The sequence below is a fragment of the Nocardia sp. CC227C genome (assembly GCF_030767025.1).
In the GTDB taxonomy this organism is placed as follows: domain Bacteria; phylum Actinomycetota; class Actinomycetes; order Mycobacteriales; family Mycobacteriaceae; genus Nocardia.
Map to the genome: position 1 here is coordinate 1 of NZ_JASITE010000012.1, position 57055 is coordinate 57055.

The window sequence follows — 57055 nt, forward strand, 5'->3', positions numbered from 1 at the left end:
AAGCGCGACTCACGAGTGGCACACCCCGCTCGGAAGCGCGACTCACCGGGGCGCGGCTCGCGAGCAGCGACGATCGCATACCGGTGACGGGGCGCTTGACGGTGGTGCGGACTCGCGCCGGTGCCGCGGGGCGAGCCGTTGCGGTCGGTCCGGCAGCCCGGCCGGACCGACCGCGCATCACTCGGCGGCCAACGCCGCCGTCACCTCGGTGACCACGTCGTCCAGCGAAACCTGGCGCTGTTCACCGGTGCGCAGGTTCTTGAGGCCGATCTCGCCGTCGGCCACCTCGCGGTCGCCGAGGACCAGCGCCAGCCGGGCGCCGGACTTGTCGGCCGCCTTGATGGCGCTCTTCATGCTGCGGCCGCCGTAGGCCAGGTCGGTGCGGATTCCGGCCGCGCGCAGCCGTGCGGCCAGCACCACCAGGCGCTGTGTGGCGATATCGCCGAGCGGGACGCCGTAGACGTCGCAACCGGCGGCGTCACCGGCCGACTTGCCTTCGGCCTGCAAGGCCAGCACCGTGCGGTCCACGCCCAGGCCGAAGCCGATGCCGGAGAGCGGCTGCCCGCCGAGCTGCGCCATCAGCCCGTCGTAGCGACCGCCGCCGCCGATGCCGGACTGCGCGCCCAGCCCGTCGTGCACGAATTCGAAGGTCGTCTTGGTGTAGTAGTCCAGCCCGCGCACCATGCGCGGATTCACCACATACGGCACCCCGAGCGCGTCGAGCAGGCCGAGCACCTGGTCGAAGTGCGCCTTCGCCGATTCGGACAGGTGGTCGATCATGAGCGGCGCGTCGGCCACCAGCTCCCGCACCTGCGGCCGCTTGTCGTCGAGCACGCGCAGCGGGTTGATCTCGGCCCGGCGGCGGGTCTCCTCGTCCAGCGGCAGCTCGAGCAGGAACTCCTGCAACAGCTCCCGGTACTGCGGACGACAGGTCTCGTCGCCGAGCGAGGTGAGCTCCAGCCGGAACCCGGTCAGCCCGAGCGAGCGGAATCCGGCATCGGCGATGGCGATGACCTCGGCGTCGAGGGCTGGATCGTCCACCCCGATGGCCTCCACGCCGACCTGCTGCAACTGGCGGTACCGACCGGCCTGCGGGCGCTCGTAGCGGAAGAACGGCCCGGAGTAGCACAGCTTCACCGGCAGTTGCCCGCGGTCGAGATTGTGCTCGATGACCGCGCGCATCACCCCGGCCGTCCCCTCCGGGCGCAGCGTGTAGCTCTGTCCCTTGCGGTCGGCGAAGGTCCACATTTCCTTGCTGACCACATCGGTGGACTCGCCCACCCCCCGCGCGAACAGGGCGGTCTCCTCGAACACCGGCAGCTCGATATGCCCGTACCCGGCCAGTCGCGCGGCACGGATCAGCCCGTCGCGCACGGCGACGAACTCCGCCGAGGTCGGCGGCAGGTAATCGGGGACACCCTTCGGGGCCTTGAAACTGCTGGTATCGGTCACAGTCGTCCAGTCTCCCAAACCGGCGTTTCGCAAGTCCAACCGGTTTACCCGGCCCGGCCTCGCGCGCTCGACCGGCAGTTGTACAGGATGGCCTCAGCAAGGGATGGCACACTCTTATGCCGATACAACCGACCACGGAGGGACCACCTAGTGCCGAGCAATGAACAGCGACGCGCTGCGGCGAAACGCAAGCTGGAGCGTCAACTGGCCAATCGGGCCGCGCGGGCCCGCAAGCGCAAGCAGCTCACCATCGCGGCATCGGCCTTGGGTGTCGTGGTGGCGGTGGCGGCGGGTGTCGGCATCTACTACCTGACCCGTGGCGACGACGATACGGCCACCACCGCCACCACGTCGGAGACCCCGGAGACCCCGGAGGCGTCGCTGGCCTCCGCGCCCCCGTCGGCCAAGCCCAAGCCGGAGCTGGTGAACTGCACGTATCGGGATTCGGGCGAGGCTTCCCGCCCGGTGGACAAGCCGCGCGCCGAGGGCATCCGGACCACCGGTGACGACGCGACGCTGAGCGTGAGCATGCAGACCAGCCAGGGCCCCGTCGGCCTGACCCTCAACAATGCCGAATCCCCCTGCACCACCAATAGTTTCGCGAGCCTGGCCAGCCAGAAGTACTTCGACGGCACCAGCTGCCACCGGCTGAGCACCTCGGGGCTGAAGATCCTGCAGTGCGGCGATCCGACCGGCACCGGCACGGGCGGTCCGGGCTACGCGTTCGACAACGAGTACCCGACGGACCAGTACGCCCCCGACGACCCGGCCGCCCAGTCGACGCCGGTGAAGTACGAGCGCGGCGTCATCGCCATGGCCAACAGCGGCCCCAGCCCGGACGGCACCGGCACCAACGGCAGCCAGTTCTTCCTGGTCTACGGCGATTCGCAACTGCCGCCGCAGTACACCATCTTCGGCACCATCGACGAGGCCGGCCTGGAAACCCTGGACAAGGTCGCCGCCGCCGGCGACGACGGCTCGATGGAGCCCAGCCCGGGTGGCGGCAAGCCGAATCTACCGGTCACCCTGGAGTCGGTGCAGATCGACTGATCCGGCAGATCGGTACCGCTCGCGGGTTTAATCGAACGACGCGGTGGGTACAGCGGAATCGACTGACCACCAGCGGCATTCGGCTCCGGCGCACCCGGCGCGCCGGAGCCGATTCTTTTCCGGCGGTCGGCCCGAAACCCATGATCGAACCTTCGGTGTAAGGGTTTCCTAACCAAAGAAAATCCGAAGTTTTCCGGTTCATGTCGGAAATGTGCGATATATGCTGGATCGCGACGCGCGCGTACGGCGGTATCCGAGTTCTCGCTGGTAACCTCATAGAACGGAGTACGAAGCGGCGTAGTAATCCCATCGGGCGACCCCCACCGGGCAAGTGCCGCGCCTCGAGTGCTCTCGGTGTCCACGTTTGCAGGCGGGACACCGCTACCCGAATCACCGTTCGTGTGGCGATGTCCGTGACGAAGCACCACAATCATCCATAGTGATCACTGCAGCATCGGGGAGCAGGCAATGGCCGAGGAACTCGACGACATCGGCCGCGAAACCGCGGCGATGATGAGGCAAATGTTGCAGCTCGCGACACTTGTCGCGCTGCGCACCCGGGAACGTGGCCAGAAAGAAGCGGAAGCCCGCGTCAAGATGACCGAGGCCCGTCAGAAGGAAGCCCGTGAGCGTCAGCTCCGGGAGGCCGCTGACTCCAAGGCCAAGGATCCGCGCAATGTGGAACTCGCTCGCATGATCGAGAAGCCACCGCTGGACAAGGGCGTTTCGCTGGAGAAGGACCGTTTCGCCGCGCAGGCCGAGGCCACCCGGATGGCCGCCACGCAGGCAGCGATGTCCAAACCATTGGTTCGATACGACTCCGTGGAGCGGCGTGCCGCCTTGGCGCAGCACCTGACGCGCATGGGCGTCGCACCCGAGCTCGCCGCCGTGCGGATGCTGCTCGAGGTTGGACAGGCGCAGTCGGCGGCCGACGCGGTACGGGCTCGCCAAGAGGAGGCCGCGGCGGTACAGCGGCGGGCTCGCGAACAGGAAGCTCGGGGACTACAGCGCGTGCGTTCCTGACGCGCCGCTGATCCTTCTTCGGTAACTGGTCGGGGAGTGCGACGGAGCGCTCAGGCGGATCGGATCCGTTCTCGACAGACGATCCGCCAGTCGGCGACGGCGCTCGGTCGCACCGGCTCAGATCCGGAAGTCTCCCATGGTCGGATCGCTGAACAGGCCCTGCTGCGGCGACTTCAGCGGCAACGGCGTCAGCATGTCCTTGTGCCCGTTGCGCACACTGCAGTACTTGAACGGCCCCTTCGGGTCGAACAGCTTCGCCATATGCGGATCCGCGTGATCCAGAAACCACACCGACAGACCGGTTTTGCCGTCCAGGCGGTAGTGCTCCCACGCCCGCCACATGGCGTCGAGCCGGGCCACCGCCTCGGCATGCTTCCACCACTCCGGACACCAGACCGTATCGCTGATATCGGTCACCTGCCGCCGGTACACCAGGGATAGGTAGTTCTCGACGAACTCCACCACGCTGGAGTAGACCATCGGCTGTTGCTGCTGTTCGTTCACAGCGGCTTGACCTCCTCAATCTGTCCGGCGTCATGTCCCGGAGGCGCTTTGATCAGCGAGGGAGCGCCGATGAGGTCGGCGATCTCGGTCTTCTTGGTGGGAGACGGATCGTGGTGAGCGATCGACTTCTTCACCTCGGCAGCGTACTCGCCCTCCCACCACGGCACGGTCCGAACGAGCACCGGCGGGGTGCCGGAGGAGAAGACGATGGCGCGCCCGCGCGGCAGGGTGGCCAGGGCATGCACATTGAAGGTCTTGGAGGAACTCAGCGAACGCGAATAGCTCTTGCCGCCCTTGGACTCCGAGACCGACGCCGAGATGGTCTCGTACTCACCGATCTGCTCGGAGCGTTCCTGCAAGAACTTGTTGTCGTCCACGCCGCTGCCCAGCACCTTGATATTGGCCGCGGCCCACAGCGCCTCCATACCGTCGACGCCCCAGCAGCGCGCGCCCTGCGCCCAGGACTGCAACACCGTCATCACCACGATGCCGCGAGAACCGAAGTGCGAGTACTGCTTCGGGAGATCCTTCCAGCGCACCACGTTGGCGGCCTCGTCCAGCACCGCCAGCATGGGGATGGGCAGGCGACCGCCCGGCGAGCGCGAGGCCTTGTGCGTCGCCACGTCGATCACGGCCTCGGTGAGGGCGCTGACCAGCGGAGCCGCCGATCCGCGGCCCTCCAGGGAGAGGCTGTAGAGCGTGCCGTTGCCCTCGATGAATTCGAGTTCGTCGAACTGGATCCGGTTGACGGTGTGGCCGTCGCGGGTGCGGGTCTCCCCCGACGTGATCCACGGATGCACATTCGACAGCTTCAGGCAGCGCACCATCTTCTTGGCGGAACCGAAGATGCCGCTGCGGGTGCGCTCGTCGACGTTGTACTGCTGGGCCAGACCCGAGGCCATGAAGTGCTGTCCGGAGCGGCGCAGCAACTCCACCGGTTCGGTGTCGCGCCAGTTGTTGACCCAGTCCCACACCTGGATGATGGGGCGACCGTCCACGGCGGCGGCCAGAAAGAGACTCGCCAGCAGATCCTCGGCCTCCTGATCGAAGTAGGAGTCGGAACTGACCTGCGGGCCGGAGCTGTCGTCGCCGTCGGCGAAGTGACCGGCCAGCCGCACCGCGCGCACCTCGCACCCAGGACTGTGCGCGTCCACCCACGCCAGCGGATCCCAGTACCAGGTCGGCTCCTCGTCGGCGACGCCCTGCGGGTCGAAGACGAAGGTGCGACTGCCCTTGCCCTCGCGCACATCCCGGGTGGCGTCCACCACGTCCCGCTTGTTGGAGGTGGTGAGCACCGGACCGATGGCGCTGAGAATGGCCGGGATGACCCGCGAGGTGGTCTTGCCCTGGCGCGGACCCCAGATGTCGACGTGCAGGTCCTCGTAGGAGCCGTACACCATCTGGCCGTCCGCGACGGCCACGCCGATCGGCACGCCCGGGGCGTCGTCGCGGCCGAGCCGCATGCCCAACTGCTTGGCCTTGTCCCGGACACCGGCCTCGGTGAGCGGGCCGATGGCACTGCCGCTGCCCATGTGGTCGGCCTTGTCGTCGACCGCCAGTCGGCCGACGCTCTTGCGAGCCTTCAGCTTCCGCCTGATCACGAAGTGCGCCACCACCACCAGCACCAGCAGCACCACGATGACCGTGGAGGCGGTCGGCCAGGTCAGCTCGCCGCGACCGAGCCCGAATCCGATGGCGATCGGATTGATCGGGAGCTCCTGCTTGGGCGTCGAGAGCTGATTGCCCAGTTGCAGGGCTACCCACAGGGTTCCGAACAGCGCGAAGCCCGCGTAGATCAGATACAGGGTTCCGTCCGGACCGGGTACGGCCGGGTCCTGCACTTTCTTCTTCGCCATCTCTGCCTCCTGGGATGACCTGTCAGTCGTTGCCGCTCAACGGAATTCGTCGAGCCGCCAGCCGTCCGCGGTGCGGACGACGGTGGCGACGACCGTCGTCGGCGGCAGCGGTTCGCGCCGCCCGTCCGGGTACACCACGGTCTGTTCGATTCCGATCTTGTACTGCTGCCGGTTCGGGTCGGTGCCCGGTGCCGCCACGCCGGAGGCGAAGGTGAATGCCTCGACGGCGGCACCGGCGCTGCTCCACTCGGCCCACCGCACGCTCGCCTTCGGCGTGTCGACCGCGGTCGCTGTGCTGTCCAGGGTACGGATCAGGCTGGGACCGAGCCATTCCCGCGCCCGTGCCAGCGCCGCGCCCTCGGCCTCGGTGGCCGGATGCCAGGTGAAGATCTCGTGCAGCGCCGTCACCGCGACACCCTCCGGGGTCGACGGATCGGGAGCCGGCGCCTCCTCCAGCAGCCTGGTGGTGGACGTGGGCGGACTCCAGCCCGCCCCGGATCCGGGATCGTCGCTGTCGGAACCGCAGGACACGACCAGCACCGCGACGCTCGCCACCAGCATCACCACCAGGTTCGCGCGTTTCACCGGACTACCGTTCCAGGCTAGTCGCCCTCGCCGGTCGCGGGGCGATACCTGCGGTTTTCCCGAGTCGGCGTGTCCGGTGTCGGATGCCGTCATATGCCGCGCTTGGCATCGTTGAGCGTTTCGACCAGGGTCCGGTTCATCTCGGCGGCGGCGGCCAACTGCTGTTGCAGCAGCGCCACTTTGCGGCGCAGCGCGGTGGCGTCCATGCGCTCCAGGCCCGGCCCCTCGGCGGCCCGGACCCAGTTGCGCACCGAATTGGTGTGCACACCGATCTGATCGGCCACCACCCGGCACGCCTCGGATTCGCTGCGTAGCTTGCCGGTCAGCGCGATCACCTGTTCGACGGCGGCCTGCCGGACCTCCGGGGAGACTCTGCGGTACGACCGATGCGGCATCATGCGGCGCCCTCCTCGTCCGAGCCGCGGTGCGAGGTGGATTCGGTGAACTCGCTGAAACGCTGGTTGGTGTCGTGGATTCCGCTCTCCCGCTCCGAGGGCGTGAACTCCATGTGGAACGGGATGCCCGGACGGCGGTCCTCACCGATCTTCAGCAGGAATTTGCCGGTACCGGGCGCGGACGGGCGCTGCTGGCCCGGTTTGAGCGCCTCACCCGTCAGCGCCTGCGGCGCGGACCAACTGGTCACCATCTCCTCCTCGGCAGCAGTGAAGGGCACCGTCGAATCCAACCGCGCGATCTCCTCCGCGGGCAGCGCGCCGAATATCTTGGCGCGCGCACGCTCCAGAAAGCCGAGCGCCTTGGCGATGGCCGCCTCCGAACCCAGCGACTGCAGATCCTTGATCGTGTGGCTGATCATGATGAGCGCGGTGGCGATACTGCGCTGCAGACGGGTGAGCTCGTCCACGCGGTCGACCATGAAATCGCCCAGGCCGAGCACCTGCCACAGCTCGTCCATGACCACCTGGAAGTAGCGCTGCGGGCCCATATCCGCGTCGGCCAGCACATGGGCCGCCTCCACGGACGCGAAACCGTCGGCCCAGCAGGCCAGCATGACGGCGGCCTTGAGTTTCTTGTCCCCGTTGGGGATATGGGAGACGTCGATGCAGACGGCGGTGGCCGCGGTGTCGATCGGGGTGGTGGTGTGGCCGTTGAAGACCGCGCCGAAGGGGCCCTGGGTGAGCGCGCGCAGCGAGCGTCGCAGACCCTTGATGGCGTTCTGGTACTCGTTGTCGTCGTCCGCGCCCGCGTCGAGTTTCAGCTCGTCGCCGCCCGCCACGATGACCTCGAGCAGGTTCTCCAGGATGGGCGGCTTGTCCGGGGTGAAGCCGCTGCCCTCCCGGTAGAGGATGCGCAGGCCGGTGGAGATGAGGGTTTCCTCGTAGTCGCGCACCCGCGCGCCGCGCACCAGTTCGACCAGACCGGCGATGAGGGTGACCTGGCGGGCGCGCATCTCCTGCACGACCTGTGTTTGCAGCGCGGGCAGCTCGGACAGGCGCGGGACGATGGAGCCGAGCACGCCCGCGGCGAGCGGATTGAGTTTGCCGTGCCCGTAGCCGAGGTCGATCACCTGGCCGCCGACCAGCTCCACCAGTTTGCGGTAGTCCGGCTTGACGTCGGCCAGGATGAGCGGGGTGATGCCCTGTGCGACACCGCCCAATACGATGCGGCGCACCAGCGAAGACTTGCCGAAACCGTTGAGGCCCAACACGAACAGGCTGGGCGCGGTGATGAAGCTGCCGCGCATGAACCAGTTCATGGGATCGAAGCAGACCGGCGCGCCGGTGTGCAGGTGCGAACCCAGCGGGGTGCCGATCAACGGCGCGCCCGCGCCGACCGACCACGGCCACAAGCCCGCGACCTGGGCGGTGGTGGCGCGGTATTCCACCGGACGGCCGATCACGTTCATGCGGCCGCCACCCTCACCGAGGTAGCCGCGATCGGTGAGTTGGGCTGTGGTGCGGTCGAATTCGTCGTGGCTGCCGTACTCCATGCGCTCCACGCGGGCGGCGAAGTTGCGCCGGCGCAGATCGTCGGTGTGCAGCCGGAACGCGGCCCAGGCCGCGCCGAGGCCGTTCTTCTCCCGGGCGACGGCCTCCAGCCGGGCGCGGGTGGAATCGTCGAGCAGTTTCGGGCCGGACTGCTTCTGCTTGCCCCCCTTGCCCTTGCGCGCCTTGGCCCGCTGTTCCGCCCGTTCGGCCGCCCGCGCGGCCTTGTCCGGTTTGTCCGCGCCCCGGCCGGTGCGGCGGCCCCGTCCGGTCCGTTCGACCGGTTCGGTTTCGTGCCGCGGGCGTCGCGGTCGTCCCGGTGTCGCGGCGCGCCCGCCCAGGTGCACGCGGTCGCCGTCGGCGGGCCGCCCGCGGCCGTTCTCCCGGCCGCGCTGTCGATCCCCCTCGACGGGACGCCGTCCACCGGCGTCCTTGGCCCGCCCCGGCTCCGCCTTGCGCATCCGCTCCCCTTCCGGCAGATCCGTTCCCCGCGCGCGGTCACGCACCGGATGTTCCGCTCGCGACCGCTGCCGGGCCTCCCCGTCCCGCCGCTGGCGAGCACCGTCGTCGGTCCCACGCCGCTCCCGGGGGCCATCCTCGCCACGCCGCCGTTCCCGAGCCGCGAGCTCCGCCTCCCGACGCTCCCGCCCCGGGGTACCGGCACGCCGCCCTTCCCGCCGCGCCGCTTCCTCCTCCCGGCGCTCTCGCCCGGACTGTTCACTCACACGCCGATCACGCACAGCGGCCTCCGCCTCTCGATGCCCACGACGCTCCCCCACACGCCCTCCCCGCTCCGCGCCCTCCTCACGACGCTCCTCGGCCCCGGCAGCGTAGGTCCCGGAACCGGACGCCTCCGCCACACCGTCACGCGCCCCGGAGCCGGACCCGCCGACCACCGACGCCCGCACATCGGAGCCGGTCCCGCCGACCACCGGACCATGCGCCCCGGAGCCGGACCCGCCGACCACCGACGCCCGCACATCGGATTCGGTCCCGCCGACCACGGGGCCACGCGCCCTGGAGGCGGAAACGTCATCCACCGGACCACGCGCCCCGGAACGGGATACGTCAGCCACCGAACCACGCGCCCCGGAGGCGGAAACGTCATCCACCATGTCGTGCGACTCGCGACGTGAGACGTCGGCCACCGGACCACTCGTATCGGAGCTGGGAACGTCGGCGACCGCCTCGCGCGCGTCGGAACCGGAACCGTCGGCCACCGCCGCGTGCACGTCGAGTTGGGATCCGTCGGTCACCTGCTCCGAGCCCGAACCCATACCGGATCCCCCGTGCCCGCGCCGAGTCGCACCGGAATCGCGGCACTCCCGCACGGAGAACTCCGCCCCGCCCGATGCGTCCTCGGACGAGGGTGCCGCTCCCCCATCGGCTTCCGACCCCGGGCGCATCTCCGGTTCGCCGCCCGCACCGGGTTCGTCGTCATCCCACAGGGTCGGCGGGCTCAGCTTCCCCCGCCGGGACGCGGCGAGGGTTCGCTCCGCGGTTCGCGCGGGCGGTGTCGATGCCGCACGCGCACTCTTCGCAGTCCGGTGCGGAGGTGCCGCATCGGAAGTGTCCGCCTCCTCGGCCGCCGCCTTGCGAGCGCCGTGCTCCCGATCCGGTCGAACGTCCTCGGCACGCTGACGGTCGGCCCCCCGGGACGCCGGGGCAACGGCAGTCGCAGCGGCGGTGGTACCGGCACCGTCGGCAGCACCGCCACCGTCGGCGTCGGAAGCGCCAGCGGTGGCCGCAGCAGCCGCACGGGCAGCGGCACGATCCGCGACGCCGCTCGATTTCGGTTCGACCGCAGTGGATTCCAGCCCACCCCGCGGCGCCTGCGCCGTGTCGTCGGCGACGCCGTGCCCTCGACGGGAGGCCGGAGCCGGTGTATCCCCGCTCAGCCCCAGCCCCGCACCGCCCTCGGCGGCGGCCGCCGCGTCACGGCTCGGTCCGGACTGCCCACCGACCGCGCCGCGCTCGCGCTCGCGCTCGGCCATGCGCCGATCCGCCGACTCGTGCCCCGCCGACTCGTCCGCTGCCGGAGGCTCCGCCGCTTCCAGTGCCACGGGTACGTGTCCACCGGTCGTCGCATGCCGCTCGTTCGCGTCCATCGGGTCGGTCGCCGCGGGCACGTTGCCGGTGGTTCGCTCTCGTTTACCCGGGCGCGTTCGCGCGGGACCGACATCGGCCGTAGGCCGGGTGCGCTCCCCTGCGACTGGGCGTGCCGCGTCACCGTGCGCTGTCGCATCGACGCCGGAGAGCTCGGGGCGGTCCGCGTGGAGCGGAGTGAACTCCTCGGCCTCCGTGGCGGACTCATCGATACTCAGGGGCGGATACATTGCCGGGTCTCGCGGCTCGGACTTGCGGGCGGAGCGCTTCGGCAGCAGGGCACGCCGAACGCGCGCCAGGCGTGATTCGGGACGTGGCGCGGATATGTCGGACGAATCACTCTGTGGCCGTGCCGAACTCGCCGCGGTCGGAGCGTGGGTCTCGTCGGCCCCCGGCTGCCCGGCGGCAGCCACCTGCTCGCGGTCCGGTCGCCCAGCGGTCCCGCCGCTGCCCGCCGAACGCGCCGAAGCACCGTCACGCCGTGGACGGGCCGCGGCGGCATCCTGTGGTTCGCGTGCGAACCCGCCGTTATCCGGCGCTGGACGTCGGGCACCGGCGCTATCGCGCACTACCTGTGCGTCTGCCGCGGCATCACGTGTCCCCCGTCCGGATGTCGCGCCACCACGGCCCGAACGCGCGGACGTCGCATCGGTACGGCCCGAACGCGCGGATGTCGCATCGGTACGGCCCGAACGCGCGGACGTCGCATCGGTACTCGCCGCTGCGGGCCTCGCGCCATCACCCGTACCCCGCGCGGGCAGCGCGTCGCCGCGCGCACCGCGCGTGGGTGCCGAGCCCGGTCGCGAGGGGCGCTTCGGAGCGGAGGCGTCGCGGGCCGTCTTTCCGCGGGTAGCGGAAACAGCGTCGCGCGGGACGGGTGTCGAGTCGGCACGCTTCGACGCGGGCTGTGCGCCACCACGCGGTTCCCGTGCGGACGCCGCCTCGTGACGCGGACCACCTACAGACGGAGCCTCATCACGCCCACCACGTACAGACGGAGCCTCATCACGCCCACCACGTACAGGCGAAGCCTCGTCACGCCCACCACGTACAGACGAAGCCTCGTCACGCCCACCACGCGCAGACGGAGCCTCGTCACGCCCACCACGTACAGGCGAAACCTCATCACGCCCACCACGCGCAGATGGCGCGCCGTCTCGTGACGGGCGCTGCGGTGCGGAGGCGTCGCGGGCGGCCCTTCCTCGGGTGGCGGGAATCGCGTCTCGGGGTGGGGTGGTCGCGTCGCGCTCGGTGAACCTCGCGTCGCGCGTGGTAGCCGCTGCGGGTTCGGCTCGGCGGTTGGTGTCGGAGTGTCCGCGCGCGGGGCGGCCGGAATCCGGGGCGCGGCGTTCTCGGGGCCTCGATGCGGCGGCGTCCGACGCGGCATCCGACACAGTGGCATCCGACGCGGTGGCGTCCGATGCGGTCGGGGCACCGGCCGGTTCGCGGCGGGCCGGGTCGCGGGGGACGGTGATCGCGCCCGCTGCCGCCTCGCGGGCGCGTTCGCGTTCCAGGGCCTCGGGGTCGGCGGGCGGTTCGCGGCGGAGCAGGCGGCGGTCGGGCAGGGTGCCGCGGCGGGGGCGTTCGTGGTCGCGGCGGCGGGGTTGGCCCTGGCGGAGGTCGGCGGGTTCCGACGGCGCGCGGTCCCGGGGCGTCTCCGCGGGTTCCACGGGGAGGCTGGGGATATCGCGGCGACTGCCGCGCCGGGTGGGCGCGGCATCGCGTTCGCGGACGGGTGGTTCGACGTCACGGGCCATGGCGGATTACCCCACAAGCGCTTTCGGAATGGTGGCGTGCTCCGGCAGGATGACGCCGCAGCCGAGCGAGGCCGCGAACGCGGCCGCCTGGTAGCGGTAGCAGCGCCGGATCTTCAGGCGGGCCTGCGTGGACAGGTCGCGGGTGATGGCCTCGATCCGAGGCAGGTCGCCGCGCAGCGGTTCGGTGATGGTGACCAGCGCGCCGAATCGGGTGACGCCGTGTCCGCGCGCCTGTTCCTCGCGCGCCTGCTGCGTCGCGCCGACCCGCAGGGTGGCCGCGGCCGAGACCACACCGCGCTCGCTCTGCTGTGCGACCAGCGCGTTCTTGTAGTCGTCGTCGACGATCTGGGCGGCGTCACCGGCGGAGTGCGGCCGATACACGATGGCGATGCGTTTGCGCGGCACCTCGGGATTCGGTGCGAGCAGCCGTTGCAGCACCCGCTCGTCCACCGCGCCCTCGGGCGCGGTGTCCATCTCCCAGGTGACCGACCGGCCGCCGTCGTGGATGAAATGGTCCCAGCGCTCCTCGTGCGACACCGGACCGGCATCGGCCCAATCCAGCCCGTGCCCACCGGGTTCGCCCGCCGCCACTTCCAGATCCGCCTGCGCGGCCGGATCGTAGCTGCGCCGGATGAAGGAGATCACCTCGTCGGCCGACATGGGCTGTGCCCGCACCCCGGCCTCGGCCAGGGCCGCGCAGATCCCCGGCAGGCGGCGGCCGATCTCGACGGCCTCCTCCGCGGGATTCTTGCGCCGCTCCGCCGTGGTGGCCTTGAACGTGATGGCCACGCGCGGCAGCAGCTGCACCCGCTCCTGCGGCAGTTCGGTGGCCAGCTCGTACATGATCTGCTGCGCCAGATCCGGCGCTTCGGGCCGGGTGATGGTGGAAACCTCGGTGAGCAACCGGTTTCCGGTCTCGGGCACGGTGTCGATGACCGGCACCACCGCCACGATGTCGGAGGTCTGCCCCAGCGAGGCCAGGAAGGTGCCCCACGCCGACACCCACCGGTCGATGACCGGCTGGTCGACCGCCTCGTGCCCCTGCGGCCAGGCGCGCAGTACCACCGTGTACTGACCGAATTGCGGTAGGTGGATCATGCCGAAGCTGTAGCCGCCCGCGTCGATGCCCTCGTAGAGCCGCGACGGGGCCATCAGGCCCGGCAGCCGGGTGACGCCGCCCGGAATCCGGGAGAACCGACCGCCGCGGTACACATGCTCGCCCTTGCTGCGGCCACGCAACCAATGGAACATCATCAATCCGTTCTCGTATCCGGAGCGGCCCCCCGTCCGCCACACCAGTGGAACCATCACGACCAGACCGAATCCCGCCACCACGAACGCCGGTTTCGGCCCGGCGACGAGCGCGGTCAGCAGCGCGGTGATGACGACGGCGAAGCCGACCACGGTCTCGCCCCAGCGCAGGCCGAACAGGCCCGCGCTGCGCGGTTTCTGCCACAGTCCGTAGGCGCGGCGCTCGTAGCTCTCGGTGGTCGTCATCGCGGAATGGTGCTCCTGCCGAGGTCGGGTGAACGGTTGGTCCAGCGGTCACCGGCCATATCGCCCATGGCGGTTTCGGCGCGGTCGGCTCCGGCGGTGGCGGATCTCATGGAGGCGACCCGCCCCGCCACGCGGGACGCACCGGACGGTACGCCTGCCTGCCCGCCGCCTTGGGGATTGCCCGCCGCGGCCCCGCCGCCACCGCGCGGCGGCGGTGTCGGCCGCGGCCCACCCCCGCCGCCTCCGGGTCGCGGTCCGCCGCCACCGGTTCCGCCCGGCGGTTTGCCGCCGCGGTTCACGTAGCCGGCGGTACCGGGTGCGGCCGTGGACTTCACGGCCACCGCGCGGCTGCCGACCGCACCCAGGGCGGCCACGCCGACCAGGGTGCCGGTGGTGGCGGTCAGACCCGAACCGCCGCTGCCGACGATGGATACGGCCGGGGTCACCAGGCGCATGAGCACCGGCAGCACGAACGCGGCGCTGCACAGCAACACGATGGCGACCAGCATGCGCTGCGCCTGGTCGGCGTCGGGCAGACCGGCGGTGGTGGTGAGTTCGTCCACGTGCCCGGCGGTGGTGAAGGCGATCATGTAGACGATCGCCGCCACCGGTTTGTAGAGCATGAAGGCGATGATCCACGCGATCAGGCGTGGATACGCCTGTTTGCCGGTATTGGTTCCGGAGGACGCCGCGGCCAGCGGCAGCACGCCCGCCGCCACCACGAGCAACCCCTGTCGCACGATGGCGAGCACGATCTGCGCGAGCGCGCCCAGCAGGCCGACGATGGCGATGATCAGCACCAAGCCCGGCGAGAACGCTTGCAGCTTGGCGGTTTTCACCATGAGTTCGGCGAGGTTCTGGGCATTGCCGTCGGTGGCGTCGTTGATCACCCACTCGGAGAACCGATCCGACGCCTGGGTGCCCGCGACGATCACCGCGCCCAGCATCCAGGAACTGAAGATCACGCGCGCGAACATGCGGAAGGATTCGGCGGCCTCGCTCATGGCCGCCCCGCGTTTGGCCTCCGCGAGTCTGGCGCCGGAGATGATCACCGACACCATGAGTAGGAGTATCTGCGCCTGATACGTGTAGTCGTTGATCCTGGTGAACAGCGCCCCCGAGTCCGAGACCCGTTCGTTGGGCACCTTCATCCAGAAGGTCAGCGCCAGGATCAACGCCTCGCCCAAGCCGTTCATGAGCGAGTCCACCACCTTGCCGAAGGTGGAGTCCCACGCCTTGTCCCGCACCGCCGCGGCGGCGTCACCCGGGTGCGTGGCCACATTGCCGGCCTTGCAGGCTGCCGACGCGGCGTCACCGAGGGAGATGCCGGGGATGCCGAGGCCGTCGAGGGAGTCGTGTAATTCGTTGCAGGCCTGGTCGAAACCGTACTGAGCGTGCGATACCGTCGGAGTCGCGATCATGACGGTGAACACGACCGCGAGGATCGTGACGATGCGCCTCAGCATGTGATCCACCTCTCCTGATCTGCTGCCAGGTCATTCACCATTTCGTCCACCCCGCAAGCGAATCCACGTACTCGGTCTGGGAGCCGCGCGCCGTCGCCGGTTTGAGCCGCCAGTCCCCCGCGTCCCACACCATGATCAGCCGCACCGCCGCCCACAGTTGCCTGCCGTCGACCACGGGACCGCGCGCCGCCAGCCGCACGATCGCCATATCGTCGGCGTAGTTCTCGACCTGGAAGGCATCCGGTGCCACCAGGTATCGGGTCACCTTCTCCGGCTGCTGTTTCGGCAGCCGTTGGTCGGCCAGCGCCTGGTCGTAGGCGGCGACCTGCTGGGCCGACACCCGCACCTGGCGCACGTACAGGGTGCGGTCGGCGGGGCGGGCGTTGAGCCGGTAGGTGATCTGCGCCGCCGCCAGTACCGCCCCCTGGGGAGTGTGCGAATACCCTACGGCCAGACCGTCTTCGAGTCGGGTGGGCCCGTCGGAGGTGGAGAAGGGCACCGATGCGCCGAATACCCGCTGCCAGCCGCCCGGTCCGGTGGTGCCGCGCGGTGCGGCGGTCAGCCAGTCCGGATCGGAGGGTGCCCGCTGGTCGGAGACGTCCTGCGGCAGCGGTTGTCCCGCCGGATTGTTCGGCACGTCCACCCGGCGGCCGAAGATGTCGACCTCCGGCTGGGCGAATCCGGTGGCCCCGTCGCCGCTCGCCACCGCCGGTGGCGCGTCGCCCGTCGCCGCGGGTTCGCCGGGGTCGTCGTCACGGCCCACCCACATGACCACGCCCGCGATCAGGATCAGGGCGAGCAGGGCCGCGGACGCGATGGCACCGAACGAGACGCCGCCGCGCTCGGGCGGCTCCTTCTCGCTCATATCGATGCCTCCAAAGTCGCTATGTCGGTACTCGATTCATCGGCGGTGGATCTGTCCTCGGTGTAGCCGGTGACGGGCGGCAGCGACACTCCCTGGTGCACCTGTCGGCGCAGGTGGGCGGGGGTGCGGGTGGGAGCCATCGGAATCCGTTGCGCCCTAGGTCGGCAACAACGCGAGGGCGATGCCGCTGGCCGAACTCGCCATGATGGCGCCGATCAGACTCATCACCACCCCGTGCGTCGCCTCGTTGGCCGCCATATCGTCGCGGAACGCGTACCACAGCTTGCCCGCGGACAGGATCATCCACGCCATGCAGAACAGCAGTACGCACCACAGCAGCCAGTCGATCAGCTGCATGATCGGCCGGATCACATCCGCCGGCATCTGCTTGTAGGCCAGCACGGTGACCACCGCGGAGGCGGACATCAGCCGATCGCCGCATTCATGATCGTGCCGGCACTCGTGGCGATGATGCCGCCGATCATGGCGCCAGCCACCATCTTCGGGGATTCCAAACCGCCTCCTGTCCACTTCTCCCACGCGAACTTGCCGCCCGCGTAGGTGATTCCGAGGATTCCGGACAACAGTACGAACCAGGTGAAATACCGAACCAGTCTCAAGAGTTTGTCCGACGCGGGCGGTGCCTCCGGGGTCGGATTCCCGACCTGCGCGAGGACGGCGCCGTACGCGTCGTGCACGGCGAGGAGCATGCTCATGATCTGTCCTTCTCGACTAGCACATCATCAATCACAATGTCGCTCACCATGGTCCGGGCGGACCTGGCTGCGACGGGCCCTGCGGCGGATACGGTCCCGACGGTCGCGTCGGATCCGCACCCGGTCCAGGATTCGGCGGGTTCGAGCGTGAAGCTCTCCGGACGATCAGCACGATCGCGCCCACTACACCGACCACGACGGCCACGATCGCCAGCAGAAACAGCAACCAGAAGGCGTACCTGGTCAGCTGCAGCGTTCGATCCGAGTGCGGCGGTTCCTCCGGTGTCGGATTCCCGACCTGGGCGAGCACGTCGTAACTGTCGAGTACCGAGGCGAGAAGCATCACAAGCCCTATCCGGAAAACAAGGGGCACCGTCGGTTACAGCATCCCATGACCCACGGCGAGGGAAAAGTTCTGTCGCGCAGTTCATTCCACTCCTCGGGATCTACTCGTCCACTTCCGGATCCGGTTCGGCGAGCGCCTCCCGAACCGCCGCCACGATGCCCGCACCGAGCTCGCGGATATCGAGCGGAACCTCTTGCAGCGGGTCGGATTTCCGCTTCCGCTGCTGCGGCAGGGGGTCGCCGGGCGACCAGACCGGCAACTGATCGGCTTCGACCAGCGTCCACTCCTCGTGCCACGGCACCTGCCACACCTGACCGGCCAGCGAACCCACCAGATCGCGGTAGCGCCGGATGTCCGCGGGGATTCGGCCCGGGCGCGCCGCCACGGTCACCAGGCCGAGCACCTCGCTGGGACCGGCGAGGTCCGCGAGATGCTGGCGCAGCAGATCGTGGGCGCGGCCGAGGCCGGAAATCGTTTCGCGGGCGACCAACACGACGAACGGTGATTCGCGGTCGAAACCTCCGGGCCAGCGGCGATGCGAATCCGCCGCGGGCGCGAGCACATGCGCGAGCGTGGACACTCCGGCCCCGCCGTGCACACCAAGCAGCCAGACCAGCGGAGCACGTCCGGCGCCGGGGACCGGTCGGTCCCAGATGGGTGCGCGAAGTGATTCGGGCGGCGGCACGACACCTGCCGCCATGGCGGGTTCGGATCGGCGTTCCTTCATGACTGCGGTCATGATGCCACCCCAGCAAGCAGGCGGCGATACGCTCGGCGTGTCTCCGGCGCGAGATCACTGTGCCGCACCAGTTCACCCCGCGCGAGGTGCGGATCGTAGGGAATCTCACGGATATCCCGCACCCAGCCGGTGAGGTGTTCCCGCAAATGGTCAGCGACCCGCGAGTCACCGCCCGGCAGCTGGTGGGAGACGGCCACCACGGTGTCGCCGACGATGCCGTCGCCCTGACCCTCGCCCTGCCCGCTGAAATTGTCGTCGAGCCATTCCAGGGTCAGGCGCAGGCGGTTGGCCGCGTCGGCGCGCGCCGGAATGGCGAGCACGAGCGCGATGTCGGCGTCCTCGAGCAACGGGCGCAGATGGCGGCTGGCGATCGGATTGCCGCCGTCGTACACCGCGGTGTAGCCGGAGTCGTGGATGCCGCGGGCCACGGTCAGATAGGTGGCGCGGCGGCGCAGCGGGGCGGCGTCGCGCCAGAGCAGTCCGATGCCGGAGGTGGCACGCGACAGGCATTCCTTCAGCGGCGCGGGCTCGCCGTCCCCGCGACCGTACAGCCACGCCTGCAGACTGATGGGACTCAGATGCTCGTCCGCGCCCCGCAGGGCCAGATCGCTGCCGGCCGAGGTGGCGTCCACGGCCGCCGCCTGCGCTCCGGCCGAGGCCAGCTCTCCGGCCAAGCCGAGCGCGGTGGTGGTGGTTCCGGCACCGCCGCAGCCGCCGACCACCAGGATCGGGCGCGGGACCGGTTCGCCGTCGTCGGAGTGTTCGCGCCGCTTGCGCAGGCGTACCACCGGAGCGCGCGCGGGCCGACCCGACGGCTCACCCTCCTCGGGGGTCTCGTCGAGCCAGCGGCTCCAGTCCTGATCCATGTCCGTGCTCCCTCTTATCCCGCCGGGATCACCGGCGTGGTGGTGCGACCGCCGACAACCATGGTGCCCACGGATTGCGCTGTGGCGCCACGGGAATGGAGCACATAGAGCGCAACGCCGCCCGCGAGAGTCAGCAACAGAACGGCAATCAGAACGGCGGCCAGGGCGACGAGGCGGCGACGCCGGAACTTCGCGGACGCGGCAGCGGCTTTCGCACCGCGCGCGGCACCGGGTTCCGACGCCGCCCGAGATAGCGCCGCGTCGTCGGACTTCTCACCGCCATCCTCGCCGCCGTCCTCGCCGTCGCCGCGTCCGGCGTGACCGCGCACGCCGTCGGGATCGGCCGGGAACGGCAGCAGATCGGCCGGGCGTGCGCGCGGCCGGAAGGCCGGGGCGCGATCGGTCACCCAGTCCGACCAGCGCCCGGTGTAGTGACTGCGCCGGAACAGCGACTCGTCGACGGGGGGAAGGACTTCCACGTCGTCGTCGCGGATGTAGTGCGGGAATCCGGCCGTTCCGCCGTCGTCGCCGAAGACCGGCGCGACGTGCGCGTCCTCGGCGCCGGCCCCGTCCTCCGGGGGTAGCGCCGGATACCAGCGCGACATCTTTTTGTACGACTTCAACATTTCCGCGGAGCGAGGCGCGTCGTGCGGCATCGTCGTACCCTCTCGGCGGTCGGTGAAGCTTCGGTGTGGTCGTGACGGGGCGCGCCGCACGCGGGCACGGTCCCGACTGGAAATTCTCTCGTATCAGGCGGATTCCCACCTCCCGACGCGCCGGAAATCACCCTCGGGAATTCGACGAATCTCGTGAACCGACCGGTACCATGCTTCACCCTCCGCTTGATACTCGCCGGTAACTACCGCCGTGAAAGGGGTTGCGGGGTACCCCCCTTCCGCGCCAGAAGCCGAGAATCTACATTAACAAGACCTAGTTACAGGAGGTTTTGTGAAGACAGCAGATACCGTCGCGGTGGTTACCGGCGGCGCTTCCGGACTCGGCCTGGCCACCGTGCGCGAGCTGCACGGCGCCGGCGCTTCGGTCGTCATTCTCGATCTTCCGTCGTCCGACGGCAAGGCCGTGGCCGAGGAACTCGGCGAGCGCGCGGCGTTCTCGCCCGGCGACGTGACCAGCGAAGCGGACGTCACCGCCGCGCTGGACGCTGCCGCCGGGCTCGGCACCCTGCGAATCGCGGTGAACTGCGCCGGAATCGGCAATGCCATCCGCACGGTGAGCAAGCAGGGCGCGTTCCCGCTCGACGCCTTCACCAAGGTGGTCAATGTCAACCTGATCGGATCCTTCAATGTGATCCGCCTGGCGGCCGAACGCATCGCCGCCACCGAGGAGACCGACGGTGAACGCGGCGTCATCGTCAACACCGCCTCCGTGGCCGCCTACGACGGCCAGATCGGTCAAGCCGCCTATTCGGCCTCCAAGGGCGGCATCGTCGGCATGACCCTGCCGATCGCGCGCGACCTGTCGGGCTACAAGATCCGGGTGAACACCATCGCACCCGGTCTGTTCCGCACCCCGCTGTTCGCGACGCTCTCCGATGAGGCCATCGCCTCGCTGGAGGCGCAGGTGCCGCATCCGTCGCGGCTGGGCGACCCCACCGAATTCGCCGCCCTGGTGCGCCATATCGTGGAGAACCCCATGCTCAACGGCGAGACCATCCGCCTCGACGGCGCGATCCGGATGGCCCCCCGCTGATCCGGCACCCGTCGTCCCCCGGACCAGGAGGTCCGGGGGACGACGGGCTCCCACGGGGCGTCGCGACTACGACAGGAAGCTCCCCCGGATCCACGTGCCGGCCGCGTTACCGGCGGCGGCCGGGCTCGATCCGGTGCCGTCGGCCGAACTCGATCCGGCGCGACCGCGCCCCCTACGCGCGCACCGATATCGGTTCCGCGCCCAGAGCGGCGGCGCTGTCGGCGGGCACGGCGCGTGCGGCGAGCACGCTCGACCAACCGACCACGGCCAGCGCGGCGGCACCGAGCACCACACCGATCCAGGCGAGCGCCGGATAGTCCCAGTGCGCGCCCAACGCCAGGCCGCCCAGCCACGGGCCGACGGTGATGCCGACATTGAACGCCCCCACATTCCCGGCCGCACCGAGGGTCGACGCACCCGGTGCGAGAGTGAAGACACGGCTGTTGAGCACCGGGTTGACGCCGAAACCGAACGCGCCCAACAGGAATACCAGGATCACGACCGGCACGACGTGGTGCGCGGTGAGCGCCAGCAGCGCCGAGGCGACGGTCAGGCCGGTGATCCCGACGGTGAGGCTGCGCAGCGGATGGGCGTCGGCGGTGCGACCGCCCACCATGATTCCCAGGCAGCTGCCGACGCCGTAGACGGCCAGGACGACGGGCACCCACCCCTCGGCCAGTCCGGTGAACTCGGTGAGGAGCGCGCCGAGGTAGCCGAAGGTGACCATGAGCGCGGCGGTGGCCAGGGCGGTGGTGGCGTAGAGCAGCCAGACCGGCAGGGTGGCCAGGGCGCGCACCTCGGTGCGCACGCGCGGCGCCACGGTCGGACGCACGTCCGGAATCTTGGCGATCACACCCGCCATGGCCGCGATCGACAGCACGGCCACCGCCCAGAACGCGGCCCGCCACCCCAGATGCTGCCCGATGACCGTGCCCGCGGGCAGGCCGACCACGGTCGCCACGGTGAGACCCCCGGCCACCACACCCAGGGCGCGCCCGCGCGCGTTCTCCGCCACCAGGCCGACGGCGGTCGCCACGGCCACCGACCAGAATCCGGCGTAGACGAAGGCCGCGACCACGCGGGTCGCGAACAGCACTGCGTAGTCGGAGGTGAGCGCGCCAACGACGTGCGCGGCGGCGAAGACGGCCAGGAAGGCCAGCAGCGCGGTGCGGCGTGGCCAGCGCAGGGTGGCGACGGCCAGGATCGGCGCGCCGATGAGCATGCCCACCGCGAAGGCGGAGATGAGCAGTCCGGCCTGAGGGACGGAAACGCAGAGGTCACTTGCCATTTCGGTGAGCAGCCCGGCGATCATGAGCTCGGAGGTGCCCTGGGCGAATATGGACAGGCCCAGGATGTAGACGGCCACTGGCATCGGAGCTTTCCCTTCGGTTGTTCGACCGTGCATTTTGGATCAATCGGTTCAAAATGAGGGCGGCACGATCCGCGCGGGTCGCCACCGGGCGAACCGCGCCGGTTCCACGTCGGATCGGGCGATGGCTACGTCGGATCGCGGCGTCGAGCCGCCTCGTCGCGGCGCAGCGACGCGAGCATCAGCGCCGATTCACAAGCAGCTCAACGCCACCTCGGCAATGGCGGCCAGGGCCGCCCGGTCGGCACCGCCCCGGGCGGCCACCCGCATGCCGCCGATGGTGGCGACGATGAACCGGGCCAGGTCACGGGGATCCCGATCGCCGCCGAACTCCCCCGCGCGCCGCCCCTCTGCGATGGCGGCGGTGAGGGCGCGCAGCCGGCGCTCCTCGTCGGCGCGCAGCAACCGCGCGATCTCCGGATCGCGTTCCCCCAGTTCGACGGTCGCGTTCACCACCAGGCAGCCCAGCGGGTCGCCCTCCGGGGCGTCGATGATGGCGTCCAGCAGTCGCGCGATCCGATCCCGCACCGACCCCGGCCCGTCGAGCACCGCGAAGGTATCGGCGTTCTTGTCGGCCATGTACCGCCGCAGCGCCCGCTGGAACAGATCGTGCTTACTGCTGAAGGTGTTGTAGATACTGCTGCGCCCCAATCCGGTGGCGGCGCAGAGTTCCTGGGTGGAGGTGCCGTCGTAGCCCGCGCGCCAGAAGGCCCGCATGGCGGCGTCCACCGCCCGTTCCTCGTCGAACTGCTTGGGTCGCGCCATGGGGCGACGCTAACACATTTTGGATAGCTTGGTCCAAAACGGGAGTCACTCGGCCGGGCACAGTCGGCGCGCGGTGGCGTCGCCCGCCAGCGCGGCGTCCACACAACCACCCGGCAGTCCGTCGAACTCGGCGGTGCCGAAATTGGCGGTGACGGTGAGGACGCCGTCGCCGAAGACGGTGCGCTGCACCAGGTGGTCGTCGGTGAGCCAGCCGAAATCCGTCATCGGGAGGGTGCCCGCGGCCTCGTGCAGGGGCGCGAAGAAGCGTTGCAGGCGCGCGAGTTCGGGGCCGCGCTCGACCAGGGCGTCGCCGTCGAGGACGAAGTTCAGCGGGGTGTTGTTCAGGATGGCGGTCAGCGCCCGCATCGTCCGCTGCCGCGGCAGTTTGTCGTAGGACAGCTCCCAGCGATCGGTATTGACGATCGAGTCGTGCAGCACGGTCTCGTACAGCGGCACCCGGTAGGCCGGGTCGAACATGGCCCGCGCCAGATGGTCGGGCAGGACGACCGGCTGGAAGTAGGTCCGCGGCGCGGTCGCGGGCGCGTAGCCGCCCCAGACCGCGCGATCACGCTGGAATGCCCAGAGCCGATCCGAGACCGGGGTCTGCCCGCCGTGGTCGAAGTCGAGCACCGGCGCCGCCCAGGCGCCCGCCGATTCCGAGCCGAGCACCTGACCGCGGTCCTCGGCGAGCCAGCGCAGACGAGCGAGCCGATTGTCCCGGTCCCGGTGCCGCGTCATGGGGTGATCGGCACTGTGGTCGTCGAAGAACTCTCCGGCCGCGTCCACATCGAGAAAGTAGGTGTTCGCGCCATTGCCGGTGACCCGCTCGTACCGGTCCCGATAGAGCTCCGGATCCTGTCCCAGCGCTTGTGAACTCAGGTAGCAGCCGCGGCCGCCGAAACCCGTCTCGGGGGTGCCGTCGGCCGTGCGCACGCAGCCGTCCGGCCAGGTGGAGCCCGGCCACCGGGAGCCCGGATTGTCGGCGGTCGCCGGATCCTGCGCGTTGGCCCACGAATCATAGGGCCCGGCAAGATATCCGGCGTCCTTCGCGGCGGTGACGGCCGCGGCGCTCATGGGTGTGTCGTCGGAGTCGTAGCCGAGCCACATCCGGGTGACACCCAGTCGCCGCAGGCGCTCGACGGCCTCGGGCGTGCGGGCGTCACCCCACACGTAGGCGTGGAACGCGCCGAGCAGGCGGGCCACCTCCGGATTGCGCGCGATCTTGTCACGCAGCGAACGGAATTCGCCGTGCCGCAGCAGCCAGTCGCGATAGTCCCGCGCGGCGGCCACCGGAGAATCGCCGGTGAGCGCGAAGGTGACCGTGTAGTCGCGGGTGTCGCCGCGATAGTCGAAATCGTGTGCGGCGGCGGCCAGCAGGCGACCGTCCACCGACCGCACCGTGAGGGTGCTGCCGATATCGGTGGGCACCAGGTAGCTGATCCCGCGGCCGTCCAGCCGGTAACCCCAGAACGGCATGGTGAGCCCGGAGGTGAGTGCGAGCGGACTGTCCACCAGTCCCGCGTCCGGCCCGTTCCAGAACGGATCGCGGACCGGCAGCGACAGGCCCTCGCCGCGCGGGATCTGCACGGACCGCGCATCGGGGTCGCCACCGGTGACAGGCCAGACCAGGCGGCCGGTGCGGGCGCTGTGCACGATCACGCGCAGGCGGCCGTCCTCCGCACCGGCGCTGACCGTCCACCCCCGGTCGGGGTAGCTCCACCGGGCGGTGTCGCCGTCGGTCCGCACGGCGCTCACCGGTCCCAGCCCGGCGGCGGGCCCGGACAGCTCGATCCGCCGCCCGCCGGTCTCGGCGGCGACGGCCAACGAGGTCGCGTCGATCTCGGCCGTCCCGCCGCGCACCGTGATAGCCACGCGATCGCCGTCCACGCGTGGCGCGTTCGTCTCCGCGGTGCGCGCGCAGGCCGCGGATCCGGTCACGACCAGTCCGCACAGCATCGACAGCACCCATATCCGTCGGGGTTTCCGCAGTCTCATGACCGCCACGCTCACGGTCTCCGATGAGAGTTCGATGAGAACGCCCAGCTCGTGGCCGTCCGTATGATGCCGTGGCATGCGGGTGCTGGTGGTGGACGACGAGGCCGCGGTGCGCGACGCCCTGGTGCGGGCCATGGCCGCGGAGGGCTACGACACGCGCGGGGTGGGCGATGGCGCGAGCGCCCTCACCGCGATTGCCGACTGGCAGCCCGGGGTGGTGGTGCTGGATATGGTCATGCCGTTCCTGGACGGACTGGCCGCCTGCCGCGCGCTGCGGGCACGCGGCGACCGCACCCCGGTCCTCATGCTCACCGCCCGCGACGCCGTCGCCGACCGCATCGCCGGACTGGATGCCGGTGCCGACGACTACCTGGTCAAACCCTTCGATCTGGACGAACTGCTGGCGCGGGTGCGGGCGCTGGTGCGGCGCACCTATCCCGCGGACGGGGCGGTGCTGTCCTGCGCCGATCTGGTCATGGACACCACCGCCCACACGGTGCACCGCGGCGGACGCGCCATCGAGCTCAGCCGAACCGAGTTCGCGCTGCTGGAGGTCCTGCTGCGCAATGCCGGACAGGCGCTGCCCCGCGAAATGCTGGTGGAGCGGGTCTGGGGGCGAACGGCGACCTCGAATTCGCTCGAGGTCTACATCCGCTATCTGCGCCGCAAACTCGATATCGACGACCTGCCGCCGCTGGTGCACACCGTACGCGGGATCGGCTACCGGCTGGGGCGGATGTGAGGCGGCTCGGACTGCGCGGCCGGATCGCCGCGTTCTTCGTACTGGCCATGGCCGCGGCGCTGGCGGGCATGGCGGCGGCGGCCTATCTGGTGGTCGGCCACCAGTTGCACAGCGCTCTGGACACCGGTCTGCGCCGGGAGGCCACCCGGATAACGCGGCAGTTCGCGGCCGAGCCCGCGGTGGCCGCCGTCTCCGGCCCCTGCCGCTACCTCGCCGCCCCGAGCTGTGTCCAGGTGGTGGCGGCCGACGGCGGCGTCGAATCGGATGCCGGGCCCGGCGACGCACTGCCGGTGGACGAGCGGACCCGCGCGGTCGCACGCGGCTCCGCGGCAGCGTATTTCAGCGACTTCACCCTCGACGGCCTGCCCATGCGCATGTACACCGCACCGCTGCGACCGGGCAGCGCCGTCCAGGTGGCCCAGCGCGCCGATACCGTCCCCACCGGGCAGCGCCGCGTCGGTCTCGCCCTGCTCGCGGCGGCGGGGGCGGGCACCCTGCTGGCCGCCGCCACGGGGATCCCGCTGGCGCGTCGCGCACTCGCGCCGGTCGAAACGCTCACCCGGGCAGCCGAACAGGTGGCGCGCACCCGAAACCCCGACCGGCACATCGCGATCACCGGATCCGATGAACTGGCCCGGCTGGCCGCCAGCATCAACACCATGCTCGACGAACTCGACGCGGCCCTCACCTCGGAACGGGATGCGCGTGCGGCACAACGGCGTCTGGTCGCCGACGCCTCGCACGAGCTGCGCACCCCGCTCACCGCCTTGCGCACCGATATCGAGCTGCTGCGCCGCGCCCGGCGGCTGTCCCCCGCGCACCTCGACGAGACGGCGGCCGCCCTGCGGGTGCGGGCGGAGGAGCTGTCCGGCCTGGTCACCGATCTCATCGACCTCGCGCGGGACGACGATCCGACCGCGCCCCGGGAGCCGTTCGAGGATCTGCGCGCGGACACGCTGGTGCGGGACTGTCTCGACCGGGCTCGAAGACACTGGCCCGCCATCGCTTTCGACACCGAACTGGAACCGACCACGGTGTACGGCAGTCCCGAGCGGCTGGCCCGCGCCGTCACCAATCTGCTCGACAATGCCGCCAAGTTCAGTCCGCCGCACGGCACGGTCCGGGTGGAGCTGGCCGGCCGATGCCTGTCGGTGCGCGACAGCGGTCCCGGTATCGCGCCGCAGGATCTGCCGCATGTCTTCGACCGCTTCTACCGCTCCCCCACCGCCCGTTCGACATCCGGCCACGGTTTGGGGCTGGCCATCGTGGCCCAGGTCGCCGCCGCACACGACGCCCACCTCACCGTCGACTCCGAAGTCGGCCACGGCGCGGAGTTCCGGCTATGCTTCCCCGGGGCACACTCCGGGCACTGATCGCCCGCAATCCGCTGGGGCGGCACGAGATTCGACCATCCGCCGCGTCGGGTGCACCACGTATACACCGCGAGTTCACTCCGGACGACTTATCATTCACTCCCCCGCAGGGGGCCGCGGTACCGGATCGGAGTTGCCATGCTTGCCAGAAACACCCTGCGCCGCACCTTCATTCCGGATTGGCACGAACTACTGGCGGCCTTCTGCGGCCATATCGGCGAGCGGCCCGGCACCCACCCCATCACCCGCTGCGCCTTCGCGCTGGCGCAACTGCACCTGGTATCGCAGGGCCATCCCCAGCACGCCGGTGAGATCGACGGTGCCCGCGCCGAACTCATCGCCGATATCGACGAGTGGGTGCACCGCAATATTCCGCGCGCCGCGCAGCGCCGCGATTCCTTCGGCACGGCCGTCGACCGCATGGCGGCGGCGCAGGTGCACGCCAATACCGTGCTGCGCACCGCCGCCAGCGCCTCCGACGAACGCGTCCACACCGCCTGGCACCGGCTGGCGACGCTCGCCGACGCCTGGAACGACCGCATTCACGGCCTCGCCTGACCGCTACACCAGGGCCGGTGCCCGGGTGGCGCGCGACCCGCGGGCACGGTATTCCTGTGGCGGACAGCCCTTCCAGCGCCGGAAGGCGCGGATGAACGAGGCCGCCTCCGCGTAGCCGAGTCGAGCGGCGACCTGTTCGGTGGTCATCTCGGTGTGGTCGAGCAGTTCCTCCGAGAGCGTCTGGCGGACCTCGTCCAGCAGTGCCCGGAAGGAGGTGCCCTCCTCGTGCAGCCGGCGCGACAGCGTGCGCTGGCTCATGTACAGCTGGGCGGCCACGGCGGTCTGGTCCGGAATCCGCGCCGGATCGCGCACCAGCAGATCCCGGACCGCGCCCGCGACCCCGGTGCGCGCCTGGCGGCGGGACAGCAGTTCGCGGCACAGCTGCTCGCAGGTGCTGCGCACCCATTCGTTGGCCTGCGGCGGGGCGCTGTCGAGACAGGCGCTGTCGAAGGCGATCTCGTCGACCGGGTGGTCGAAAGTCGGCTCGATGCCCAGGATGTCACGGTATCGGGCGGTGTCGGCGGGGCGGTGGTGCCGGAATCCGATGCGGCGGACGGGAACCCCCGTGGTGAACAGTTCGCGGCCGAGCAGCAGCACACCCGTCATGACCCGTTCGACGAGGAAGGACCGCACATCGGCGGGCACCTCGTCATCGTCGAAGACCAGTCGCGCCTCGCCCTCGGACTCCTCGAAGGACAGCCTTCCGCCCGCGAAGGCCAGGTCGACGTAGCGCAGCGCCACATCCACCGCATCGCGCGGGGTGCGGCTGCCGATCAGGGTCAGACCCCACGGACCGTGCAGGCAGACGTGGTCGAGGCTGCCCGCCGCCACCCCCAGCCCCGGTTCCCGGCCGAAGCGCGCGAGCAGGGTGCGCATGACCGCGAGTTCCTGGCCCGCCGTGATTTCCGCGCTCGGATCGACCAGCGCCGTCGTCGGCAGTCCGGTGCCCGCCAGGCAGTCCGCCGCGGGCATCCCCCGTTCCTCGGCCAGTCGTGTCAGAACGCGCACCCCGGAGGTATTCCGCAGCAGATCCCAGTCGAACATGTACCCGTACCCTCATCGCCGTCGAACTGTCCCAGCGGGTTGGCGACAGATGTCAACACCAACCGTTCCCTGTGACGCAACCTACAAAATGAACGGTGGTGTACACAAGACCGGACGCCAACTGACCCAGACCGCTACATCGCCAGTGATACCGGACAGACCGGAGGAAAATCCCCCCGATCAGGGGATACTGCGCAGCGGACCGCGCTTTCTGTCTCAGTCACTCGCATCCCGGCTGCCGAGAGATCGTCCCCCGAGATCGTCCACCCCGGCCCAGTAGGGTGGGGCGCACACCTGAACACGAGGAGGTCGCGGTGCAGGAAACCGCCGTCGTCACCGGCGCATCGTCCGGAATCGGGAAGGCCACCGCGGCGGCGCTGGCGGCACGCGGCTACCGCGTGATCGGCACCAGCCGCCGCCCCGAGGGCATACCGGACGCCGATCGCGTGCCCGGCGTGGAGTACCGCGCACTCGACCTCACCGACGACGCCTCCATCGCGGAGTTCGCCCGCGGGCTCGGCCCCGTCGACGTGTTGATCAACAATGCCGGGGAGAGCCAGGCCGGACCGCTGGCCGAACTGCCCGGCGAGGCGGTGGCGCGATTGTTCCGGCTCAATGTGCTCGGACCCGTCGCCCTCACCCAGGCCGTACTGCCAGATATGCGCGAACGGCGCCACGGCCGGGTGGTCATGATCGGCTCGATGCTCGCGAGTTTCCCGATGCCGTACCGCTCCTCGTATGTGGCGACCAAGGCGGCGCTGCGCGGCTTCGCGACCGCCGCGCGATTCGAGGAGTCGCCCTTCGACGTCTGGATCACCACGGTCGAACCGGGCCAGATCGATACCGGCCTGCGCGAGCGCCGCACCAAATACCTCGACGAAGGCTCCGCGCACACGGCGGATTTCACGCGCTTCATGACCGCGTTGGATCGCAAACAGTCCGAAGGCAGCACGCCCGAGCGGGTCGCGGAGACCATCGTGCGGGCCGTCGCGGCGGATCGACCGAAACCGCTCTACGCCGTGGGCAGCAACGCGCCGCTGCTGTTCGCGGTGCGGCGGCTGCTGCCACGCACGGTCATGGAGAAGGCCATCGCCGCCGCGCACGGCCTGAAGCGCTGACCCGACCCGGAAACGGCACCGCTCAGTTCGGCCGGACGTGCCGGTCCAGGAACCGGCCGAAGACGTGCCGGGACAACTGCGTACCCCAGTCACCCCAGTTGATGTCGTAGCCGTGCTCCCCGTACGGAATCGACAGCAGCTCGTGCGCCACACCGGCCGCCGCGAGCAGCCGGGCCAGCTGGACCGACTGGGCGTGCGACACCACATGATCGCGGGTGCCGTGCATGAGCAGGGTCGGCGGCAGCCCCGGCCGCACGTAGCTCACCGGCGCGGCCGCCGCGTAGCGCTCGGGCACCTGCTCCGGGGTGCCGCCGGTGTAGTCACGCAACAGCTCCCGCGTCCCCGCGACCAGGTCCGGATCGTGCCAGCCCGCCCGCAGATCGGTGGCCGGGTAGAGGGCGGCGACCGCCCGCACCGCGGTATCGGTGACCGCGCAGCTGGGCTGCACGCCGTCGTCGGAATACGCCGCCACCAGCGCCAGATTCCCGCCCGCCGAGGCGCCCGCCGCCACGACCCGCTCCGGGTCGAGACCGTAGCGCTCGGCGTGCTGCTTCACCCAGCCGATCGCGCACTTCACATCGGCGGGCGCCTGATCCCAGCGCGGCGGCGGGCTCAACCGGTAGTCGATCGCGAAGACGGCGTAGCCGCGCTCGTTGAGCCACCGGTGCCAGCGGGGCGACTGTGCGCGGTCGCCCTCGGCCCAGCCGCCGCCGTGCACCCACACCACCGCGGGACGCGGTGAATCCGGGGTTCCCGGCGGCAGTTTCACGTCGAGCAGCAACTCCCGCCCGTCGATGACGTTGTAGCCGACCCCGAAGCGCGGATCCAGCGATCCGGTATTCGATCCCGCGGTGATGTACTCGCCGAACGACAGGCTCGCCCCCTGCCGTTGCGCCTCCCGCCAGGACGCCGCCAGCGGCACCACGGCGGCCGCCGTACCGACCACGCACACCAGTGCGGTGAGCGCACCCAGCCAGCGAACCAGCGCGTGCCCGCGCAACCGGGCCAGCAGCGCCAGGCCCGCGCCGGCGATGCCGAGCGGAATCAGGAAGAGCCCGTAATCGCTGACCACCGCCGACAGCCGCACCAGCGGATCTGATATCGGGTAGCGGGCGATGACGTAGGTGCTCATTCCCATTACCGCCGCGATCAGTACCGCCACGACGGCGAATAGCCAGCGAACGATCATGCGCGCTATTAATTCATGCCGCGCCGCGCCCGACGCGACGGCACGCCGACAGAAACCGCCATTCCGGTAACAGTGTCGAATTGCGCCGCGCATTACGGCAATAAGCCACGAACGTCTCCGTTAGCCTCGAAAGCGGATACTCCGCGCGGCCCGCCGGAGCACCGGCGAACGACGGGTCCGCACCTGCGTCGGCCGTGTCGCCATTCCGCCTCCCCGCCGACGCCTGTCTCAGCGAGCGGGTGTCGAGGGAGTCACCGCCTCGGCACGGGAACCGAGGGAAGGAGCGGCCGTGCAGCCCGAGTCCGCACTCCCACGCGGCGAGACCGCCTCGGCCCTACGGATCATCCGGAACAACTTCTCCGACACCGCGATATCGAGCCTGCGCACCTTCGGCCGCACGGTGGACCTGGCCGTCGAAGCGGTGCGCGGCGCGGTCGGCGACCTGGTGGCGCGCACCTTCCCCTGGCGCGAAATGCTGCACCAGGCTTGGTATCTCATCACCGTCACCGCACTGCCCGCCATTCTGATGGCCATCCCCTTCGGCGTGGTGGTCTCGGTGCAGGTGGGCAATCTGATCCACCAGCTCGGCGCGGATTCACTGCTGGGCGCGGCCGGTGGCCTGGGCGTCATCCAACAGGGCGCGCCGATCGCCACCGGGCTGCTCCTCGGCGGCGCCGGGGCCTCTGCCATCGCCTCGGATCTGGGGGCGCGCACGGTGCGCGAGGAGATCGACGCCCTGCGCGTCATGGGTATCGACCCGGTGCACCGACTCGTGGTGCCGCGGGTGGCGGCCATGCTCTTCGTCGCGCCGCTGCTCAATATCCTCATTGTTTTCGTGGGCATTCTGGCCGGATACGGGGTGGCGATCGGTGCGCAGAATGTGACGCCCGGAAGTTACTGGGCGACTTTCGGCGCGTTCACCGTTCTCGCCGACGTCTGGATTTCTCTCGGCAAGGCAATGCTTTTCGGATTCATCGTGGTGATCGTGGCCTGCCAGCGCGGACTGGAGGCCCGGGGCGGGCCGCGCGGCGTCGCCGACGGCGTGAACGCGGCGGTGGTGCTGTCGGTGGCGGCCATCATCGTGGTGAATCTCGCCATCACGCAGGTGGTCACGATGTTCCTGCCCATGCGGGTGGCGTGATGCGCCCGCTGGAGAACACCGGATTCGCGGTCGGCTTCGTCTGGCAGGCACTCGCCGGGATTCCGGTGACGCTGGCCCGGTATCGCGCGCAGACCATGCGCACCATCACCGATATGACGTGGGGGCGCGGCTCTTTCATCGTCGGCGGCGGCACGGTGCCGATGCTGGTGGTCCTCGGCATCGCCATCGGCGCGGGGGTCGGCATCCAGTCCTTCGCCGCCCTGGACCTGCTCGGGCTCGGCTCGGTCACCGGCGTGGTGTCGGCCTTCGCGAACACCCGCGAACTCGCGCCCATCGCCGCGGCCGTGGGATTCGCCGCGCAGGCGGGCTGCCGGATGACCGCCGAGATCGGCTCCATGCGCATCTCCGAGGAGATCGACGCCATCGAATCCTTCGGCCTGCGCTCGGTGCCGTTCGTGGTCACCACCCGGGTCATAGCCGGGGCGGTGGCGATCGTGCCGACCTTCCTGATCGCGCTCATCCTGTCGTATCTGGCCTGCGATACCGTGATCGTGCTGCTGCACGGTCAGGCGGGCGGCGTCTACGACCACTACTTCTTCCAGTTCACCAGCGGCTACGACATTGTCGCGGCGGTGGTGAAGATCCTGGTGTTCGGCGTCGCGGTCATTCTCATCCACTGCTATTACGGCTTCTTCGCCTCCGGTGGGCCGGAGGGTGTCGGCATCGCCTCGGGGCGGGCGGTGCGCGCCAGCTTCGTCGCCATCGTCGGGCTGGACATGGTGCTGACGCTGCTGCTGTGGGGCGTCGACTCGGCCATCGAGTTCCCGGGGTAGCCGATGCCGAACTACGCGATTCCCGGAGTGCGGACCACACGGCCCATGGCCCGCGGCCTCGGCGCGCTGCTGGTGGTGTGCGTGGTGGCGGCGGTGCTGGCCTGGAATGCCCACCACGGGCGCGCGCCCGAGGACACGCTGCGAATCCAGTTGCGCACCGAGCAGATCGGGGCGGGCGTCGTCGTCGGCACCGCGGTGCGGTTCGACGGGGTGGCGGTCGGCCGGATCGCGGCGGTGCAGCCCGTCGAGCGGGGACGGCAGCTGCTCACCCTGGAACTCGACCGGTCCCAGACCGCCGGTCTCACCGACACCTTCGGCGTCGACTACGCGCCGGAGAACCTCTTCGGCATCAGCGCGCTGGCGGTGCGCGCCGAACCGGGCGGTGCGCCGCTGCGCGACGGGCAGCTGATCGATATGGGCGGACGAGTCGAGGATGTGACCATGGGCGCGCTGCTGCGCACCCTCACCGGAACCGTCACCGAGGTGCTCACTCCCGAACTCACGGAACTGATCACGCGGATCGACACCGATCTGCGGGCCTTCACGCCGATCATCGAGGCCGTCGTCGAGCTGGGCCGGATCGTCGCCGACACCCAGGTGTACCCGTCGTCGTTCCTGATCGACCAGTACGGGTCGTTCCTGAACGGGTTCGGCGCGTTCACCTCCGCCACCTTCCGGCTGGCGGCGGCGCTGATGGACATCGAGATCTTCCGGACCGAACGCGAGCGCTACGACACCTCCATCACCGTCATTCGCGACGGGGTGCTGCTCGGACTGGCCGACACACTGAACACCCTGCGCACCCATCTCGGCGGACTGATCGGCGCGCTGACGCCCACCGTCGAGGCGCTGGCGGGCACGGTGCCCGACCCGGCGGCCTCGCGGGCGCGGCTCACCGAACTGATCCAGCGCCTGGACCGCGTCTTCGCCGACACCCCCGACGGCCCCGCGGTGTCGCTCGAGGTCACCCTGCGGGGCGTCCCGGCGGTGGGCGTGCCACTGCTCGGGCAGCGGGCGTTCACCGCGCTCACGCAGCCGGAGGGGGTGCGATGACGAAGGTGATGTCGAGGTCCGCCACAGTCGGCGTACTGGTGCGGCTCGCCGCGTTCACCGCCGCCATGCTGGCGCTGCTCCTGGTCGTGGTCACCGCCATCCTGCGGCCGGTGGACGGCGATACCGTCGCGTACCGGGCGGAATTCACCGATGTGAGCGGACTGCGGCGCGGTGACGACGTGCGCATGTACGGGGTGCAGGTCGGCGAGGTGACCTCGATCGAACTCAGCGGCGCGACGGCCGTCATCCGGTTCACGGTGCGCACCGACCGGCCCGTCTACGAGAGCAGCGGGCTGGCCATCCGCTATCAGACGCTCACCGGGCAGCGGTATGTGGATGTGCGGCAACCGGATCGACCCGGCGCGCGACTGGGGGCCGGATCCACCATCGGGCTCGACCGGACCATCCCCTCGTTCGACATCACCCAGCTGTTCAACGGCCTGCGGCCGGTGCTCGAGGAGTTCTCCCCCGGCGCGCTCAATCACTTCGCCGAGAGCGTGCTGGCGGTGATCCAGGGCAACGGGTCCGGCATCGGGCCCGCCCTGGAAGCCTTCGAACGGCTCAGCCGCTATGTGAGCGACCGGCAGGCCGTGCTGTCGCTCATCGTGTCGAACCTGCAGCACATCTCCGACCAGATCGGCGGCAAGTCCCCGCACCTGGTCACCCTGTTGCGCGGGATCGCCGATGTGTTCACCGCCCTCAATACCGAACTCGACGGACTGCTGCTCTTCGCCGACACCGCGCCCTCGGCCCTCGGACCGCTGAACAGCCTCATGGCGACCCTGGGGTTCACCGAGCGCGGCAATCCGCTGCTGGTGCGGGATCTGCGGCTGCTGTTCCCCGATCCGGAGCAGGCCCTCGACGTGCTCGGTCGCCTGCCCGGCCTGTTGCAGACCCTGGCCGACCTGCTGCCACCGGCCGACGGCACGCCCGGCCGGGCCGAGCTCACCTGTTCGCGTGGACCGGCCGCGGTGCCCGCGCCGTTCGCGGCGCTCATCGCCGGGCAGAGGGTCGCGATATGCCGGAACTGACGCCCGCGCGGGAGCTGCGCCTCGGCCTGTACGGGGCCGTGGCGCTGGTCGTGCTGCTCATCGCCACCGGCGTCGTCTACGTGCTGCCCATCGGCAAGCGCACCTATACGGCCGAACTCACCGAGGCGCGGTCGGTGGATGTCGGTGACGAGGTGCGGATCGCCGGGATCGGGGTCGGCGCGGTGAAATCCCTGGAACTGCTGCCGGATCGGGTGCGCATGACCTTCACCGTGGACGACGCCGTGCGGCTGGGCGACCGCACCGCCCTCGAGGTGCGCATGCTGACCGTGGTGGGCGGTCACTACATCGCGGCGTTCCCGGCCGGGGACCAGCCACTGGGCGATCAGGTCATCCCGCCGGAGCGGGTGCGTCTGCCCTACAGCCTGATTCGCATCCTCCAGGATGCCGCCACACCGGTCGCCGAGGTGGACGGCGATACGCTGCGGGCCAACTTCGCCGCCTTGGAGCAGGCCCTCGAAGACAGCCCGGACGCGCTGCGGCGCATGGGTATCGCCGTGGAGAGCATCGTGGGTGTGCTGGAGCGGCAGAACGCGGAGATCTCGCGGGCGCTGACCGTGATGGACGAGTACCTCACCGTCATCGACGCCAACACCGCCCTGCTGGGGACCTTCATCCGCAAGCTCGGGGATATCGAAACCCGCGGGCTGGCGAAGAAGGCCGAGATCGCGGAGGCGCTGCTGGTGACCAGCCAGCTGCTCTCGCGCATCGCGGCCGTCGAACCCGCCTGGCGCGAGGTGCTCGAACCCCTGGCCGACCAACTCCTGCGGGCCGTACCGCAACTGGAGGAGCTGGGACGGCGCATCGACGCGGCGCTGCACGACCTCGGTCTGCTGCGCACCCGGCTGCGGGCGGCGATCACCCCCGAGCACGGGTTGAGTCTCGACCGGTCCGCCGTCATCGTCGAGGTCCCGCCGATCTGCGTCCCGGTGCCGGGAAGGCGGTGCTGAATGAAACGCTTCCTCGGCTCACCCGGTTTCATCACCGTGGTCGGCGTCGCCGTGGTGGTGCTGGTCGCCGTGGTCGGCTATCTCGTCGCCTTCCAACCCGGGAAGCGGATGCTCACCTACTGCGCCCTCATGCCCGACGCCATCGGCCTGTACCCCGGCAACGACGTGACCATGCGGGGTCTGCCGGTCGGTGTGGTCGATGCCGTGCGGCCGCACGGCGATTCGGTGCGGGTGAGCTTCCGGGTGGACGCCGGGCATCCGCTGCGCGGCGCGGTCACCGCCACCACCGTCTCCGACACCATTCTCGCCGACCGGGAGCTGGAAGTACTGGGCGACAACACCTCCGAGCGGCACTGGGACGGCGGCACCTGCATCACCGAGACCTTCACGCCCAAGAGCATCAGCCGGACCCTGGAGTCGTTCTCCACCCTCGCCGACGAGCTGACCGGACACGGCGACCCCGCCGAACGGGAACGACTGCGCGACAGCGTGATCGCCTTCGACCGGGCCACCGACGGCACCGGGGAACGACTCAACCGGGTGATCCGGGATCTCGCCACCGCGCTGCGGCAGCCCGACGCCGCCATCGGGCATATCGGCGATCTGATCGACGCCTTCGCCGCCATCGCCCGGAGCATCGCGCTCAACTGGGGCGATATCAAACTGGCGCTCACCCAGGCCGGGGAGGGCTTCGACTTCGTCAACCAGATGTGGGACCGCACGGTGCAGATCGTCGACTCCCTGCTGGTGATCCTGCCGTGGCTCAACCGCATGACCCACGCATACGGTCAACCCATCCTGCGCGGCCTCGACGCGCTGACACCCAAGCTGCGACTCCTCTCGGCCCACATCGGATCGCTGCGGGAGCTGCTGGAGATGATTCCGGCCCTGGTCGGCGCGTTCCGCGACACCCTCGATCCGGAGACCGGACAGGCCCGGATCAACTATGCCCCACCGCGCGTCGCGCTACCGCAGGCCACCGCCGACCAGGTGTGCGGGGCCGTCAACGCGGTCGCGCCCGGACGCTGCCGCGATGCCGCGAACGGCATGGCGACGGTGGATCTGGTTCCACTCGTCCTCGGATTGGCAGGTGCGCGGTGAACACACCATCTCCCCGCTGGCGACGTGCGGTCGTCGCGCTGGTCTGCGCGGTGGTCACCGCACTGTCGGGGGCGTGCGGTTTCGATCCGGCCGAGGTGCCCGTGCCCGGCGCGGCCGTCGCCGGGCCGACCTACGAGATCCACATCGAATTCGCCAATGCGCTCAATCTGCCCGCCCAGGCCAAGGTGATCGCCAACGGCGCGAAGATCGGCAGCCTGCGCTCGGTCGGCGTCGTCGATCCGTCGGCGGCGGGTCCGGGGCGGATCGACGCCGTGGTCGAGATCTCCAGTGCGGTGCGGCTGCCGATGCGTACCACCGCGCAGCTGCGGCAGAACACACTGCTCGGCGATGTGTACATCGGACTGAGCACGCCGCCGGGCGAGACCGGCGCGACCATTCCACCCGGCGGCACCATCCCGCTGGAGCGGACCCAGCCCGCCCTCCAGGTGGAGGATCTGCTCGCGGCACTGTCCACCTTCGTGGGCGGCGGTACGCCGCAGCGGATTCAGGACATCGTCGAACAGGCCAACGCCGTACTGCCCGCCGCGCCCGAGGAGACGGCGCGCATCGCCGACCGGCTGGGCACCGACGTGCGCGATATCGCCGGCGACCTGGATGCCGTCGACCGGTTCCTGGACGGCTTCGAACGCAATCTCGAAGCGGTGCTGGCCAATCCGCGCGAACTCGGGACACTGCTGAGCGAGCGGGGCTCCCGGGAGCTGCCCGCGGATGTGCGGTCACTGGTGTACACCCTCGGCATCCTCAGCTCACTCGGCGTGATCGGGCAGTCGCTGCTGTGGACCGCGCCGCTGCTGCGCGCCGGTGACGCCGCCGCCAAGGCTTTCGTCCCATTGCTGCTGGGCGGCAATCCGCTCGACCTCAGCGCGCCGTCCAACCTGAACCGCCTGGTGGCGCTGCTGCGCGACAAGATCATTCCCTTCGTGGAGCGCGGGCCGACAGTGAATGTCACCGGAATACAGGTGGAGGGCGCACCGCTGCCCGCCGAGGAGCGGATCGACGGGATCGTCCGGGCGCTGCGCATGATCGGAATGGTCCGATGAGGGCGAAAACCCTGCTCTCCCTGACGAGCATCCTCACCATCCTGGTCGTGGGAAGTGCCTATCTGGCCTTCGGCGTGGTGCGGGTGACCTGGTTCTCCGAGCAGGTGCACGCCACCATGTACGTGCCGGAGTCCGGTGGGCTGCTGCCGCGGTCGAAGGTGCTGCTGTCGGGGGTGGAGGTCGGCCGGATCACCGCGGTCGAGCATGTGCCGGGGGCGGTGGAGGTGCGCTTCCGCGTCGATGCGGACCACCCGATTCCCACCGCCAGCGCCGTGCGGATCGAGGGGTTGTCCGGACTCGGCGAGTCCTATCTGCTCTTCGACCCGCCCTCGGCCGAGGGGCCGTACCTGAGCGACGGGCAGGTGGTGCGGGCGACGAAGATCAGTGCTCCGGTGTCGATTCCGGATATCGCCCGGACCACCACCGAACTGCTGCGGCAGCTGGACCCGACGGCGCTGGCCTCCATCGTCGAGACCTTCACCGAGGCGACCGAGAACACCGAGGCGGTGATTCCGCAGCTGTCCCGGGCCACGGATCTGCTGGCGGCGACGCTGCTGGCCCGCACCGACGTGATCCGGCAGTTGCTCATCGCGCTACAGGCCAATGCGAGCGATATGGCGTGGTCGGGTCCGGCGCTCATCCAGGCGTCGGAGCCCTGGGCGGAATTCGGGCCCCGGGTCATCGATGTGGCCGACTCCATCGCCCGCGTCATCCGCGCGGGCAATCTGCCCGAATCCTTTCTGGTGGAGGATCCCGACACCATCGGCCTCGCGCCTTTCCTGCGGGAGCTCACCGTGCGCGTCGACCGGATGGGACCCGAACTGGCCCCGCTGATTCCGCTGCTGGAACCGGTGCTGGCGCTGGCGCCGCCGCTGGTGAGCCAGCTCGATCTCGGCAGCCTGATCGCCCAGGCGCTGCATGCCACCACTCCCGACGGCACGCTGCGCCTGCGGATAACCGTCAATTGACAGACAGGAGTCCGTCATGACCGTCGACCTGAACAAGCGCACCGACTCCCGACGCCGACGCGAATCCACCGGGGCGCGACCGGCTCCGCGTTCGGTGGCCATTCCGCTGACCACGCTGCGCTGGGCCGCCGCAGTGGCGGTGGTCACGGTGGTGGCCGTCGCGCTCGGGGTGCTACTGCTGCTGGCGCGCAACGACATCGCCGAACGCGACGCGGTCGCCGCCGACGACGTCCGCGCCGAACAGGTGGCCACCGACTACGCCGTGGGGGCGTCCACGGTGAACTTCGCCGACTTCAACGCCTGGGTGGTGCGGCTGAAGAACAACACCGCGCCCGCGCTGGCAAACAAGTTCGACGCCAGCGCCCCGGCCCTACAGGAGATCATCACCCCGCTGCGGTGGACCTCGACCGCCATGCCCATCACGGCCAAGGTGGTGTCGGAGTCCGGTGGCGTCTACAAGGTCAATGTCTTCGTCAATGTCAGCTCCACCAACGCCCAGAACCCCGATGGGGCGCAGACGACGGTGACCTACAACGTCACCGTCGACCGCAATGCCGACTGGAAGGTCACCGATGTGGGCGGCATGGAGGGCGCGCTGCCGCTGAAGTGAGGGCTATTCCGGGACAGCGCTGTTCGACGGTTCACAGCGGGCGGCGAAGGCGAGTATCCGGGCCGCGACCCGCTGCGGAATCTCGTAGAACACCCCGTGCCCCCGGCCGGGGTACACCTCGGTCTCGGCGGTCGCGATGTTCTCGACGATCCTGCGGGTGGCCACCTCGGCATCGGTGACCAGGGAGTCGCCGCCGAACACCACCAGTGTCGGCACCGTGATCGCCCGCAGCTCGGCGTCTTTCAGCACCCGCGCCCAGCCGATCCGCATGCGGTAGCGCAGGGCCGCCTTGGCGACCGCGAACTCCTGCTCGGTCACCTCGACCCCGGGGCTGAGCCACGCCATCATCTTTCGCATATTCGCGTCCGAGCGTCCGCCCATCCCGAAGCGGATCATCTTCAGCAGTACGCTCCACTTCGGCTTGGTGAACATCCCGCCGGGCTCGACGAGCGTCACGCTGGCCAGCCGCCCCGCATCGTGCAGCGCCACCAGACTCGCATGCCACGCTCCGTGCGAATACCCCACCAGATGCACGCGCTCCAGCCCCAGCCCCGCCAGCACCTCGTTCACCCACACCGCGAAGTCCGCGTCCCGGGTCAGCGGTGCCGTCTGCACACTCCGGCCCGCGGTGCCGATGGTGTCCAGCGCGTAGACCACCCGGTCACGAGCCAGATCCTCGATCACGTAATACCAGGCCAGGCCGTTGGACCCGACACCGTGCAGCAGCACGATCGGAATCCCGTCCCCCTCCCCCGACCACCGCACATGCGTCGACCCGAACGACGTCGCGATATCGGCCTGTGTGACCGGCAGCGGCCACAATCCCTCGGCCGCCTCGTACATCTCCAGGTATTCCGCCCGCGCCGCGTCATTGGCGAATCGCCCGATCTTGGCCATGACCACCCCTCCATCATCGTTGATGATATCAACGTACCACGTATTTGATATGATCGTACCATCAAGCTCGGCGTCGCTCGAGCCTGTGAGAAGGCTCATGAAACGAGGCCGACATCTGGCCCACGCGACGCATATCAGCAAATATCTAGCTACCGCCTATTCGGAGCGGCGATCTCATCGACTCGCACAGGGGAGTTCGAATGCACAAGAAATCCGCAGTACTCGTCCTACTGGGCACGGCGGGCATCGCGACCGCCATCGGCAGCGGAACAGCCTCGGCCCTCACGGTGGACCCGCAGCCCGGCGCGGCATCGGTGACCCTGAACCAGGGCGAAGCCGCCGCCGTCGCGTCCATGAACTTGGGCCCCGCCCTCGCCCAGGTCGCCCTCCCGGGCTGGTCCCCCGCCGGAAGGAACGAGGTCGGCAATACGATCAGCAGCGACGCCGCCGTCGCGGGGTCGATGCCCGGCGGCTGGATGCGCATCACCCTGCACGGACCCATCCAGATGCCGACCCAGGTATCGGTCTCCCGCCCCGCCACCGAGGCCGAGATGCAGCAGGCGGCCGGGTCATGAGGCGGCTCGGATACGGCCTGTTCGCCGCCGCGGCCATCGTGTCGGCGGTAGCGCTGTCCGCCGCGTCCGCCAACGCGGGCATCCCCGCGGGGGTCTACTGTGCCGGAGCGTTCTGCTACAACACCACCGACCAACCGCAGACCGTCACCGGCACCGAGGTATGCCCGAACGGCCCCCAATACGCCGTATCGGGCCTCATCCCCCCGCACGGCGCAGGCGCGGTCGGCGCCTTCGCCTGCCCGAACGGCGTTCAGCCCCAGGGCATTCTGTACTGACGGCGACATCAACAGTGAGCCGGATCGGCGCGGTCGGCGCGGTCGTGATCTATCACTCGACGAATAAGTCCGCACCCCGACTCGAAGGAGTACTCGGTGGTCGACAAACAGAACCGTCTCGACGAGCCGGATGATGACCTCGCCGACCTCGAAGAACCCACCATCGACGGACCCGAGCCGAGGACTGCCCGCGATTTCGTCGAAGACTCCCGCCCTGGTCCGGGTACGGCACCCGAGACACTGACGCCCTCCGGACCAGCCGTCACTGAAGCTGACGGTGGGTGGAGCGCCACCGGCCCCGGAAACTGAAGCCAGCAACGGACAGCCTCCACTCGTTGCGGGGGCTATCTGCCAGATCGGATGTGGCTCTGGCGAAGTCGATGAGGGGATATCTGGGTTGCGGGAGCTGCGGCCTTCGTCCTCGTCGGCGTCGGGTGTTCGTCGCGTCGAACCAGTCCTCATCGACGCCGTCGACCGCCGATCAGTCTGGTGTACAGACCAACAGGAGCGACATGGTGCATAACCCCTACGACGATCCCGATCACGATTGGGAATCCCATCCGATCGTGCCCGACGGCACGCCCGTCACGCCACAAGAGTTCACCGAAGATGCCCAAGCAGGCCAGGCGCCTGGTGAAGTCCCCACCGAAGGGCCGATCGCCGTTACTTCCGAACGTATTGAGAGCGGTATCGGCCCAGGAGCCGTCCGGATCGGTGAGAACCAGCGCGTTTCTCGATCGCGGCACGCGTGGTTAACGCGGCATACACGGCGCTGAACAGCGGGCATCTACGACGTGTGTTTGTCCCCCAATGGGGGACGCCCGGTTACGCATCAAGAGCGAGAGCGGCCCTCATCCTCAGACTGGACGCCCGTGCTGCGCGTCACGGGCACGCGGCGGGCTTCCTCGGCCAGCAGGCGCAGTTGCTGGGCCAGGTAGTCCGCCTCGTCGAGGGTCAGCTGTAGCCAGGTCTCTTCCGCGACGTGCAGTTCGATGGCGTAGGACTCGATTCCACCGCCTGCGGTATCGGTGGATCTGCCAGCGTTCGGGCGGGTCGAGTGCTGCATCGACGTCTTCGAGGTGCTCATCGCACCAGGAAGGGCATCGCGGCATCTCACCGGCCCCGGCATCGCTCATAGCAGCGAGCATACGCACACCGAGTCTTCACGGGAGCCGAGTTCGATTGGCACTGTTCGGAAACGAGGCCAGCGCAGGTCAGCCGCGTTTGGCAGGGTCAGCTTCTCGGGTCGTCCTCGATGACCAGCGTGCGGGAGGCGTCGCGTTCCGCGGGATTGACCAGGATGGGGTGTAGTCAGCGCACCTCGGGAGCGGGCTGGTCACGGGGACCGGTCCAGTAGGTGTGCCAGTGGGCGCGCCGGATATGGGGCCAGACCTTCGTCCCGGACGCCGCAGAGATTTCGGCGGCGTTCTTGCGGGCGGCGAAGAGCTTGGGCCCGATGTCGAATCCCACGTCGACCACCGTGCTGGGGGTGCGAGGCATGCGCCGTTTCTTGGGGCGGCTGAGCACTTCGGTTCTGATTCGGCACGGCCCAGATCGCATGGGTTGAACACAGACGAAGAATGGATCTCCGACTGGAAATCTCGACGGCGGTTCGCCGGATCCGGCTTTCGGTACCGGATGTGGCGATCTACCGCGGTCGTCTGGCCCGCACCGATTGGCAAGTGATCGACGGCCTGCCGGTCACCACCGCTGCTCGCACGATCAGGGATCTCGCGGCGGTATCCACCGATGCCGGGCACCTCGCCTCGGTGGTACGGGATGTACTTGTGGGGTCTCTGGCATCAACCGGGGAGGTTGTTGAGGCACTGGCCGAACATGCCTTCATCTACGGGCACAGAGCCCTGGATGGGCAGGGGTTCCTCGACGCGCTCATCGAACAGGCAGGAGTACCTGCCACCACCCGAGATCTCGCGCGTCGCGCGAATCTGGCGGATCTGGCACGAACGCTCACGCCGACAGTGTCTGCTGCCCGGCAGCAGGTCGACAGCGACACCTGGTCGGAGGTTTCGTCGATGCTCGAACGCGGACCAGCCCTGCAGAACCTGCGCTCGCTGCTCGCCGAGACTGCCGCGCAGAGCCTATTCAAGGTCAACAAAGACCTTCTAGCATCGAAACCGCGCCTGTACTCTTCCCTCTTCGACGAGTCGGCGCGGGCTGCACTCAGTGGGATCCGTGGCTTCGACCTCCTCGCCAATGTGGACGCGGATTCGCGTGTGGTGCGTTCCGGAGATGTCGATAAAGAAACCGGCGCACCCCCGCAGGCTGGCGGCAGCCATCCCGGCGACGCGACAGAGGAACCGTGAGCATCTCATCGCGCGGACCGCAGGCCGTCCGGAAGAGCGTCACCGACCATCTGAAGAAGCACGCCGCACAGTCCGGGGAGCCTTTCAATACGGTGAAGCGGCGGTTCGTCATGTCCCGGTTCCTGGCGCGGGTGTTCGAAGCCGACCCGCAAGGGTGTCGTACTTCGCGTTCATAGGAACTGAGGGCATACCTCCTGAATCGAGACCTCCATCCACTGCCTCGATACCTCGGGCGGGTGGTGCTCGTTCAGTGCGCTGCGAACAAGTGCCTCTGAGCGGCCCCCTTCGAGGTTGGCGCAGACGAACCAGGCGACTTGCATCGCGTTGTACTCACTCGTCGAAGGGTCGCCGGTCGGATTGAATTCGGCATCCTGGGCGAGTAGACCCACCCGCTTCGCTTCGATGATGAAGCTTGTCTCGTCAGCATGGGCGGTGCCGGGGACCAGACACGCGGTCGCGACCCCGAGAGCGCCGAGCGCGCTGACGATGACAGTACGTTGGAAGAGCTTGTTCAAAGCATCCCTTGCCATGAGGATTGGACAGGTTCAGTACAGGATAGCCAGTGAAAACGTTGTACAACAGCGCGTTTCGACATTTGGCCGTCTGGCTGCATGTGGATAGTGAGGTCGTTGGTGAAATCTGACGTCAAGCCGCTGCGGCCTGTAGGGACCCGGTGCTGGCGGGAGATATCGACCGGTCGTTCGAGGAGTTTGCCTTTGTGGAACGACGCACCGTCGCGGACGAGCGCGACCAGGTGGGGTGCGTTTACCGCGCGGGAGCCAGGCCCTTTGGCGACTTTCGTGCGCAAATGCACTGTGGCGAAGGCCGATTCGATCGGATTCGTAGTCCGCAGATGAATCCAGTGCTCGAGATATTGTCAAATCCTGTGGATCGGCAAGTTTCAGGCGACCTCCGCTCCGGTGGTGTCGGCCGCGCCGGTCGATGATGGCGGGGTGATGTCGCGGGGGCGTTGACCTTACGCCAGCGGGCCTGGGCGGCCTCGATCAGCTTGTAGGCCATGGTGATTCCGGCCGCGCGCGAGCCAGGCCCCTTGGTGACCCTCGTGCGCAGGCACACGGTGGCGAAGGTGGATTCGATCGGGTTCGTGGTGCGCAGGTGGATCCAGTGCTCGGCCGGATACTTGAAGAACTCGAGCAGCACATCGAGGTCGTCGGTGATTTTGGCGACCGCCTTGGGATACTTCGCGCCGTAGTCGATCTCGAACGCTGTGACCGCGAGTTGCGCCTTGTCGATGTCCTCGGCGTTGTAGATGTCCTTGAGCGCCGCGTTCGCGCCCGGATGCGCCGATTTCGGCAGCGCGGCAAGCACATTCGCAACTTTGTGGAACCAGCAGCGTTGTTCCCGGGTGGTCGGGAACACCTCGCGCAGCGCCCGCCAGAACCCGAGCGCGCCGTCCCCGACCGCGAGCACCGGCGCGGTCATGCCGCGGCGGCGGCAATCACGCAGCAGATCCGCCCACGACTCGGTCGATTCCCGGTAGCCGTCGGTCAGCGCCACCAGCTCCTCGCGGCCGTCGGCACGGACCCCGATCATCACCAGCAGGCACAGTTTCTCCTGCTCCAAACGGACCTTCACGTGGATGCCGTCGACCCACAGATACACGTAGTCGGTGCCCGAGAGGTCCCGGGCGGCGAACGCGCGGGCCTCGTCGGTCCACTGCCCGGTCAACCGGGTGATCGACGCCGCCGACAGGCCCGCCCGGAACCGAGGAACTGTTCCAGCGCGGGACCGACGTCCCCGGTGGACAGCCCGTGCAGATACAACAACGGCAGTACCTCGGTGACCTGCGGCGATTTCCGCGCCCAGGCGGGCAGGATCACCGAGGAGAACCGTTGCCGCTCACCGGATTCCGGATCGACACGTTTGTCGTTGACCCGGGGCGCTTTCACCGTCACCGCGCCGGCCGCGGTCAGCACCTCGCGTTCGTTGTGGTAGCCGTTGCGCACCACCAGCTTCCGGCCGTTCTCGTCGACCTGGTCGGCGAACCGCTCGACATAGGCGGCGACCTCGGCCCGCAACGCGGCCTCGAGCATCCGCCGCGCACCCTCGCGCACGATCTCGTCGATCGGTGAGCGCGACACCCCGCCCGGCGTTGGCGCGCCGGACCGATCAGATCCTGGATTCGAAGATCATCCGGGAAGGTACTCCCTCCCGGCCATCCACAGGTTCTGATCATTTCTCCGCTGGAATCCAGACCGGACCATATGGGAGGACTACTGATCCGGACGCGCTCCTCGCCGCGCTCAGAAAACGATCGTATTCCGAACGCACCCGTCAGCTATGGCGCTCACTCTCGTCAACGAGATGACCGAGTTGACGAGAACCGGAACCACGCCAGCGCTCGAGGATCGCCCACAGCCCTTGCCCACCGCCACCAACATCCGCTCGCGGCCACTGCCTGATTCTGGATCGGAGTGGTCGTGTTCGGATTCGTCGCCCTCTCGGCACTCGGCGCATGACGCGACCGGTGGCGGCCCGAACCGCCAACCTTGTAATGAAAGGCCGGCGGTTCGCTGTGTGCCCGTCCTCGCTCCGGACTGGGTGCCGGGAAGTATGTCGGCACGCTCTTCCTCGACGAGGTTGAGCAGCCAGATCACACCCCACAGTTCGTCGCAGTCGTCGATCCGCACCGCGCCCTGAATCGCCATTCGCCGTAGTTCTTGCGATCCGGATCGGGGTAGCCTCACCGTTCACCGGTCAGGTTGACGGTCTTGTCGATATGATGCCGGACCGACCAGCCGGATCGGCGACAACCGTACGAGGCACCCGGTCACCACCCATCCGGAAGGCGGGGTCATCCGCCGGATCCGATCGGCGGCGGCCGGTCCGGCGGGCTACGAACCGCTCTCGAATCAGCGGCGGCCGGTCTGGTGGGCTGCGGGCTGACTGCCGCCGCGCGTGCGCTGCGGTCGGGCCGTACGGGCCGGAGCATCCGAGCGGGTACCGGTCGACTCGACAGCGCGCGGAGCGGATCGGTGGGCGTGACGCACACGCTGCGCACGGGCCGCACGGGCCGGAGCGTCCGAGCGCGTGCCGATCGGCTCGGCGGCGCGCGGGGCGGATCGGTCGGCGTGACGCACACGCTGCGGGCGGGCGGTGCGGGCCGGGGCCTGCGAGCGGGAGCGGCGGGCATCGGACGCCGCGGCCTTGCGGGCGGCGGGACGCCGATCGCGTTCCGCGGATGTCGCGGCGGGCTCGGGGCGGGCGGTCACCAGCGGTGCGATGGGACCGACCAGGGTGCTCACCTCGGACGAATTCCCGGTCACCCGTTGGGGTGCGGCGGTGATGGCCGCCTTGCGGAGCAGGGCGGCGACATCCCGGCGCTGTTCGGGCAGCACCACGGTCACCACATCGCCGGAGCTGCCCGCGCGGGCGGTGCGACCGGAACGGTGCAGGTACGCCTTGTGTTCGGCGGGCGGGTCCACGTGCACGACCAGTTCCACATCGTCCACGTGCACGCCGCGGGCAGCGATATCGGTGGCGACCAGCACGCGCGTGGTCCCCGCGGCGAAGGCCGCGAGATTGCGGTCACGCACCGCCTGGGAGAGGTTGCCGTGCAGGTCGGCGGCGGGAATGCCCACGGCCGTCAGCTGTTTGGCCAGGCGGCGGGCGTGGTGCTTGGTGCGCATGAACAGGATGCGGCGGCCGGTGCCGGAGGCCAGCACCTGCACCAGATCGCGTTTGGCGGCGGCGTCGGCGACCTCGTAGATGTGGTGGGTCATGGCCGGGACCGGGGAATGCGCCTCATCCACGCTGTGCGACAGCGGATTGCGCAGGAAGCGCTTGACCAGTTTGTTCACCCCGTTGTCCAGGGTGGCGGAGAACAGCAGGCGCTGACCGTTGTCCGGGGTGGCCGCGAGGATGCGGGTCACGCCGGGCAGAAAGCCGAGGTCGGCCATGTGGTCGGCCTCGTCGAGCACGGTGATGCGCACCGCGTCCAGCGAGACCAGACCCTGCTTCATGAGGTCTTCGAGGCGGCCGGGGCAGGCGACCACGAGCTGGGCGGTCTTCAGCGCACGGGCCTGCCGATTCTGCGGGACGCCGCCGAAGATGGTCGTCACCCGCAGCCCGCAGGCGGCGGCCATGGGTTCCAGGGTGGCGGCGATCTGCGTCGCCAGTTCGCGCGTGGGGGCCAGGATCAGCCCGACGGGCCGCGCGGGCGTGATCGCGACACCGGCGAGCCGGTGCACCATCGGAATGGAGAAGGCGAGCGTTTTGCCGCTGCCGGTCTTGCCGCGCGCCAGCACGTCGCGCCCCGCGAGCGTGTCGGGCAGCGTGGCCGCCTGGATCGGGAAGGGCGCGGTGATGCCGTTCGCGGTCAGCGCGTCGATCAGGTCGGTGCGCAGGCCGAGAGCGGTGAAGGTGGTGGCAGGGCTCGTTGAACGAGTCGTCATGGGTATTCGGGGTGCCTTTCGAGCATCTGGGGTGACCGCAGCGGTGCACGAAAGAAAGACATCCACGACGGAATGAGCACAAGATCAGTACTCGACCCCAGAACTATAGCTCATCGCGGCCACGCGGGTTGGATACTGTGTCCCGTCCCGCAGTGACCGCGACGGCACGCCGCTCCGCCGCGCCGGTCAGCCGTAGTGGCAGACGTAGTGCACCGGTGAGAGCACCTCGATCTGGAAAGAGCTGTTCGCGGGCACGTCGAAGGACTGCCCGCCCCGGTACGTGACGGCCTCGCTCGCCCCGGCGAGGGTGATCCGGCACTCCCCCTCGAGCAGTTCCATGACCTCGGGCGCGCCGGTGCCGAATGTCAGCGTGGCCGGGAGAATCGTCCCCACGGATTTGCGGGTGCCGTCGGCCAGCTCGATATCGTGGCTGACGCACTTGCCGTCGAAGTAGACATTGGCCTTCTTGGTGACGGTGACATTCTCGAACGTCGTCATGAACTCTCCTCGTTCCGGGGACGAGCCAGCCTAGCTGGCGTCGGCCGCGGATCGGCCGGGGAGGTCAGGCCGCGGAGGTGACGCGGTAGACGTCGTAGACGCCCTCCACATTGCGGACCACATTGAGCAGGTGGCCCAGGTGTTTCGGGTCGCCCATCTCGAAGGTGAACTTGGAGATGGCCACCCGGTCACCGGAGGTCATGACCGAGGCGGAGAGGATGTTGACCTTCTCGTCGGCGAGCACCTTGGTCACGTCGGAGAGCAGCCGGGTGCGATCCAGAGCCTCGATCTGGATGGCGACCAGGAAGACCGAGGACGGCGACGGCGCCCACTTCACCTCGATGATGCGTTCCGGCTCGCTGCGCAGCGAGTCGGCGTTGGTGCAGTCGGTGCGGTGCACCGAGACCGCGCCGCCGCGGGTCACGAAGCCCATGATCTCGTCGCCCGGCACCGGGGTGCAGCACTTGGCCAGCTTGGCCACCGTGCCGGACGCGCCCGGAATCTCCACGCCCGCATCGCCGGTGCCGCGCTGGCGCGCGGGAACCGTTGAGGGCGTGGACCGTTCGGCGAGTTCGTTCTCCACATCGCCGACCCCGCCGAGCTGGGCCATGAGCCGCTGCACCACATGGTGCGCCGACACCTGGCTCTCGCCGACCGCGGCGTACAGCGCCGAGATATCCGGATAGTGCAGTTCGTGGGCCAGCGCCGACATGGCGTCGGCGCTCATCAGGCGCTGCAACGGCAGCCCCGAGCGGCGGACCTCCTTGCTGATGGCCTCCTTGCCCGCTTCCAGGGCCTCCTCGCGGCGTTCCTTGGCGAACCACTGCCGGATCTTGGCCTTGGCGCGCGGGGAGACCACGAAGTTCTGCCAGTCGCGGCTCGGTCCGGCGTTCTGCGCCTTGGAGGTGAAGATCTCGACGACCTCACCGTTCTCCAGCTGCCGTTCCAGCGCGACCAGGCGGCCGTTCACGCGTGCGCCGATGCAGCGGTGGCCGACCTCGGTGTGCACGGCGTAGGCGAAGTCCACCGGGGTGGACTTCTGCGGCAGCGTGATCACATCACCCTTGGGGGTGAACACGAAGATCTCGGGCGACTTCAGATCGAAACGCAGCGACTCCAGGAACTCGGCCGGATCGGCGGCCTCCCGCTGCCAGTCCAGCAGCTGCCGCATCCACGCCATGTCATCGACCTCGGTCGAATCATTGGAGTGCCTGCCCTTGGTCTCCTTGTACCGCCAGTGCGCGGCGATGCCGAACTCGGCGGTCCGGTGCATGTCCTGGGTGCGGATCTGCACCTCCAGGGGTTTGCCGTCCGGGCCGACCACGGTGGTGTGCAACGACTGGTAGACGCCGTAGCGCGGCTGGGCGATGTAGTCCTTGAACCGGCCCGCCATCGGCTGCCACAGCGAGTGCACCACGCCGACCGCGGCGTAGCAGTCGCGCACCTCGTCGCAGAGGATGCGGATGCCGACCAGGTCGTGGATGTCGTCGAAGTCCTTACCCTTGACGATCATCTTCTGGTAGATCGACCAATAGTGTTTGGGGCGACCCTCCACGATGGCGTTGATGCGGCTGGCCGCGAGAGTGTTCACGATCTCGGCGCGCACCTTGGCCAGGTAGGTGTCGCGCGAGGGCGCGCGGTCGGCCACCAGGCGCACGATCTCGTCGTATTTCTTGGGATGCAGGATCGCGAAGGCGAGATCCTCCAGCTCCCATTTGACGGTCGCCATGCCGAGCCGGTGCGCCAGCGGCGCGATGACCTCGAGGGTTTCGCGGGCCTTCTTGGCCTGTTTCTCCGGCGGCAGGAACCGCATGGTGCGCATATTGTGCAGCCGGTCGGCCACCTTGATCACCAGTACGCGCGGGTCGCGGGCCATGGCGATGATCATTTTGCGGATGGTCTCGGCCTCGGCGGCCGCACCCAGGTTGACCTTGTCCAGCTTGGTGACGCCGTCGACCAGGTGCGCCACCTCCTGACCGAATTCACCGGTCAGCTCGTCGAGCGAGTAGCCGGTGTCCTCCACGGTGTCGTGCAGCAGCGCGGCCACCAGCGTGGTGGTGTCCATACCCAGCTCGGCCAGGATATTGGCCACCGCCAGCGGGTGCGTGATGTACGGATCGCCGGATTTGCGGAACTGATGCGCGTGTTTCTCGTCGGCCACGTCGAAGGCTCGCTGCAACAGTTGCAGGTTGGCCTTCGGATACAGCTCGCGATGGACGGTTGCGAGGGGTTCGAGCACCGGCTTGACCGCCGCGATGCCGCGCTGACCGGTCATACGGCGGGCCAGGCGGGCGCGCACGCGACGCGAGGCGGAGGTCGGCACCGCGGCGGGCGTGCTGCCCTGACGCTGTACGACCGGGACGGCCGGGCGGGGTGGCGTGGGATCCCCCTGGCGCGGTGACGCCGTATCGCTCTGGCGCGGTGACCCCGGATCGCCCTGGCGCTGTGACGCCGGATCGCCCTGGCGCTGTGGCATGGAATTGGGGGTGGGCGGGGTGGCGGATGCGCCATTGTTCGATTGCCCGGCATTCGCCTGTTCCAAATGCTGAGTCATGCCACACCACCTCTCCCGGTCGCGATCGGAACACCATATCGGACCGTGCAACCACCCGGACCACCAACTTTAGTCCGGGTTTCGTCGCGGGGTCGCCGACGGTCGCTACCGCCGTCCGGACGTGCCCATACCGACGTGATCACTCCCCTTTCTACCGTGTTCGGGGCGGCGTTGCGTACGGATTGCTCCGCACCCGGCGCCGCCCCTGGTCCACGGACCGCCGCACTCGGCCAAACCTCGCTACCCGGACGGGATTTCGGCCAATCCGTCCGCCGACAGCTCCACTCGGCGGGTGACCCCGATCTCATCGAGGAAGCGCGGATCGTGGCTGACCACGAGGAGCGCACCCTGGAACGCGGCGAGGGCCTCGGTCAGATGCCGCAGGCTGGGCAGGTCCAGGTTGTTGGTGGGCTCGTCGAGCAGCAGCAGCTTGGGCGCGGGCTCGGCCAGCAGCATCATGGCCAGCGCCGCCCGCAGCCGCTCCCCACCCGACAGCGTCTCGGCCGCCACGTCGGCATCTCTCCCACGGAACAGGAAGCGGGCCAGTCGGGCTCGTATCCGTTCGGCCGACGCGTGCGGCGCGGCGGCGGCCACGTTCTCGAATACCGTCTTCGACTCGTCGAAGATATCGAGGCGCTGCGGCAGCATGCGCCAGGGCACCTTCGGCGATTCGTCGCGAATGCGGTGCAGGAGCGTGGTTTTCCCCGAACCGTTGCGGCCGGTGAGGGCGATTCGCTCCGGCCCGGAGACCTTCAAGGTCACCACCGGGCCGTTGGCGAGGGTCACCTCCGCCAAGTCGATGACATCCTGTCCGGGGTAGAGCTTGGTCCCCGGCAGGTCGACGCGGATCTCCCGGTCGTCGCGCAGCAGTTCCCGCGCCTGGGTGAGCTGATCCTCGGCCTCCTCGAGTTTGCCGATGTGGTTGTTGCGCAGCTTGCCCGCCGACACCTGGGCCTGGCGTTTGCGTTCGGCCATCACGACTTTGGGTTCCCGCTTGGTATCCCACATCTTCTGGCCGTAGCGCAGGCGCCGGTCGAGTTTGACGCGTGCCTCGACCAGTTCCCGCGCCTGCTTGCGCACATCGCTGCGGGCGTCGCGGACGGCCGACCGGGCGGCCGCCTGCTCGGCATCCACGATGCGCTCGTACTCGGTGAAATTGCCGCCGAAACACCGGATCTCGCCCTGGCGCAGTTCGGCGATGCCGTCCACGCGCTCCAGCAGTTCGCGGTCGTGGCTGACCGTGATCACCGTGCCCGGGAAATGCCCGATCACCTCGTAGAGCCGTTGCCGCGCGACCCGGTCCAGATTGTTGGTTGGCTCGTCGAGCACCAGCACCTCGGGTTCGCGCAGCAGTTCGGCGATCAGGCCGAGCAGCACCGTTTCCCCGCCGGAGAGGGTGTCGAGACGGCGGTCGAGCTGCGCGACGTCCCCGGCGACATAGTGCAGTCCGAGTTTGCCCAGCAGTGCCACGGCCTGCTCCTCGACATCCCAGCGGGGGCCGATCAGCTCGAAGTCGGCTTCGGTGCCCGCACCGGATTCGATGCGGTGCAGCGCATTCCGGATCGACTCGATGCCGAGCACCTCGTCCACCCGCTGCCCGGCGGACAGGCCGAGGTCCTGCCGCAGATACCCCAGCCGTTCCGGCGGGGTGATCGAGCCGCGCTGGGGCCGCAGGTCTCCGGCGATCAGGCGCAACAGCGTGGACTTGCCCGCACCGTTGCTTCCGACCAGACCGATGTGCCCCGGCCCCAAGGCGGCGTCGAGGCCGTCGAAGACCGGTGTGCCGTCGGGCCAGGCGAAGGCGAGATCGGAAATGGATACGACAAACGTACTGGGCATGCACACTCCTCGAGGTAGGCGAAAGCGAACGCGGCGCGCGACTGCGAGCCACCGGGGCGCTACCTCAGAAGATCAACGTGCACAACTCCGATCGTGCGGCAATGAGACGGTCCCAAGCTATCCGGGGCTTCGCGACCGTGCAAGGGGTTTTCCTGACCCGGCCCACGGCACGGCGGCGCGGCGGCCGGTCTCGATCGCTACCGGCGGGCCGTGCGGAACCACCGCGCCCAGCTCGAACGACTGATCAACACGTTTCGGTCTCGATGCCTGTCAGGGGCTGTTTCGACCGGCGCGGGCGGGGAATCTCGAGGGTATGCCCTACACGTACTACCGCGAGAGCACCGCCGCTCGGATCATCAGTGCGGTCGGTGCGGTCTTCGCCCTGATCGAAGGCATCTACATCCTGCTGCGGGTGTTCGACGCCGAACAGACCAATCCGTTCTATCGGTTCATCGAGACCATGGCCGAACCGCTGGCGCTGTTCTTCCCGGGGCTGTTCGAGACCGGGAACGCCAATCTCGATATCGTCCTCGACTACGGACTGGCCGCCGTATTCTGGCTCGTCGTCACCGGCATCCTGGCCCGGCTGGTCTCCGGCACCAGGGCCTGATCCCGACCTCCGACGGGTCAGAGCTTGACCACGGAGGTCAGCGGATAGTCGCCCTGGCGATCCCGCCCGCCGAGGAAGCCCAGTTCGAGCACCACCGCGGCGGCGACCACTTCTGCCCCGGCCTCGGTGAAGATATCCGCGGCGGCGGCGAGCGTGCCGCCGGTGGCTAGCACGTCATCGAGCAGCAGCACCTTGCGTCCGCGCAGTTCCACACCGTCGGCGGGAATCTCCAGTGCGGCGGAACCGTATTCGAGCGAGTACTCGCGGGAGAACACCGGCGGCGGCAGTTTGCCCGCCTTGCGCACCGCGATCACACCGGTGCCGAGCAGCGCCGCCACGCCCGCACCGAGCAGGAACCCGCGCGCGTCCACGCCCGCCACCAGATCGGCGTCCGGCGCGCAGGCGGCCAGACAGTCCAGGACCGCCCGGTAGCCCTCGGCATCGGCGAATACCGGCGTCAGATCGGCGAACCGCACACCCGGGGTCGGGAAGTCGTCGTGCCACCGGGTCAGCCGCTGCACCGCCGCCTCGGCTCGCGCCGCCCGCTCACCGACCCGCTCGGGCGTCTCCACCATTTCGTGCTTGCTCATCTACACCCACTCCTCGTCACCACGCCGCAGCCTCACCGCTTCAGTACCCAGCGGTCCATGTTCCAGCCCGCACCTGCCCGGGTGGGGTTGGCGATCCCGTTCTCCATACCGTCACCGAAGGCGATGGTGCGCGGTGTGACGAACAGCGGAATCGACGGCATCTCGTTCCACAGCAGATTTTCCTGCTCGGTCAACAGATTCAGCATTACCGTCGAATTTCTCTCCGCTGCAAGCTGATCCGCGATGGCATCGTAGCGGGGATTGACGAAACCCCCGAATTCCAGACCCTGGCCGCTGTGCAGCGCCGCGACCGCGGCCACCCCCGGCAGCGACCCGGACGGCCCCGGCGCGGCCGCGGTCCCGGCCAGTACGGCGTCCACCGCGCCCTCGCGCAGCTGTGCCGCGGTGAAGTCCGGCGTCGAGGCGTCCACCACCGTGATCCCGGCGGCCTTGCACGACTCGGCGATGAGCTGGATGGTCCGCGCGCGCCGCTCGTCGGGGGCCAGGTAGCCGACACGAATGGTCGGATTCTGCAGGTTGGCCGCGCCCAGGGCCTTCTTCGCGGCGGCGATATCGGGGTTCTCGTACCGGTCCGCCGCACCGGTCACCGCCGAGTAGTACAACGAATCCTGTTGCAGGGTCCGCGAATCCAGCGGTCCGGCGCCCAGCCCCGATTCCACCTCGAAGTCCGGACGGCCGAGCTGGTTGTAGAGTTCCTGGCGCGGGGTGCACAGCGCCAGCGCGCGCCGCGCCTCCGGGGAGGTGAGTACGCCACCGGTCGACAGCACCAGCTGTTCGGCCCCGCGGCTGGGCGTGTTCAGCACCGAGAATCCGCCCAGGTCCGCGTCGCCCAAGGAGCCCGCGCCGATGTCGAGTACGCCGACGGCCTGGTCGGCGACCTTGGACTTCAGATCGAAGTTCTTGGGCCACACCACGATTCGCGGTGTCTTGGCGGCATTACCCCACCACTTCTCGTTCTTCACCAGCACCAGACCGTCGTCGGCGGTGAACGATTCGATCCGGTACGGCCCCGACGACGGGAGCAGGGTGGCGTCGATCTCGCCGGGGGTGAGGGTCCAGCCGGTATTCCAGAACTCGGCGATCCGCTCGGCCGCGGCGGTGTCGCCGGAGACCAGGGCGGTGGCCGCGTTCGGCACGTTCGCCGCCTGCGCCGCCACATGGGCGGGCATGAGCTCACCGGCGCTGAACAGCGTCTTCCAATCGGCGTAGGTGCGGCCCGGCCGGAAGGTCACGGTGGCGTCCTTGGAGCCGGGCTGGCATTCCACCCGTTCGATATCGGAGTATCCGAGGGTACTGGCGGCGTCGAAGAGTGGAACCGGCCCGCCCGGACCGGGCTTCGTGAAACGGCCGCCGCGCGCCGACCAGGCCAGCACCAGATCGTCGCAGGAGGTCGGGGTGCCGTCGGACCAGACGCCGTCCGGATTGAGCCGGTACTGGATGGTCTGCGTCTCCCCCGGCACCTCCTTGGCGGTGCCGGTATCGGTGTCGGCGACCTGCTGCCCGTCCGGACCGGTGTAGAAGAATCCGGTCAGCACGCGCGAGAACACCGCCGCCACACCGCTGTTGGCCCCGAGGGTGGTGCCGCCGTTGTAGGAGGACACCACCGCGTCGACGCCGTAGCCGATGGACGGCACCTGGTTCTTCCCGGCACAGCCCACCAGCGCCCCGGCCGCCACCGCGCCCGCGGCCACCACGGCCGCGCCGCGCACCGACCGCCGCGCCCGCGCCGGGCGGCCGACCCGCCACGCACGACCACCGGACAGCGGTGCCGCGATGTCACGGTCATCGGACACGGCTGCCACGATGTCACGACCGGCGGGCGGGGTTGCCGCGGTGTCGATCGCGCGCGCCGCGTGTTCATCCGCTCCGGCGGCGGTGCCACACTCGGCCGAGTCCGCCTTGTGCTCGGCCGAGTCGGCCTTGTGCGCGGCGCTGTCGGCTCGGGGCGGCACCGGCCCGGGGGTCGGGTGCGTGTCCGTGTGCCGTTCGTGTTCCGCCGCTTCGGTTTCGCGCCGTCCCACTCCAGTACCCCCTGAGCTCAGTGCCGTCGCTTGTGTCGTTTTCCGCTCGGCCGGGCGCCGGGGCGCGGTCCCTCCGACGTCCGCGAGCGCGGGGCCGATGCTTCGCGCGCCGCGACGGGGCGGCTGGCCGCACCAGCCCGCTGGGCGGCGGCTGAGCCCACCCGGGTGGTCATCACGCCGGAGCGCTTGGCGAGCACCTTCTTGGTGTGCGCGGCCACCGGTCCGAAGCGTTCCTTGATCGACACCAGAACCGGGACGGCGAAGAAGACCGACGAATAGGTGGCGACGATCATGCCGACCATCTGCACCAGTGCCAGATCCTTCAGGGTGCCGACACCCAGCATCCACACCGCGATGACGAGCAGACCGAGGATCGGCAGCACGCCGATGATCGTGGTGCTGAGCGAACGCATGAGTGTCTGGTTGGCCGCCAGATTGGCCTGTTCGGCATAGGTGCGCCGCATGGTGTGCGTCACTCCCCGGGTGTTCTCCTCGACCTTGTCGAAGACGACCACATTGTCGTAGAGGGAGAAGCCGAGGATGGTCAGCAGACCGATCACCGCCGCCGGTGTGACCTCGAAACCGACCAGCGAGTAGACACCGGCGGTGACGATCAGGTTGAAGAACAGCGAGGTGATGGCCGCGATGGACATATCGCGTTCGAAGCGCAGCGCGATATACAGCATGGCCAACAGGACGAACACCACCAGCGCGATCACCGCCTGCCGGGTGATCTGCCCGCCCCAGGTCTCACTGATCTCGGCGATGCTGATGGCCGCCGGACTGGGGTTGCCGTCGGGGTCCTTCGGTTGGAATGCCTGGAACAGCGCGTTCTGCAGCAGATCCGCGTCGGCGGGGTCCAGCGTCTCCGAGCGGACCTGAATCGTCGCGGTCGCTCCGGAGCCGACCCGCTGCACCGTCACGGGGCCGTGGCCGAGTGTGTCGCTGTACACCTTCTCGACCTGCTCGGTGCTCGTCCCCTCGGCGGGCAACTGGATCCGGGAACCGCCGGCGAAGTCGATGCCGAGCGTGAAGCCGCGTACCGCGATACTCGCCAGCGAAATGAGCAGCAGAA

At 69.3% G+C, this 57055-nt stretch carries 53 protein-coding genes and 1 pseudogene (1 of these 54 cut by a window edge); 21 read left to right on the top strand and 33 right to left on the bottom strand.

What is annotated here, in order from left to right:
- Window positions 1–177: 177 nt before the first annotated feature.
- On the bottom strand, window positions 178–1452 hold the full coding sequence (gene hisS, locus QMO76_RS23255) for a histidine--tRNA ligase (RefSeq protein ID WP_306363453.1): 1275 nt from the start codon (window positions 1450–1452) through the stop codon (window positions 178–180).
- A 150-nt stretch (window positions 1453–1602) separates the two neighbouring features.
- On the opposite strand from hisS, the gene QMO76_RS23260 reads away from it, so the two are divergent.
- A complete protein-coding gene (locus QMO76_RS23260) occupies window positions 1603–2502 on the top strand; it encodes a peptidylprolyl isomerase (protein WP_306363454.1) in 900 nt (299 codons plus the stop codon).
- A 468-nt stretch (window positions 2503–2970) separates the two neighbouring features.
- Complete coding sequence (locus QMO76_RS23265; RefSeq protein ID WP_306363455.1) at window positions 2971–3525, top strand: hypothetical protein; 555 nt, start codon at window positions 2971–2973, stop codon at window positions 3523–3525.
- 117 nt (window positions 3526–3642) lie between these two features.
- Here the strand turns inward: QMO76_RS23265 and QMO76_RS23270 are convergent, their stop codons facing one another.
- The 14 genes from QMO76_RS23270 to QMO76_RS23335 all read right to left on the bottom strand — a co-directional run bounded on the left by QMO76_RS23270 (window position 3643) and on the right by QMO76_RS23335 (window position 19427).
- A complete protein-coding gene (locus QMO76_RS23270) occupies window positions 3643–4029 on the bottom strand; it encodes a DUF4913 domain-containing protein (RefSeq protein WP_282783517.1) in 387 nt (128 codons plus the stop codon).
- Entirely contained in the window at window positions 4026–5885 is a 1860-nt protein-coding gene (locus QMO76_RS23275; protein ID WP_306363456.1) for a type IV secretory system conjugative DNA transfer family protein, read from the bottom strand. The genes QMO76_RS23270 and QMO76_RS23275 overlap by 4 nt, the downstream gene beginning before the upstream one ends.
- A gap of 36 nt (window positions 5886–5921) precedes the next feature.
- Complete coding sequence (locus tag QMO76_RS23280; protein WP_306363457.1) at window positions 5922–6470, bottom strand: hypothetical protein; 549 nt, start codon at window positions 6468–6470, stop codon at window positions 5922–5924.
- Between the two features lie 89 nt (window positions 6471–6559).
- Complete coding sequence (locus QMO76_RS23285; protein ID WP_039815235.1) at window positions 6560–6868, bottom strand: transposase; 309 nt, start codon at window positions 6866–6868, stop codon at window positions 6560–6562.
- Window positions 6865–9690, bottom strand: a complete 2826-nt coding sequence (locus QMO76_RS23290) for a hypothetical protein (protein WP_306363458.1) — start codon at window positions 9688–9690, stop codon at window positions 6865–6867. Before QMO76_RS23290 ends, QMO76_RS23285 begins: the two co-directional genes overlap by 4 nt.
- 2592 nt (window positions 9691–12282) lie before the next feature.
- Entirely contained in the window at window positions 12283–13773 is a 1491-nt protein-coding gene (locus tag QMO76_RS23295; RefSeq protein ID WP_306363459.1) for an SCO6880 family protein, read from the bottom strand.
- Window positions 13770–15239 (bottom strand): hypothetical protein, encoded by a 1470-nt coding sequence (locus QMO76_RS23300; protein WP_306363460.1) that lies wholly within the window; start codon window positions 15237–15239, stop codon window positions 13770–13772. Before QMO76_RS23300 ends, QMO76_RS23295 begins: the two co-directional genes overlap by 4 nt.
- Window positions 15240–15273: 34 nt before the next feature.
- A complete protein-coding gene (locus QMO76_RS23305; protein WP_306363461.1) occupies window positions 15274–16104 on the bottom strand; it encodes a hypothetical protein in 831 nt (276 codons plus the stop codon).
- Window positions 16101–16244, bottom strand: a complete 144-nt coding sequence (locus QMO76_RS23310; protein WP_306363462.1) for a hypothetical protein — start codon at window positions 16242–16244, stop codon at window positions 16101–16103. Before QMO76_RS23310 ends, QMO76_RS23305 begins: the two co-directional genes overlap by 4 nt.
- Window positions 16245–16260: 16 nt before the next feature.
- Window positions 16261–16530 (bottom strand): hypothetical protein, encoded by a 270-nt coding sequence (locus QMO76_RS23315; protein WP_306363463.1) that lies wholly within the window; start codon window positions 16528–16530, stop codon window positions 16261–16263.
- Window positions 16530–16820, bottom strand: coding sequence for a hypothetical protein (locus QMO76_RS23320; RefSeq protein ID WP_306363464.1), 291 nt, complete (start codon window positions 16818–16820; stop codon window positions 16530–16532). Before QMO76_RS23320 ends, QMO76_RS23315 begins: the two co-directional genes overlap by 1 nt.
- Window positions 16821–17266: 446 nt before the next feature.
- Window positions 17267–17905 carry a hypothetical protein gene (locus tag QMO76_RS23325; protein ID WP_306363465.1) on the bottom strand — a complete coding sequence of 213 codons (639 nt, stop codon included), beginning with the start codon at window positions 17903–17905 and terminating at the stop codon, window positions 17267–17269.
- Window positions 17902–18771: a hypothetical protein gene (locus QMO76_RS23330; RefSeq protein ID WP_306363466.1), complete on the bottom strand. Its 870-nt coding sequence runs from the start codon at window positions 18769–18771 to the stop codon at window positions 17902–17904. The genes QMO76_RS23325 and QMO76_RS23330 overlap by 4 nt, the downstream gene beginning before the upstream one ends.
- 14 nt (window positions 18772–18785) lie before the next feature.
- The gene (locus QMO76_RS23335) at window positions 18786–19427 is read right to left on the bottom strand and encodes a hypothetical protein (RefSeq protein WP_306363467.1); all 642 of its coding nucleotides are present in this window, start codon (window positions 19425–19427) and stop codon (window positions 18786–18788) included.
- 292 nt (window positions 19428–19719) lie between these two features.
- On the opposite strand from QMO76_RS23335, the gene QMO76_RS23340 reads away from it, so the two are divergent.
- Window positions 19720–20481 (top strand): 3-hydroxyacyl-CoA dehydrogenase, encoded by a 762-nt coding sequence (locus QMO76_RS23340; protein ID WP_306363468.1) that lies wholly within the window; start codon window positions 19720–19722, stop codon window positions 20479–20481.
- 172 nt (window positions 20482–20653) lie between these two features.
- Here the strand turns inward: QMO76_RS23340 and QMO76_RS23345 are convergent, their stop codons facing one another.
- The 3 genes from QMO76_RS23345 to QMO76_RS23355 form a co-directional block, all read right to left on the bottom strand.
- On the bottom strand, window positions 20654–21853 hold the full coding sequence (locus tag QMO76_RS23345; protein WP_306363469.1) for a Cmx/CmrA family chloramphenicol efflux MFS transporter: 1200 nt from the start codon (window positions 21851–21853) through the stop codon (window positions 20654–20656).
- A gap of 189 nt (window positions 21854–22042) precedes the next feature.
- Window positions 22043–22615 (bottom strand): TetR/AcrR family transcriptional regulator, encoded by a 573-nt coding sequence (locus QMO76_RS23350; RefSeq protein ID WP_306363470.1) that lies wholly within the window; start codon window positions 22613–22615, stop codon window positions 22043–22045.
- A 45-nt stretch (window positions 22616–22660) separates the two neighbouring features.
- The gene (locus QMO76_RS23355; protein ID WP_306363471.1) at window positions 22661–24610 is read right to left on the bottom strand and encodes a glycoside hydrolase; all 1950 of its coding nucleotides are present in this window, start codon (window positions 24608–24610) and stop codon (window positions 22661–22663) included.
- Between the two features lie 76 nt (window positions 24611–24686).
- Between QMO76_RS23355 and QMO76_RS23360 the strand changes: the two genes are divergently transcribed.
- From QMO76_RS23360 to QMO76_RS23370, 3 genes are all read left to right on the top strand, one after another.
- Window positions 24687–25352, top strand: coding sequence for a response regulator transcription factor (locus QMO76_RS23360; RefSeq protein WP_306363472.1), 666 nt, complete (start codon window positions 24687–24689; stop codon window positions 25350–25352).
- Window positions 25349–26725, top strand: coding sequence for a cell wall metabolism sensor histidine kinase WalK (locus QMO76_RS23365; protein ID WP_306363473.1), 1377 nt, complete (start codon window positions 25349–25351; stop codon window positions 26723–26725). Before QMO76_RS23360 ends, QMO76_RS23365 begins: the two co-directional genes overlap by 4 nt.
- Window positions 26726–26863: 138 nt before the next feature.
- On the top strand, window positions 26864–27283 hold the full coding sequence (locus QMO76_RS23370) for a DUF4254 domain-containing protein (RefSeq protein WP_306363474.1): 420 nt from the start codon (window positions 26864–26866) through the stop codon (window positions 27281–27283).
- A 3-nt stretch (window positions 27284–27286) separates the two neighbouring features.
- On the opposite strand, the gene QMO76_RS23375 is transcribed toward QMO76_RS23370, so the two are convergent.
- A complete protein-coding gene (locus QMO76_RS23375; protein ID WP_306363475.1) occupies window positions 27287–28327 on the bottom strand; it encodes an AraC family transcriptional regulator in 1041 nt (346 codons plus the stop codon).
- A 314-nt stretch (window positions 28328–28641) separates the two neighbouring features.
- Between QMO76_RS23375 and QMO76_RS23380 the strand changes: the two genes are divergently transcribed.
- Window positions 28642–29445, top strand: a complete 804-nt coding sequence (locus tag QMO76_RS23380) for an SDR family oxidoreductase (protein WP_306363476.1) — start codon at window positions 28642–28644, stop codon at window positions 29443–29445.
- 22 nt (window positions 29446–29467) lie between these two features.
- Here the strand turns inward: QMO76_RS23380 and QMO76_RS23385 are convergent, their stop codons facing one another.
- Window positions 29468–30634: an alpha/beta hydrolase gene (locus QMO76_RS23385; protein ID WP_306363477.1), complete on the bottom strand. Its 1167-nt coding sequence runs from the start codon at window positions 30632–30634 to the stop codon at window positions 29468–29470.
- Between the two features lie 289 nt (window positions 30635–30923).
- Between QMO76_RS23385 and QMO76_RS23390 the strand changes: the two genes are divergently transcribed.
- The 9 genes from QMO76_RS23390 to QMO76_RS23430 are packed head-to-tail and all read left to right on the top strand — an operon-like array spanning window position 30924 to window position 39361.
- Complete coding sequence (locus tag QMO76_RS23390) at window positions 30924–31775, top strand: ABC transporter permease (protein WP_306363478.1); 852 nt, start codon at window positions 30924–30926, stop codon at window positions 31773–31775.
- Window positions 31775–32569 carry an ABC transporter permease gene (locus QMO76_RS23395; protein WP_306363479.1) on the top strand — a complete coding sequence of 265 codons (795 nt, stop codon included), beginning with the start codon at window positions 31775–31777 and terminating at the stop codon, window positions 32567–32569. Before QMO76_RS23390 ends, QMO76_RS23395 begins: the two co-directional genes overlap by 1 nt.
- Before the next feature lie 3 nt (window positions 32570–32572).
- Window positions 32573–33622 carry a mammalian cell entry protein gene (locus QMO76_RS23400; protein WP_306363480.1) on the top strand — a complete coding sequence of 350 codons (1050 nt, stop codon included), beginning with the start codon at window positions 32573–32575 and terminating at the stop codon, window positions 33620–33622.
- A complete protein-coding gene (locus QMO76_RS23405) occupies window positions 33619–34653 on the top strand; it encodes an MlaD family protein (protein ID WP_306363481.1) in 1035 nt (344 codons plus the stop codon). The genes QMO76_RS23400 and QMO76_RS23405 overlap by 4 nt, the downstream gene beginning before the upstream one ends.
- Window positions 34641–35621, top strand: coding sequence for an MlaD family protein (locus QMO76_RS23410; RefSeq protein WP_306363482.1), 981 nt, complete (start codon window positions 34641–34643; stop codon window positions 35619–35621). Before QMO76_RS23405 ends, QMO76_RS23410 begins: the two co-directional genes overlap by 13 nt.
- The gene (locus QMO76_RS23415) at window positions 35622–36722 is read left to right on the top strand and encodes an MlaD family protein (RefSeq protein ID WP_306363483.1); all 1101 of its coding nucleotides are present in this window, start codon (window positions 35622–35624) and stop codon (window positions 36720–36722) included. It begins immediately after the preceding gene.
- Window positions 36719–37783 (top strand): MlaD family protein, encoded by a 1065-nt coding sequence (locus tag QMO76_RS23420; RefSeq protein WP_306363484.1) that lies wholly within the window; start codon window positions 36719–36721, stop codon window positions 37781–37783. The genes QMO76_RS23415 and QMO76_RS23420 overlap by 4 nt, the downstream gene beginning before the upstream one ends.
- Window positions 37780–38751 (top strand): MlaD family protein, encoded by a 972-nt coding sequence (locus QMO76_RS23425; protein ID WP_306363485.1) that lies wholly within the window; start codon window positions 37780–37782, stop codon window positions 38749–38751. Before QMO76_RS23420 ends, QMO76_RS23425 begins: the two co-directional genes overlap by 4 nt.
- A gap of 16 nt (window positions 38752–38767) precedes the next feature.
- Window positions 38768–39361 carry a hypothetical protein gene (locus QMO76_RS23430; RefSeq protein WP_306363486.1) on the top strand — a complete coding sequence of 198 codons (594 nt, stop codon included), beginning with the start codon at window positions 38768–38770 and terminating at the stop codon, window positions 39359–39361.
- 3 nt (window positions 39362–39364) lie between these two features.
- On the opposite strand, the gene QMO76_RS23435 is transcribed toward QMO76_RS23430, so the two are convergent.
- Window positions 39365–40258: an alpha/beta fold hydrolase gene (locus QMO76_RS23435; RefSeq protein WP_306363487.1), complete on the bottom strand. Its 894-nt coding sequence runs from the start codon at window positions 40256–40258 to the stop codon at window positions 39365–39367.
- Window positions 40259–40458: 200 nt separating this feature from the next.
- Here QMO76_RS23435 and QMO76_RS23440 point away from each other — a divergent pair, with 200 nt between their 5' ends.
- The 3 genes from QMO76_RS23440 to QMO76_RS23450 all read left to right on the top strand — a co-directional run bounded on the left by QMO76_RS23440 (window position 40459) and on the right by QMO76_RS23450 (window position 41884).
- Complete coding sequence (locus QMO76_RS23440) at window positions 40459–40833, top strand: hypothetical protein (RefSeq protein WP_306363488.1); 375 nt, start codon at window positions 40459–40461, stop codon at window positions 40831–40833.
- A complete protein-coding gene (locus QMO76_RS23445) occupies window positions 40830–41108 on the top strand; it encodes a hypothetical protein (RefSeq protein WP_306363489.1) in 279 nt (92 codons plus the stop codon). The genes QMO76_RS23440 and QMO76_RS23445 overlap by 4 nt, the downstream gene beginning before the upstream one ends.
- A 434-nt stretch (window positions 41109–41542) precedes the next feature.
- Window positions 41543–41884 carry a hypothetical protein gene (locus QMO76_RS23450; protein WP_306363490.1) on the top strand — a complete coding sequence of 114 codons (342 nt, stop codon included), beginning with the start codon at window positions 41543–41545 and terminating at the stop codon, window positions 41882–41884.
- Window positions 41885–41940: 56 nt separating this feature from the next.
- Here the strand turns inward: QMO76_RS23450 and QMO76_RS23455 are convergent, their stop codons facing one another.
- Together QMO76_RS23455 and QMO76_RS23460 are read right to left on the bottom strand one after the other, a co-directional pair.
- The gene (locus QMO76_RS23455) at window positions 41941–42195 is read right to left on the bottom strand and encodes a hypothetical protein (RefSeq protein ID WP_306363491.1); all 255 of its coding nucleotides are present in this window, start codon (window positions 42193–42195) and stop codon (window positions 41941–41943) included.
- 224 nt (window positions 42196–42419) lie between these two features.
- Entirely contained in the window at window positions 42420–42608 is a 189-nt protein-coding gene (locus tag QMO76_RS23460; protein WP_306363492.1) for a hypothetical protein, read from the bottom strand.
- A gap of 80 nt (window positions 42609–42688) precedes the next feature.
- On the opposite strand from QMO76_RS23460, the gene QMO76_RS23465 reads away from it, so the two are divergent.
- Window positions 42689–43432 carry a hypothetical protein gene (locus QMO76_RS23465; protein ID WP_306363493.1) on the top strand — a complete coding sequence of 248 codons (744 nt, stop codon included), beginning with the start codon at window positions 42689–42691 and terminating at the stop codon, window positions 43430–43432.
- A 170-nt stretch (window positions 43433–43602) separates the two neighbouring features.
- Here QMO76_RS23465 and QMO76_RS23470 read toward each other — a convergent pair whose 3' ends face one another.
- From QMO76_RS23470 to QMO76_RS23505, 7 genes and pseudogenes are all read right to left on the bottom strand, one after another.
- The gene (locus tag QMO76_RS23470) at window positions 43603–43947 is read right to left on the bottom strand and encodes a DUF732 domain-containing protein (RefSeq protein ID WP_280359277.1); all 345 of its coding nucleotides are present in this window, start codon (window positions 43945–43947) and stop codon (window positions 43603–43605) included.
- 448 nt (window positions 43948–44395) lie between these two features.
- Window positions 44396–45486: pseudogene (locus QMO76_RS23480) on the bottom strand (IS256 family transposase); the annotation flags it as partial.
- Window positions 45487–45696: 210 nt separating this feature from the next.
- Window positions 45697–46101, bottom strand: coding sequence for a hypothetical protein (locus QMO76_RS23485; RefSeq protein WP_306363494.1), 405 nt, complete (start codon window positions 46099–46101; stop codon window positions 45697–45699).
- Between the two features lie 204 nt (window positions 46102–46305).
- Window positions 46306–47847 (bottom strand): DEAD/DEAH box helicase, encoded by a 1542-nt coding sequence (locus QMO76_RS23490; protein ID WP_306363495.1) that lies wholly within the window; start codon window positions 47845–47847, stop codon window positions 46306–46308.
- Window positions 47848–48033: 186 nt separating this feature from the next.
- Window positions 48034–48345, bottom strand: a complete 312-nt coding sequence (locus QMO76_RS23495; protein WP_306363496.1) for a pyrimidine/purine nucleoside phosphorylase — start codon at window positions 48343–48345, stop codon at window positions 48034–48036.
- Between the two features lie 64 nt (window positions 48346–48409).
- On the bottom strand, window positions 48410–50899 hold the full coding sequence (locus tag QMO76_RS23500) for a bifunctional (p)ppGpp synthetase/guanosine-3',5'-bis(diphosphate) 3'-pyrophosphohydrolase (RefSeq protein WP_306363497.1): 2490 nt from the start codon (window positions 50897–50899) through the stop codon (window positions 48410–48412).
- Between the two features lie 240 nt (window positions 50900–51139).
- Entirely contained in the window at window positions 51140–52738 is a 1599-nt protein-coding gene (locus QMO76_RS23505) for an ABC-F family ATP-binding cassette domain-containing protein (RefSeq protein ID WP_306363498.1), read from the bottom strand.
- Window positions 52739–53051: 313 nt separating this feature from the next.
- On the opposite strand from QMO76_RS23505, the gene QMO76_RS23510 reads away from it, so the two are divergent.
- Window positions 53052–53348 carry a hypothetical protein gene (locus QMO76_RS23510; RefSeq protein ID WP_306363499.1) on the top strand — a complete coding sequence of 99 codons (297 nt, stop codon included), beginning with the start codon at window positions 53052–53054 and terminating at the stop codon, window positions 53346–53348.
- 17 nt (window positions 53349–53365) lie between these two features.
- Here QMO76_RS23510 and QMO76_RS23515 read toward each other — a convergent pair whose 3' ends face one another.
- The 3 genes from QMO76_RS23515 to secF form a co-directional block, all read right to left on the bottom strand.
- Entirely contained in the window at window positions 53366–53938 is a 573-nt protein-coding gene (locus QMO76_RS23515) for an adenine phosphoribosyltransferase (protein WP_306363500.1), read from the bottom strand.
- Between the two features lie 32 nt (window positions 53939–53970).
- The gene (locus QMO76_RS23520) at window positions 53971–55668 is read right to left on the bottom strand and encodes an ABC transporter substrate-binding protein (protein WP_306363667.1); all 1698 of its coding nucleotides are present in this window, start codon (window positions 55666–55668) and stop codon (window positions 53971–53973) included.
- Between the two features lie 329 nt (window positions 55669–55997).
- Window positions 55998–57055, bottom strand: partial view of a protein translocase subunit SecF gene (gene secF, locus QMO76_RS23525; protein WP_306363501.1) — the 3' portion only. 145 nt of this gene lie beyond the right edge of the window; the window shows 1058 of its 1203 coding nt (coding positions 146–1203); its start codon lies off the right edge, out of view — the gene reads right to left on this strand; its stop codon occupies window positions 55998–56000.

Coding starts and splice junctions, on each gene's coding strand:
- QMO76_RS23295 (WP_306363459.1), bottom strand. CDS start 13,773: ATGACGACCACCGAGAGCTACGAGCGCCGCGCCTACGGACTGTGGCAG.
- QMO76_RS23265 (WP_306363455.1), top strand. CDS start 2,971: ATGGCCGAGGAACTCGACGACATCGGCCGCGAAACCGCGGCGATGATG.
- QMO76_RS23425 (WP_306363485.1), top strand. CDS start 37,780: ATGAGGGCGAAAACCCTGCTCTCCCTGACGAGCATCCTCACCATCCTG.
- QMO76_RS23345 (WP_306363469.1), bottom strand. CDS start 21,853: ATGCCAGTGGCCGTCTACATCCTGGGCCTGTCCATATTCGCCCAGGGC.
- QMO76_RS23435 (WP_306363487.1), bottom strand. CDS start 40,258: ATGGCCAAGATCGGGCGATTCGCCAATGACGCGGCGCGGGCGGAATAC.
- QMO76_RS23440 (WP_306363488.1), top strand. CDS start 40,459: ATGCACAAGAAATCCGCAGTACTCGTCCTACTGGGCACGGCGGGCATC.
- QMO76_RS23400 (WP_306363480.1), top strand. CDS start 32,573: ATGCCGAACTACGCGATTCCCGGAGTGCGGACCACACGGCCCATGGCC.
- QMO76_RS23275 (WP_306363456.1), bottom strand. CDS start 5,885: ATGGCGAAGAAGAAAGTGCAGGACCCGGCCGTACCCGGTCCGGACGGA.
- QMO76_RS23465 (WP_306363493.1), top strand. CDS start 42,689: ATGGATCTCCGACTGGAAATCTCGACGGCGGTTCGCCGGATCCGGCTT.
- QMO76_RS23385 (WP_306363477.1), bottom strand. CDS start 30,634: ATGATCGTTCGCTGGCTATTCGCCGTCGTGGCGGTACTGATCGCGGCG.
- QMO76_RS23375 (WP_306363475.1), bottom strand. CDS start 28,327: ATGTTCGACTGGGATCTGCTGCGGAATACCTCCGGGGTGCGCGTTCTG.
- QMO76_RS23395 (WP_306363479.1), top strand. CDS start 31,775: ATGCGCCCGCTGGAGAACACCGGATTCGCGGTCGGCTTCGTCTGGCAG.
- QMO76_RS23445 (WP_306363489.1), top strand. CDS start 40,830: ATGAGGCGGCTCGGATACGGCCTGTTCGCCGCCGCGGCCATCGTGTCG.
- QMO76_RS23335 (WP_306363467.1), bottom strand. CDS start 19,427: ATGCCGCACGACGCGCCTCGCTCCGCGGAAATGTTGAAGTCGTACAAA.
- QMO76_RS23300 (WP_306363460.1), bottom strand. CDS start 15,239: ATGCTGAGGCGCATCGTCACGATCCTCGCGGTCGTGTTCACCGTCATG.
- QMO76_RS23305 (WP_306363461.1), bottom strand. CDS start 16,104: ATGAGCGAGAAGGAGCCGCCCGAGCGCGGCGGCGTCTCGTTCGGTGCC.
- QMO76_RS23360 (WP_306363472.1), top strand. CDS start 24,687: ATGCGGGTGCTGGTGGTGGACGACGAGGCCGCGGTGCGCGACGCCCTG.
- QMO76_RS23325 (WP_306363465.1), bottom strand. CDS start 17,905: ATGACCGCAGTCATGAAGGAACGCCGATCCGAACCCGCCATGGCGGCA.
- QMO76_RS23510 (WP_306363499.1), top strand. CDS start 53,052: ATGCCCTACACGTACTACCGCGAGAGCACCGCCGCTCGGATCATCAGT.
- QMO76_RS23460 (WP_306363492.1), bottom strand. CDS start 42,608: ATGCCTCGCACCCCCAGCACGGTGGTCGACGTGGGATTCGACATCGGG.
- QMO76_RS23415 (WP_306363483.1), top strand. CDS start 35,622: ATGAAACGCTTCCTCGGCTCACCCGGTTTCATCACCGTGGTCGGCGTC.
- QMO76_RS23315 (WP_306363463.1), bottom strand. CDS start 16,530: ATGTCCGCCTCCGCGGTGGTCACCGTGCTGGCCTACAAGCAGATGCCG.
- QMO76_RS23350 (WP_306363470.1), bottom strand. CDS start 22,615: ATGGCGCGACCCAAGCAGTTCGACGAGGAACGGGCGGTGGACGCCGCC.
- QMO76_RS23405 (WP_306363481.1), top strand. CDS start 33,619: ATGACGAAGGTGATGTCGAGGTCCGCCACAGTCGGCGTACTGGTGCGG.
- QMO76_RS23290 (WP_306363458.1), bottom strand. CDS start 9,690: ATGGGTTCGGGCTCGGAGCAGGTGACCGACGGATCCCAACTCGACGTG.
- QMO76_RS23485 (WP_306363494.1), bottom strand. CDS start 46,101: ATGGCGATTCAGGGCGCGGTGCGGATCGACGACTGCGACGAACTGTGG.
- QMO76_RS23500 (WP_306363497.1), bottom strand. CDS start 50,899: ATGACTCAGCATTTGGAACAGGCGAATGCCGGGCAATCGAACAATGGC.
- QMO76_RS23310 (WP_306363462.1), bottom strand. CDS start 16,244: ATGGCTCCCACCCGCACCCCCGCCCACCTGCGCCGACAGGTGCACCAG.
- QMO76_RS23320 (WP_306363464.1), bottom strand. CDS start 16,820: ATGAGCATGCTCCTCGCCGTGCACGACGCGTACGGCGCCGTCCTCGCG.
- QMO76_RS23330 (WP_306363466.1), bottom strand. CDS start 18,771: ATGGATCAGGACTGGAGCCGCTGGCTCGACGAGACCCCCGAGGAGGGT.
- QMO76_RS23355 (WP_306363471.1), bottom strand. CDS start 24,610: ATGAGACTGCGGAAACCCCGACGGATATGGGTGCTGTCGATGCTGTGC.
- QMO76_RS23285 (WP_039815235.1), bottom strand. CDS start 6,868: ATGATGCCGCATCGGTCGTACCGCAGAGTCTCCCCGGAGGTCCGGCAG.
- QMO76_RS23490 (WP_306363495.1), bottom strand. CDS start 47,847: ATGACGACTCGTTCAACGAGCCCTGCCACCACCTTCACCGCTCTCGGC.
- QMO76_RS23515 (WP_306363500.1), bottom strand. CDS start 53,938: ATGAGCAAGCACGAAATGGTGGAGACGCCCGAGCGGGTCGGTGAGCGG.
- QMO76_RS23505 (WP_306363498.1), bottom strand. CDS start 52,738: ATGCCCAGTACGTTTGTCGTATCCATTTCCGATCTCGCCTTCGCCTGG.
- QMO76_RS23410 (WP_306363482.1), top strand. CDS start 34,641: ATGCCGGAACTGACGCCCGCGCGGGAGCTGCGCCTCGGCCTGTACGGG.
- QMO76_RS23455 (WP_306363491.1), bottom strand. CDS start 42,195: ATGAGCACCTCGAAGACGTCGATGCAGCACTCGACCCGCCCGAACGCT.
- QMO76_RS23495 (WP_306363496.1), bottom strand. CDS start 48,345: ATGACGACGTTCGAGAATGTCACCGTCACCAAGAAGGCCAATGTCTAC.
- QMO76_RS23370 (WP_306363474.1), top strand. CDS start 26,864: ATGCTTGCCAGAAACACCCTGCGCCGCACCTTCATTCCGGATTGGCAC.
- QMO76_RS23430 (WP_306363486.1), top strand. CDS start 38,768: ATGACCGTCGACCTGAACAAGCGCACCGACTCCCGACGCCGACGCGAA.